The 57,671-nt window shown below is 71.9% G+C and carries 55 protein-coding genes (1 of these 55 running past the window's edge); 32 read left to right on the forward strand and 23 right to left on the reverse strand.

All coding sequences use genetic code 11. The features are described 5' to 3' along the window. The 4 genes from ISU07_RS22750 to ISU07_RS22765 form a co-directional block, all read left to right on the forward strand. On the forward strand, positions 1-415 hold a 415-nt coding region (locus ISU07_RS22750; protein ID WP_194709151.1), incomplete at its 5' end, for an HNH endonuclease signature motif containing protein. A 136-nt stretch (positions 416-551) separates the two neighbouring features. Further along, positions 552-1,175, forward strand: a complete 624-nt coding sequence (locus ISU07_RS22755) for a TetR/AcrR family transcriptional regulator (RefSeq protein ID WP_194709152.1) — start codon at positions 552-554, stop codon at positions 1,173-1,175. Beyond that, complete coding sequence (locus ISU07_RS22760) at positions 1,172-1,660, forward strand: SRPBCC family protein (RefSeq protein ID WP_194709153.1); 489 nt, start codon at positions 1,172-1,174, stop codon at positions 1,658-1,660. Before ISU07_RS22755 ends, ISU07_RS22760 begins: the two co-directional genes overlap by 4 nt. Next, positions 1,657-2,085: a nitroreductase/quinone reductase family protein gene (locus tag ISU07_RS22765; RefSeq protein ID WP_194709154.1), complete on the forward strand. Its 429-nt coding sequence runs from the start codon at positions 1,657-1,659 to the stop codon at positions 2,083-2,085. Before ISU07_RS22760 ends, ISU07_RS22765 begins: the two co-directional genes overlap by 4 nt. Positions 2,086-2,088: 3 nt before the next feature. Here the strand turns inward: ISU07_RS22765 and ISU07_RS22770 are convergent, their stop codons facing one another. The 4 genes from ISU07_RS22770 to gabT form a co-directional block, all read right to left on the reverse strand. Continuing rightward, positions 2,089-3,138 (reverse strand): LLM class flavin-dependent oxidoreductase, encoded by a 1,050-nt coding sequence (locus ISU07_RS22770; protein WP_194709155.1) that lies wholly within the window; start codon positions 3,136-3,138, stop codon positions 2,089-2,091. A 7-nt stretch (positions 3,139-3,145) separates the two neighbouring features. Further along, complete coding sequence (locus ISU07_RS22775; RefSeq protein ID WP_194709156.1) at positions 3,146-3,685, reverse strand: hypothetical protein; 540 nt, start codon at positions 3,683-3,685, stop codon at positions 3,146-3,148. Continuing rightward, positions 3,682-5,397, reverse strand: coding sequence for an arginine--tRNA ligase (gene argS, locus ISU07_RS22780; RefSeq protein WP_228522467.1), 1,716 nt, complete (start codon positions 5,395-5,397; stop codon positions 3,682-3,684). The genes ISU07_RS22775 and argS overlap by 4 nt, the downstream gene beginning before the upstream one ends. 192 nt (positions 5,398-5,589) lie before the next feature. Beyond that, the gene (gabT, locus tag ISU07_RS22785; protein ID WP_194709158.1) at positions 5,590-6,933 is read right to left on the reverse strand and encodes a 4-aminobutyrate--2-oxoglutarate transaminase; all 1,344 of its coding nucleotides are present in this window, start codon (positions 6,931-6,933) and stop codon (positions 5,590-5,592) included. A gap of 65 nt (positions 6,934-6,998) precedes the next feature. Between gabT and ISU07_RS22790 the strand changes: the two genes are divergently transcribed. From ISU07_RS22790 to solA, 5 genes are all read left to right on the forward strand, one after another. Next, positions 6,999-7,538, forward strand: coding sequence for a hypothetical protein (locus ISU07_RS22790; RefSeq protein WP_194709159.1), 540 nt, complete (start codon positions 6,999-7,001; stop codon positions 7,536-7,538). After that, the gene (gene dxr, locus ISU07_RS22795; protein ID WP_194709160.1) at positions 7,535-8,629 is read left to right on the forward strand and encodes a 1-deoxy-D-xylulose-5-phosphate reductoisomerase; all 1,095 of its coding nucleotides are present in this window, start codon (positions 7,535-7,537) and stop codon (positions 8,627-8,629) included. Before ISU07_RS22790 ends, dxr begins: the two co-directional genes overlap by 4 nt. Before the next feature lie 20 nt (positions 8,630-8,649). After that, entirely contained in the window at positions 8,650-10,011 is a 1,362-nt protein-coding gene (locus ISU07_RS22800; RefSeq protein ID WP_323742781.1) for a site-2 protease family protein, read from the forward strand. Between the two features lie 166 nt (positions 10,012-10,177). Further along, positions 10,178-11,308 (forward strand): flavodoxin-dependent (E)-4-hydroxy-3-methylbut-2-enyl-diphosphate synthase, encoded by a 1,131-nt coding sequence (ispG, locus tag ISU07_RS22805; protein WP_228522469.1) that lies wholly within the window; start codon positions 10,178-10,180, stop codon positions 11,306-11,308. 63 nt (positions 11,309-11,371) lie between these two features. After that, the gene (solA, locus tag ISU07_RS22810; protein ID WP_323742771.1) at positions 11,372-12,487 is read left to right on the forward strand and encodes an N-methyl-L-tryptophan oxidase; all 1,116 of its coding nucleotides are present in this window, start codon (positions 11,372-11,374) and stop codon (positions 12,485-12,487) included. Between the two features lie 6 nt (positions 12,488-12,493). Here solA and ISU07_RS22815 read toward each other — a convergent pair whose 3' ends face one another. Both ISU07_RS22815 and ISU07_RS24995 read right to left on the reverse strand, forming a co-directional pair. After that, positions 12,494-13,951 carry an MDR family MFS transporter gene (locus tag ISU07_RS22815; protein ID WP_194709163.1) on the reverse strand — a complete coding sequence of 486 codons (1,458 nt, stop codon included), beginning with the start codon at positions 13,949-13,951 and terminating at the stop codon, positions 12,494-12,496. Between the two features lie 44 nt (positions 13,952-13,995). Next, entirely contained in the window at positions 13,996-15,618 is a 1,623-nt protein-coding gene (locus tag ISU07_RS24995; RefSeq protein WP_194709164.1) for a glycosyltransferase family 61 protein, read from the reverse strand. A gap of 43 nt (positions 15,619-15,661) precedes the next feature. Between ISU07_RS24995 and ISU07_RS22825 the strand changes: the two genes are divergently transcribed. Together ISU07_RS22825 and ISU07_RS22830 are read left to right on the forward strand one after the other, a co-directional pair. After that, entirely contained in the window at positions 15,662-16,510 is an 849-nt protein-coding gene (locus ISU07_RS22825) for a GNAT family N-acetyltransferase (RefSeq protein WP_194709165.1), read from the forward strand. A 171-nt stretch (positions 16,511-16,681) separates the two neighbouring features. Continuing rightward, complete coding sequence (locus tag ISU07_RS22830; protein ID WP_194709166.1) at positions 16,682-17,050, forward strand: DoxX family protein; 369 nt, start codon at positions 16,682-16,684, stop codon at positions 17,048-17,050. Positions 17,051-17,054: 4 nt separating this feature from the next. Here the strand turns inward: ISU07_RS22830 and ISU07_RS22835 are convergent, their stop codons facing one another. Then, complete coding sequence (locus ISU07_RS22835) at positions 17,055-18,026, reverse strand: hypothetical protein (protein ID WP_194709167.1); 972 nt, start codon at positions 18,024-18,026, stop codon at positions 17,055-17,057. Between the two features lie 69 nt (positions 18,027-18,095). On the opposite strand from ISU07_RS22835, the gene ISU07_RS22840 reads away from it, so the two are divergent. From ISU07_RS22840 to ISU07_RS22850, 3 genes are read left to right on the forward strand one after another with little or no spacing between them, the layout of a single operon-like run. After that, entirely contained in the window at positions 18,096-19,862 is a 1,767-nt protein-coding gene (locus tag ISU07_RS22840; protein WP_194709168.1) for a proline--tRNA ligase, read from the forward strand. A gap of 4 nt (positions 19,863-19,866) precedes the next feature. After that, on the forward strand, positions 19,867-20,451 hold the full coding sequence (locus ISU07_RS22845; protein WP_194709169.1) for a hypothetical protein: 585 nt from the start codon (positions 19,867-19,869) through the stop codon (positions 20,449-20,451). Positions 20,452-20,495: 44 nt separating this feature from the next. Next, the gene (locus ISU07_RS22850; RefSeq protein WP_194709170.1) at positions 20,496-21,209 is read left to right on the forward strand and encodes an HAD family hydrolase; all 714 of its coding nucleotides are present in this window, start codon (positions 20,496-20,498) and stop codon (positions 21,207-21,209) included. 269 nt (positions 21,210-21,478) lie between these two features. Here ISU07_RS22850 and ISU07_RS22855 read toward each other — a convergent pair whose 3' ends face one another. Together ISU07_RS22855 and ISU07_RS22860 are read right to left on the reverse strand one after the other, a co-directional pair. Continuing rightward, positions 21,479-21,910 (reverse strand): ferritin-like domain-containing protein, encoded by a 432-nt coding sequence (locus ISU07_RS22855; RefSeq protein ID WP_194709171.1) that lies wholly within the window; start codon positions 21,908-21,910, stop codon positions 21,479-21,481. Then, positions 21,907-22,383 carry a hypothetical protein gene (locus ISU07_RS22860; protein WP_194709172.1) on the reverse strand — a complete coding sequence of 159 codons (477 nt, stop codon included), beginning with the start codon at positions 22,381-22,383 and terminating at the stop codon, positions 21,907-21,909. The genes ISU07_RS22855 and ISU07_RS22860 overlap by 4 nt, the downstream gene beginning before the upstream one ends. A gap of 72 nt (positions 22,384-22,455) precedes the next feature. Here ISU07_RS22860 and rimP point away from each other — a divergent pair, with 72 nt between their 5' ends. Further along, positions 22,456-22,953, forward strand: coding sequence for a ribosome maturation factor RimP (gene rimP / locus ISU07_RS22865; RefSeq protein WP_194709173.1), 498 nt, complete (start codon positions 22,456-22,458; stop codon positions 22,951-22,953). Then, positions 22,953-23,936, forward strand: coding sequence for a transcription termination factor NusA (gene nusA / locus ISU07_RS22870; protein ID WP_194709174.1), 984 nt, complete (start codon positions 22,953-22,955; stop codon positions 23,934-23,936). Before rimP ends, nusA begins: the two co-directional genes overlap by 1 nt. 265 nt (positions 23,937-24,201) lie before the next feature. Here the strand turns inward: nusA and ISU07_RS22875 are convergent, their stop codons facing one another. Further along, positions 24,202-27,168 carry a S8 family peptidase gene (locus ISU07_RS22875; RefSeq protein ID WP_323742772.1) on the reverse strand — a complete coding sequence of 989 codons (2,967 nt, stop codon included), beginning with the start codon at positions 27,166-27,168 and terminating at the stop codon, positions 24,202-24,204. A gap of 292 nt (positions 27,169-27,460) precedes the next feature. Between ISU07_RS22875 and ISU07_RS22880 the strand changes: the two genes are divergently transcribed. From ISU07_RS22880 to ISU07_RS22905, 6 genes are all read left to right on the forward strand, one after another. Then, a complete protein-coding gene (locus tag ISU07_RS22880; protein ID WP_194709176.1) occupies positions 27,461-27,796 on the forward strand; it encodes a YlxR family protein in 336 nt (111 codons plus the stop codon). An 89-nt stretch (positions 27,797-27,885) separates the two neighbouring features. Then, positions 27,886-30,705, forward strand: a complete 2,820-nt coding sequence (gene infB, locus ISU07_RS22885) for a translation initiation factor IF-2 (RefSeq protein WP_194709177.1) — start codon at positions 27,886-27,888, stop codon at positions 30,703-30,705. A gap of 135 nt (positions 30,706-30,840) precedes the next feature. Continuing rightward, positions 30,841-31,290 carry a 30S ribosome-binding factor RbfA gene (gene rbfA / locus ISU07_RS22890; protein WP_194709178.1) on the forward strand — a complete coding sequence of 150 codons (450 nt, stop codon included), beginning with the start codon at positions 30,841-30,843 and terminating at the stop codon, positions 31,288-31,290. Beyond that, positions 31,287-32,147 carry a tRNA pseudouridine(55) synthase TruB gene (gene truB / locus ISU07_RS22895; protein ID WP_194709179.1) on the forward strand — a complete coding sequence of 287 codons (861 nt, stop codon included), beginning with the start codon at positions 31,287-31,289 and terminating at the stop codon, positions 32,145-32,147. Before rbfA ends, truB begins: the two co-directional genes overlap by 4 nt. Before the next feature lie 23 nt (positions 32,148-32,170). Next, complete coding sequence (locus tag ISU07_RS22900; RefSeq protein ID WP_194709180.1) at positions 32,171-33,106, forward strand: bifunctional riboflavin kinase/FAD synthetase; 936 nt, start codon at positions 32,171-32,173, stop codon at positions 33,104-33,106. A gap of 2 nt (positions 33,107-33,108) precedes the next feature. Further along, on the forward strand, positions 33,109-34,113 hold the full coding sequence (locus tag ISU07_RS22905) for a hypothetical protein (RefSeq protein ID WP_194709181.1): 1,005 nt from the start codon (positions 33,109-33,111) through the stop codon (positions 34,111-34,113). On the opposite strand, the gene ISU07_RS22910 is transcribed toward ISU07_RS22905, so the two are convergent. Genes ISU07_RS22910 through ISU07_RS22925 form a run of 4 tightly spaced genes read right to left on the reverse strand, consistent with a single transcriptional unit; the run spans position 34,110 to position 38,247 of the window. After that, the gene (locus ISU07_RS22910; protein ID WP_194709182.1) at positions 34,110-34,367 is read right to left on the reverse strand and encodes an HPr family phosphocarrier protein; all 258 of its coding nucleotides are present in this window, start codon (positions 34,365-34,367) and stop codon (positions 34,110-34,112) included. The two genes, ISU07_RS22905 and ISU07_RS22910, sit on opposite strands and share 4 nt — an antisense overlap. Positions 34,368-34,405: 38 nt before the next feature. Next, positions 34,406-36,502 carry a PTS fructose transporter subunit IIABC gene (locus ISU07_RS22915; RefSeq protein WP_194709183.1) on the reverse strand — a complete coding sequence of 699 codons (2,097 nt, stop codon included), beginning with the start codon at positions 36,500-36,502 and terminating at the stop codon, positions 34,406-34,408. Between the two features lie 3 nt (positions 36,503-36,505). Further along, positions 36,506-37,483, reverse strand: a complete 978-nt coding sequence (locus ISU07_RS22920; RefSeq protein ID WP_228522462.1) for a 1-phosphofructokinase family hexose kinase — start codon at positions 37,481-37,483, stop codon at positions 36,506-36,508. After that, the gene (locus tag ISU07_RS22925) at positions 37,480-38,247 is read right to left on the reverse strand and encodes a DeoR/GlpR family DNA-binding transcription regulator (protein ID WP_194709184.1); all 768 of its coding nucleotides are present in this window, start codon (positions 38,245-38,247) and stop codon (positions 37,480-37,482) included. Before ISU07_RS22925 ends, ISU07_RS22920 begins: the two co-directional genes overlap by 4 nt. A gap of 131 nt (positions 38,248-38,378) precedes the next feature. Between ISU07_RS22925 and ptsP the strand changes: the two genes are divergently transcribed. Beyond that, positions 38,379-40,046 (forward strand): phosphoenolpyruvate--protein phosphotransferase, encoded by a 1,668-nt coding sequence (gene ptsP / locus ISU07_RS22930; RefSeq protein ID WP_194709185.1) that lies wholly within the window; start codon positions 38,379-38,381, stop codon positions 40,044-40,046. Here the strand turns inward: ptsP and ISU07_RS25000 are convergent. Both ISU07_RS25000 and ISU07_RS22940 read right to left on the reverse strand, forming a co-directional pair. Continuing rightward, positions 40,043-40,831, reverse strand: coding sequence for a GNAT family N-acetyltransferase (locus ISU07_RS25000; RefSeq protein ID WP_194709186.1), 789 nt, complete (start codon positions 40,829-40,831; stop codon positions 40,043-40,045). The genes ptsP and ISU07_RS25000 overlap by 4 nt on opposite strands. Then, a complete protein-coding gene (locus ISU07_RS22940) occupies positions 40,828-42,960 on the reverse strand; it encodes a molybdopterin-dependent oxidoreductase (protein WP_194709187.1) in 2,133 nt (710 codons plus the stop codon). The genes ISU07_RS25000 and ISU07_RS22940 overlap by 4 nt, the downstream gene beginning before the upstream one ends. A 99-nt stretch (positions 42,961-43,059) precedes the next feature. Here ISU07_RS22940 and ISU07_RS22945 point away from each other — a divergent pair, with 99 nt between their 5' ends. The 3 genes from ISU07_RS22945 to ISU07_RS22955 are packed head-to-tail and all read left to right on the forward strand — an operon-like array spanning position 43,060 to position 45,808. Continuing rightward, the gene (locus tag ISU07_RS22945; protein WP_194709188.1) at positions 43,060-43,323 is read left to right on the forward strand and encodes a DUF6458 family protein; all 264 of its coding nucleotides are present in this window, start codon (positions 43,060-43,062) and stop codon (positions 43,321-43,323) included. Between the two features lie 36 nt (positions 43,324-43,359). Beyond that, entirely contained in the window at positions 43,360-44,568 is a 1,209-nt protein-coding gene (locus tag ISU07_RS22950; RefSeq protein WP_194709189.1) for a molybdopterin-dependent oxidoreductase, read from the forward strand. Between the two features lie 31 nt (positions 44,569-44,599). After that, positions 44,600-45,808, forward strand: a complete 1,209-nt coding sequence (locus ISU07_RS22955; protein ID WP_323742773.1) for a DUF480 domain-containing protein — start codon at positions 44,600-44,602, stop codon at positions 45,806-45,808. Between the two features lie 7 nt (positions 45,809-45,815). On the opposite strand, the gene ISU07_RS22960 is transcribed toward ISU07_RS22955, so the two are convergent. Continuing rightward, entirely contained in the window at positions 45,816-46,826 is a 1,011-nt protein-coding gene (locus ISU07_RS22960) for a GNAT family N-acetyltransferase (protein ID WP_194709190.1), read from the reverse strand. 193 nt (positions 46,827-47,019) lie between these two features. Between ISU07_RS22960 and rpsO the strand changes: the two genes are divergently transcribed. The 3 genes from rpsO (at position 47,020) to ISU07_RS22975 (ending at position 51,124) form a co-directional block, all read left to right on the forward strand. Next, the gene (gene rpsO / locus ISU07_RS22965) at positions 47,020-47,295 is read left to right on the forward strand and encodes a 30S ribosomal protein S15 (protein ID WP_116572135.1); all 276 of its coding nucleotides are present in this window, start codon (positions 47,020-47,022) and stop codon (positions 47,293-47,295) included. Between the two features lie 239 nt (positions 47,296-47,534). Then, positions 47,535-49,835: a polyribonucleotide nucleotidyltransferase gene (locus tag ISU07_RS22970; RefSeq protein ID WP_194709191.1), complete on the forward strand. Its 2,301-nt coding sequence runs from the start codon at positions 47,535-47,537 to the stop codon at positions 49,833-49,835. Next, complete coding sequence (locus tag ISU07_RS22975; protein WP_194709192.1) at positions 49,832-51,124, forward strand: M16 family metallopeptidase; 1,293 nt, start codon at positions 49,832-49,834, stop codon at positions 51,122-51,124. Before ISU07_RS22970 ends, ISU07_RS22975 begins: the two co-directional genes overlap by 4 nt. Before the next feature lie 133 nt (positions 51,125-51,257). On the opposite strand, the gene ISU07_RS22980 is transcribed toward ISU07_RS22975, so the two are convergent. After that, positions 51,258-51,773 (reverse strand): class I SAM-dependent methyltransferase, encoded by a 516-nt coding sequence (locus ISU07_RS22980; RefSeq protein WP_194709193.1) that lies wholly within the window; start codon positions 51,771-51,773, stop codon positions 51,258-51,260. 25 nt (positions 51,774-51,798) lie between these two features. Between ISU07_RS22980 and dapB the strand changes: the two genes are divergently transcribed. Continuing rightward, entirely contained in the window at positions 51,799-52,563 is a 765-nt protein-coding gene (gene dapB / locus ISU07_RS22985) for a 4-hydroxy-tetrahydrodipicolinate reductase (RefSeq protein ID WP_323742774.1), read from the forward strand. 114 nt (positions 52,564-52,677) lie between these two features. Next, positions 52,678-54,288: a M4 family metallopeptidase gene (locus tag ISU07_RS22990; protein ID WP_194709195.1), complete on the forward strand. Its 1,611-nt coding sequence runs from the start codon at positions 52,678-52,680 to the stop codon at positions 54,286-54,288. A 59-nt stretch (positions 54,289-54,347) separates the two neighbouring features. Here ISU07_RS22990 and ISU07_RS25005 read toward each other — a convergent pair whose 3' ends face one another. From ISU07_RS25005 to ISU07_RS23015, 5 genes are all read right to left on the reverse strand, one after another. Then, positions 54,348-54,656, reverse strand: a complete 309-nt coding sequence (locus ISU07_RS25005) for an AzlD domain-containing protein (protein WP_194709196.1) — start codon at positions 54,654-54,656, stop codon at positions 54,348-54,350. Continuing rightward, on the reverse strand, positions 54,653-55,351 hold the full coding sequence (locus ISU07_RS23000) for an AzlC family ABC transporter permease (protein ID WP_323742775.1): 699 nt from the start codon (positions 55,349-55,351) through the stop codon (positions 54,653-54,655). The genes ISU07_RS25005 and ISU07_RS23000 overlap by 4 nt, the downstream gene beginning before the upstream one ends. 10 nt (positions 55,352-55,361) lie before the next feature. Beyond that, complete coding sequence (locus ISU07_RS23005; RefSeq protein WP_194709197.1) at positions 55,362-55,781, reverse strand: DUF2237 family protein; 420 nt, start codon at positions 55,779-55,781, stop codon at positions 55,362-55,364. Continuing rightward, positions 55,778-56,005 (reverse strand): hypothetical protein, encoded by a 228-nt coding sequence (locus ISU07_RS23010; protein ID WP_194709198.1) that lies wholly within the window; start codon positions 56,003-56,005, stop codon positions 55,778-55,780. Before ISU07_RS23010 ends, ISU07_RS23005 begins: the two co-directional genes overlap by 4 nt. 91 nt (positions 56,006-56,096) lie before the next feature. Continuing rightward, entirely contained in the window at positions 56,097-56,615 is a 519-nt protein-coding gene (locus tag ISU07_RS23015) for a GNAT family N-acetyltransferase (protein ID WP_194709199.1), read from the reverse strand. Positions 56,616-56,692: 77 nt separating this feature from the next. On the opposite strand from ISU07_RS23015, the gene paaA reads away from it, so the two are divergent. After that, positions 56,693-57,671, forward strand: the 5' portion of a protein-coding gene (paaA, locus tag ISU07_RS23020) for a 1,2-phenylacetyl-CoA epoxidase subunit PaaA (RefSeq protein WP_323742776.1). Its footprint extends 32 nt past the window's final position; the window shows 979 of its 1,011 coding nt (coding positions 1-979); its start codon is at positions 56,693-56,695; its stop codon lies beyond the right edge, outside the window.

A 57,671-nucleotide genomic window follows, 5' to 3' on the forward strand; every position in this document is an offset into this window, starting at 1 on the left:
GATGGTGATGACCACCCTCGAGTCCCTCCGCAGCGGCGCCGGGATCGCGGAGACCTCCACCGGGGACCGGCTCACCGCCGACCAGACCCGACGGCTGGCCTGCCAGGCCGGCATCATCCCCGTCGTCCTGAGCGGGAAGGGCGAGATCCTCGACCTCGGCCGCAGCAAACGCCTCTTCACCGGTCCGCAACGCAAGGCCATGGCGATCCGCGACCGTGGATGCACCGCCGACGGCTGCTCGATCCCCGCCGCGTGGTGCGAAGCCCACCACCAGCAGCCCTGGTCCCGCGGCGGGAAGACGAACCTCGCCGACGGCAAGCTCCTGTGCCCCTTCCACCACCACCGCGCCCACGACCCCGCCTGGCAGACCCACCACCATCCCAACGGATCCACGACCTTCCACCGAAGGACGTGATTCACCAGAACGCTCTTGTATCGAATAGCCGATCGGCCTAGCCTGGCGCCGAGGTGAGGCACATGACGCACCACGACGGCCCAGGCCGCCGCCTGGTGGACGCCCGACCGCCGGGCGACCGCCGGGCGACCGTCGGATGAGCAGCGGGACGCGCTCCTATCGCTCGCCGCGGCGCGAGCAGCAGGCCGCGGAGAACCGGGCGCTGGTGCTCGCGGCCGCGACGCGGCTGTTCTCCGAGCGAGGGTGGGCCGGGAGCGGGATGCGCGACGTCGCCGAGCGGGCGGGGGTGTCGGTGGAGACGGTGTACGCCGGGTTCGGGTCCAAGCCCGCCCTGTTGCTCGCGGCCATCGACGCCGGCGTCGTGGGTGACACCGAGGGCGTCCCGCTGGCGGAACGGCCGGAGTTCGCCGCGCTGGGTGTGGGCGGCCTCGATGAGCGGATCGCGGCCACGGCGACCCTCCTGACTCACATCAACGAGCGGACCTGGGGCCTGCGGCGGGCGCTCGTCGAGGCGGCCGCGAGCGAGCCGCAGCTCGCCGAGAAGCTGCGCGAGCTCGAGCGGAGCCGCCGCGCCAACGTCCGCTCCGGGGCCGAGCGAGTCGCGGGGCGACCACTGTCGGACGAGGTGGTCGACGGGGTGTGGGCCCTCACCGGCGCCGAGATCTACTTCCTGATGACCCAGGTCGCCGGCAGGAGCGTGCAGGAGTACCACGCCTGGCTCGCCGGCACGCTCGCTCGCCTGCTGGCGGTGACGTCGTGAAGCAGGTGCAGAAGCACTCCACGGTCGAGGTCGAGGTCGACGCGGTCCCCGAGGCCGTCTGGGCGGTGGTCGCGGACGTGACCCGGGTCGGCGAGTGGAGCCACGAGTGCCGCAGCGTCGAGTGGCTGGCCGGCGCCGACGGGGCCCAAGGCGCCCGACCGGGTGCCCGGTTCCGCGGTCGCAACCGGGCGAGCATCTGGACCTGGAGCCGGACCAGCGAGGTCCTCCAGGCGGACGCCCCGCGGACGCTCGTCTGGCGGACACTGCCGACCCGGCTCTTCCCCGACAGCACCGAGTGGCGGATCGAGCTCGAGCCGTCGGGCACGGGCACGCGGATCCGGCAGTCGTTCCACGTCGTCCGGGCGCCGTGGCTGCTCGACCGCCTGTACGCCCGGCTCATCCCCTCCCACCAGGACCGCGACGCGCGCTTGGTCGAGGACCTGCGCCGGATCGGTGAGGTCGCCCGCTCGGCGGTGTCGACATGAAGAAGCGCCTGACCCGCATCGGCAACCGCATGGGTGCGTGGTCGTACCGCCGGTGGGACGGACGCTTCTCGAGCGGGCGTCGCGACGTCCACGTGCTGCTGCTGACGGTGCCCGGTCGGCGTACCGGCCTGCCGCGCGAGACCTGCGTCCGCTTCCTCGAGGTGCCCGAAGGGTTTGTGGTGTGGGGGACCGGATCAGGCTCGCAGCAGGACCCGGACTGGTTCCGCAACCTGCGGCGCGCCGACGTCGCCGCGGTGCAGGTCGGTGCCGAGCGCCTCGAGGTCCGTCCGCGCGAGCTGCTCGGCGCCGAGAGGGAAGCCGCCTGGCTCGACACCGTGCTGGCGCAGGCTCCCGAGGTGCGCCGGTACGCCGAGCGGGCCGGCCGGACCATCCCGGTCGCCGTGCTGCGACCCGTGGCGGGCTGAGCCTCAGGCCAGCGACTCCGCGAGCAGCCGCAGCGTCGCCTCGCGGGCGGGGGAGCGGTCGGCCGGCGTACCCGCGTGCGCGCCGGCGACGGGGTGCAGCATGACCTCGTCCACGTCGTAGGTCTCGGCGAGCTCGCGTACCTGCTTGGCCGCGGAGTCCGGCGTGCCGACGACCCAGCGGCCGAGCATGGCGTGGGCGAGCGACTGGTGCTGCTCGGGCAGGCCGCGGGCCTCCGCGTCCTCGACGAGCGACTGCGCGGAGAGCGGCTGACCGGTGCGCAGGGCGACCATCGCCAGCAGGTTGGGGAGCGACAAGCGATCGGCGTCGTCCTGCGTGTCCGCGACGACGGCGTTCACGGTGAGGAACGTGCGCGGCTCGGGGTGCGCCTCGGACGGCTGGTACGTCTCCCGGTACAGCGTCAGCGCCTCCGCCGTGCCCTGCCCCGAGAAGTGGTGGGCGAACACGAACGGCAGGCCCTTGTCGGCCGCCAGCCGCGCCGAGAAGTCCGACGACCCGAGCAGCCACACGGTTGCCGTGCCGACCGCGTGCGGCGTCGCGTTGAGGGCGTGCAGCCGGCCGCCGACGTCGAGGCCGGCGCCGCCCGGCGACATCATCGTGATGATGTTGTCGACGTACGTCGGGAAGTGCTCCGCCGCGTCCGCCTCGACACCGCCGCCGCCGTGACGCAGTGCCCAGGCGGTCACCGGGTCCGTGCCGGGCGCGCGGCCCAGTCCGAGGTCGATGCGGCCGGGGTGCGCGGCCTCGAGGAGCGCGAACTGCTCGGCGACCACGAGTGGCGCGTGGTTGGGCAGCATCACGCCGCCCGAGCCGACGCGGATGCGCTCGGTGGCCGCGGCGACCATCGCGATCAGCACCGGCGGGTTGGTCGCGGCGACGGCCGGCATGTTGTGGTGCTCCGCCAGCCAGTACCTGCGGAACCCGAGCTCGTCGGCCACCCGCGCGAGGCTCCGCGTCGCGGCCAGGGCGTCGGAGGTCGTCTGGTCGGACCGGACGGGGACGAGGTCGAGCACGGACAGAGCGGGAGACGTCACGACGGGCTCAACCCCGGTGCGCCGCCGGGTGTTCCAGCGCCGCGATCGTCGCGCGGTCCCACAGCAGGTCGACGCCGGGCGCGGCGAGCAGGTACTCGACCGCCGCGCCGTGCGCCAGCACGCCGTCGGCCAGCCCGTGCAGGATCGTGCCGAGGTACGCCGCGCTGGGCGCGGCCGTCTCGAGCGGCTCGGAGCGGGTGAACGCGACCACGGGGAGCCCCTCGTGCTCGGCGACCACCGACTGCGCGTCGTACCGCGTCTCCTCGGCCGCGACGTCGGCGAGCTGCCCCTCGGTGAGCAGGTACGCGCGGCCGTGCACCTGCGACGAGCCGTCCGGGTCGAGGAACGCCATGCCGCCGCCCCAGACCGTGGACTCGCCGGCGAACGTCAGCCGGCCCGGCACCCGGAGCGCGACGGTGGCTCGCGGGGGAGTGCGGTCGCGGCAGCCGGCGTACGAGCGGCGGGCGCCGGGCGGCGTGCCGCCCTCGACGTAGCAGGCGAACCGGGCCCGGGAGAGGTTCGAGCCGTAGCCGAGGTACCAGATCACATCTGCTGGGGCCGTGCGATCCCGAGGAGGTCGAGGCCCTGGTCGAGGACGGCGAGGGTGGCCTTGCACAGCGCGAGCCGCGACGCGCGCGCCTCCGTGTCGGCCTTGAGCACCGGGCACTGCTCGTAGAACGCCGAGAACTGCTGCGCGAGCTCGAACAGGTAGCCGCACAGGCGGTGCGGCTCGAGCTGGTCGCCGACGTGGACGACGACGTCGCCGAAGTCGAGGAGGGCCAGCGCGAGCGCGCGCTCGGCCGGCTCGGTGATCACCAGGGGCGCGTCGGCCTGCCCGGACAGCTGATCCGGGTCGAGGCCGGCCGACCGGAAGATCGAGCGGATCCGGGCCGCGGCGTACTGGAGGTAGGGCCCGGTGTTGCCGGTGAGCGAGACCATCCGGTCGAGGTCGAAGACGTAGTCGCTGTCGTGGGCGACCGAGAGGTCGGCGTACTTGATCGCGCCGATGCCCACCTGGGGGGCGATGGCCGCGCGCACGCTCTCGTCGAGGTCCGGTCGCGCCTCGTCGACCACGGCCCGTGCCGTCGACACGGCCTCCTCGAGCAGGTCCATCAGCTTGAGCGGCTTGCCGGAGCGGGTGCGCAGGAGCTTGCGGTCCTCGCCGAGGACGCTGCCGATCTGCACGTGCACGACCTCGACGTCGTCGGTGAGCCAGCCGGCCTTGCGCGCGGTGTCCCAGACCATGTTGAGGTGCAGCGCCTGGGTGACGCCGATGACGTAGAGGATCCGGTCGGCCTTCATGTCCCGGACGCGGCGGCGGATGGTGGCGAGGTCGGTGGTCGCGTAGCCGTAGCCGCCGTCGGACTTGCGGATGATCAGCGGGACCGGCTTGCCCTCGCGGCCGGTGTACCCGTCGAGGAACACGCACAGCGCCCCATCGCTGATCGTGGCGATGCCCTGCGCCTCGAGCTCGTCGCAGATGCCCGCGAGCTCGTCGTTGTACGTCGACTCGCCCGCCAGGTCCGCGTCGGTGAGCGTGACGCCGAGGGTGTCGTAGATGCGGTTGAAGTACTGCTTCGACAGGTCGACGAGCTCGTGCCAGTGACGCAGCGTGTCCTCGTCCCCGCCCTGCAGCTTGACCACGCGCGACCGTGCCCGCGTCGCGAACTCGGGGTCGCTCTGGAACTCCGCGTTCGCGGCCGCGTAGAAGGCGTTCGGGTCGGTGACCATCAGCTGGGCGTCGGGGGAGTCCTCGCCGACGTCCAGCAGGTGCTCGATGAGCATCCCGAACATCGTGCCCCAGTCGCCGACGTGGTTCTGCCGGATCACGTGGTGGCCGAGGTGCTCGAGCGTGCGAACGAGCGCATCGCCGACCACGGTCGTGCGCAGGTGGCCGACGTGCATCTCCTTGGCGACGTTGGGGGCCGAGTAGTCGACGGGGATCGTCAACGGTGACTGGAGAGGTACGCCGAGGCGGTCGTCGAAGCCGTCCACCTGGGCGCCGATCCACGCGCTGCTCAGCCGGACGTTCACGAACCCCGGTCCGCTGATCTCCGGCGGCTCCGCGATCCCGGTGAGGTCGAGGGCGTCCACGATCTTCTGCGCGACGGCGCGCGGGTTCTCGCCGAGCCGCTTGGCCAGCGCCAGCGCGGCGTTCGCCTGGAAGTCCGCGAACTGGCTCGGCCTGATGACCGGGTCGGCATCGGCGTACCCGTCCCCGAACGCCTTCGCGAGCGCAGCCTGGAAGCGTTCGGTCAGGACGTGGACGGGGCTGGGCACCCGTTCAGGCTATCGAGGGCCCGTTCATGCTGGTCGAGCCGGGCGAGCCCCTGGGCGAGCCCGTGTCGAGACCGCCGACACCGTCACCGGGTCTCGACACCGCGCTTTGGTGGTCGAGCCGCGCGAGGGACGAGCGCGAGTCGAGACCTCGCGGGCTCGACCAGCATGGCCTCACGCCGTCGCGGCGAACCCCTCCGCGACGACGTCGAACGCCTCGTCGAGCAGGGAGTCGGAGATGGCCAGCGGGGGCAGGAACCGGAAGACGTTGCCCCAGGTGCCGCAGGTCAGCGTGACGACGCCGTTCTTGTGGCAGTACGCCGACACGGCGGCCGCGCGGACGGGGTCCGGCTCCTTGGTGCCCGGCGTGCACAGCTCGATGGCCTGCATCGCGCCGCGGCCGCGGACGTCCGCGATCACCGGGTGCTCGGCGGCGAGCTTCTCGAGGCGGCCGCGGATCAGGGTGCCGATCTCGAGCGCGCGGGCGTCGAGGGCGTGCTCCTTCATCTCCGCGATCGAGCCGAGGGCGGCGGCGCAGGCGACCGGGTTGCCGCCGTAGGTGCCGCCGAGGCCGCCGACGTGCACGGCGTCCATGATCTCGGCGCGGCCGGTGACACCGGCCAGCGGCAGGCCGCCGGCGATGCCCTTGGCGGTGGTGACCAGGTCGGGCACGACACCCTCGTGGTCGACGGCGAACCACGAGCCGGTCCGGCAGAAGCCCGACTGGATCTCGTCGGCGATGAAGACGATGCCGTTCTCGGACGCCCACGCGGAGAGGGCCGGCAGGAACCCCGGCGCCGGCTCGATGAACCCGCCCTCGCCGAGGATCGGCTCGATGGCGACGCACGCGAGGTTGGCCACGCCGACCTGCTTGTCCAGGGTGTCGATCGCGCGAGCGGCCGCCTCCTCACCGGAGAGTCCGTCGCGGAACGGGTAGGACATCGGGGCCCGGTAGACCTCGGAGGCGAACGGGCCGAAGCCGTGCTTGTACGGCATGTTCTTGGCCGTCATCGCCATCGTGAGGTTCGTGCGGCCGTGGTAGGCGTGGTCGAAGACGCCGACGGCGTCCCGGCCGGTCGCGACCCGGGCGATCTTGACGGCGTTCTCGACCGCCTCGGCGCCGGAGTTGAAGAGCGCGCTCTTCTTCGCGTGCGAGCCCGGGGTCAGCTCGGCCAGCGCCTCGCAGACCTCGACGTAGCCGGCGTACGGCGTGACCATGAAGCAGGTGTGGGTGAACGCCGCCACCTGGTCCTGGACGTTGCGCACGACGGCCGGGGCCGCGTTGCCGACCGAGACCACCGCGATGCCCGAACCGAGGTCGATGAGCGAGTTGCCGTCGGCGTCGAGCAGCACCCCGCCGCCCGCGGCCTCGATGAACACCGGCAGAGTGGTGCCGACCCCGTCGGCCACCGCCGCCTTCTTGCGGGCCAGCAGCTCGGTCGAGCGCGGTCCGGGGATGTCGGTGACGAGGCGGCGTTCCTGGGGCAGCGCCGGGCCGCCCACGAGGGTCTGGGTCATGCGAGCAAATGTAGGGAATCCGTCGCTCCGGTGCCAGAGGACTGCGGAAAGGGAAGGTGTAGACCGTGGAAATCGACTGGATCCACCGTCCGGACACCCTGAATGTGTGCTTCAACGCACTCGACCGGCACGTCATCCACGGCCGGGCCGACGCCGTCGCGCTCCGTCCCGACGGCGAGCGGCCGACGACGTTCGCGCGGCTGCTCGAGGAGGTCGCCGCGTTCGGGGGCGTGCTGCGGGCCTTCGGCGTGGGCGTGGGTGACCGCGTGAGAAGCGGCCTGACCGGCCGGGACGGGCTGGTCGTCCTGCTGGCGTGCCTGCGGGTCGGGGCGACGTTCGTCCGCGACGACTCCGCGGCCGTCGCGATGCCGGGCGGAGGGGTCGTGCGCCGCGGCGGGCAGGGCGACGAGCTCGACTGGGACGTCGTGCTGCGCGCCGGGCGGACCGACCCGGCGCCCTGCGCCGAGGTACGCGCGGACGCGCCGGCCATCGAGGCCGACGGCCGCACGGTCAGCACGGGAGAGCTCCTGGAGAGCAGCACCGGCTGGCCGTACGACGCCCTTGCCAGGCTGCTGGCGGGCGAGCCGGTCACAATGGCGCCGTGACTGGTCCGCGCCGCGTCGTCGTCCTGGGCTCGACGGGATCCGTCGGCACCCAGGCCCTCGACGTCGTCCGCGCCAACCCCGACCGCTTCCGGGTCGTGGGGCTGACGGCCGGCGGCAGCAACCAGGAGCTCTTCGACGCCCAGGTTGCCGAGTGGCGCCCGGCGTACTCCGGGCTGGGCGAGGAGGCCTCCGTCGAGGCCGCCGCGATGGACTGTGACGTCGTGCTCAACGCCATCACGGGCGCTGTCGGGCTGCGGCCCACGCTGGCGGCGCTGGACGCCGGCACCACGCTGGCGCTGGCCAACAAGGAGTCCCTCATCATCGGCGGGCCGGTCGTGAGCGGCCGCGCCAAGCCGGGGCAGATCGTGCCCGTCGACTCCGAGCACTCCGCGCTCGCGCAGTGCCTGCGCGGTGGCACGGCCGACGAGGTACGCCGCCTGGTGCTCACCGCCAGTGGCGGGCCCTTCCGCGGCCGCACCTTCGACCAGCTCGCCGACGTCACCGTCGAGGACGCCCTCGCGCACCCCACCTGGAGCATGGGCCCGGTCGTGACCATCAACTCCGCGACCCTGGTCAACAAGGGGCTCGAGGTGATCGAGGCGCACCTGCTCTTCGGCATCCCGTTCGACCGGATCGAGGTCGTGGTGCACCCGACCAGCGTGGTCCACTCGATGGTCGAGTTCGTGGACGGCTCCACGCTGGTGCAGGCCAGCCCGCCGACGATGCTCATCCCCATCGCGCTCGGGCTCGCCTGGCCTGACCGGCTCCCCGACACCGCGCCGCCCGTCGACTGGACCAAGCCCGAGACCTGGGAGTTCTTCCCGCTGGACGACGAGGCGTTCCCGTCGGTGGCGCTGGCTCGCGACGCCGGATCCGCCGGCGGTACGGCGCCCGCCGTCTACAACGCGGCCAACGAGGTCGCGGTCGAGGCGTTCCGCGCCGGCCGCCTGGAGTTCCGCCGGATCGTGCCCACGATCGCCGACGTGCTCGCCGCCCACGACGTACGCTCGGAGGTGCAGCTCACCGTCGACGACGTGCTCGCCGCCGACGCCTGGGCGCGTGCCGAGGCGACCCGCCTCGTCGGAACGTGACTGGAGATCCGTTGAGCGCCGTGTACTACACCCTCGGGGTGGTCGTCTTCGTGGTGGCCATCCTGGTGTCCATCGGCCTGCACGAGCTCGGCCACATGATCCCGGCCAAGAAGTTCGGCGGGAAGGTCACGCAGTACTTCATCGGCTTCGGCCCGACCGTCTGGAGCCGCACCCGCGGCGAGACCGAGTACGGCATCAAGGCCATCCCGCTCGGCGGCTACGTGAAGATCGTCGGGATGCTGCCGCCGACCGTCGACGCGGTCACCGGGGTCGCCGACGAGGTGACCTACGACGAGCAGGGCAACCAGGTCGTCAAGGTCCGCAAGTCCAACACCGGGCTGTTCACCCAGCTGATCTCCGACGCCCGCGCGGCCGAGTGGGAGCACGTCAAGCCGGGCGACGCCGACCGCCTCTTCTACAAGATGCCGTGGTGGAAGAAGGTCGTCGTGATGGCCGGCGGGCCGTCGGTGAACATCCTCATCGCCTTCATCATCTTCCTCGGGGTCTTCGCCACCTACGGCAGCCGCTCGCTCGAGCCCGACGCCGGGCGCCCGGTGATCGACACCGTGTCGGCGTGCGTGATCCCGTACGTCGAGGAGGGCCGCGCCTGCACGAAGGACGACCCGCCGACGCCGGCCGTCGAGGCGGGGCTGCGGCCCGGTGACGTCATCACCAGCTTCAACGGCACCGAGATCACCAGCTGGGAGCAGTTCCGTGCGCTGATCCGCGGCAACGAGAGCGGCAAGGCCGTCATCGGCTACGAGCGCGACGGCCAGGCCCTCGTCGGCCGGACCAGCACGACGGTCCAGGCGCGGCCCACGTCCGAGAAGGACTTCTCGCTGACCCAGGTGGGCTTCCTCGGGGTCACTCCGGTCGCGCACGTCGCGATCACCCGCGGCGGCCCGATCTACACGCTGCAGCAGATGGGCACGATGGCCAAGGACACCTTCGAGGCCCTCGGCAAGCTGCCGGTGAAGGTCTGGGGCGTGGCCCGCGCGATCGTCGGGCTCCAGGAGCGTTCGCCCGACAGCCCCGTCAGCATCGTCGGCGGCGGCCGGATCGCGGGCGAGACCGCCGCGCACCAGGACTTCCCGATCGCCGAGAAGCTCGTCTTCCTGCTGATGCTGGTCGCCGGTTTCAACTTCTTCATCGGGATGTTCAACTTCGTGCCGCTGCTGCCCCTCGACGGCGGCCACATCGCCGGCGCGCTGTGGGAGGCCCTCCGCCGGGCCGCCGCCAAGCTGCGCGGTCGCCCCGACCCCGGGTACGTCGACGTGGCCAAGCTGTTGCCGATCGCCTACGTCGTGGCGGTCGCGATGCTGATCATGGGCGTCGTGCTGATCGTCGGCGACCTCGTCGTACCGCTGCACATCGAGTCGTGAGCGACGCCCGGCTGGTGGCGAGTAACGCACCCGTAGCGGGTCTTCTGCCCGCATACATGGGGGTAGAAGTGCTGCTGCGGGTGCGTTACTCGCCCATGGGCTCCGGAATCGGCGCGGCCGACGGGGCCTCGGTACGCTCGAACCCGTGACCGCCATCAGCCTCGGCATGCCCGAAGCGCCCCCGCCCGTGCTGGCCCCGCGCCGCAGGACGCGCCAGATCCAGGTGGGCAAGGTCGGCGTCGGCAGCGACCACCCGATCTCGGTGCAGTCGATGACCACCACGCTCACCAGCGACGTCAACGCCACGCTCCAGCAGATCGCCGAGCTGACCGCGACCGGATGCGACATCGTCCGAGTCGCCTGCCCGAGCCAGGACGACGCCGACGCGCTGCCCGAGATCGCCCAGCACTCGCAGATCCCGGTGATCGCGGACATCCACTTCCAGCCCAAGTACGTCTTCGCCGCCATCGAGGCGGGCTGCGCGGCGGTCCGCGTGAACCCCGGCAACATCCGCAAGTTCGACGACCAGGTCAAGGAGATCGCGGCCGCCGCCAAGGACCACGGCACCTCGATCCGGATCGGCGTGAACGCCGGCTCGCTCGACAAGCGGATCCTGGACAAGTACGGCAAGGCGACCCCCGAGGCGCTCGTGGAGAGCGCGGTCTGGGAGGCCGGCCTCTTCGAGGAGCACGACTTCCACGACTTCAAGATCTCGGTCAAGCACAACGACCCCGTCGTGATGGTGCGCGCCTACGAGCTGCTCGCCGAGGCGGGTGACTGGCCGCTGCACCTCGGCGTGACCGAGGCCGGCCCGGCGTTCCAGGGGACCATCAAGTCGTCGGTCGCCTTCGGCGCCCTGCTGAGCAAGGGGATCGGCGACACCATCCGCGTCTCCCTGTCCGCGCCCCCGGTCGAGGAGGTGAAGGTCGGTCTCCAGATCCTGGAGTCGCTGAACCTGAAGCCGCGACGCCTCGAGATCGTCTCCTGCCCGTCCTGCGGGCGCGCGCAGGTCGACGTCTACAAGCTGGCCGAGGAGGTCACCGCCGGGCTGGACGGTCTCGAGGTGCCGCTGCGCGTCGCGGTGATGGGCTGCGTCGTGAACGGTCCTGGCGAGGCCCGCGAGGCCGACCTCGGCGTCGCCTCCGGCAACGGGAAGGGCCAGATCTTCGTCAAGGGCGAGGTCATCAAGACCGTCCCCGAGTCGCAGATCGTGGAGACCCTCATCGAGGAGGCCATGCGCATCGCCGAGGGGATGGAGCCGGTCGAGGGATCCACCGCCAGCGTCTCGGTCTCCTGATCGGTCACCGGGTCTCGTGACAGGCGCTGGCGCGCCTTCCTCGACCAGCGGAAGGTTCGGGCCGTGACGAAGGTGATCGTGCTCGGCCTCGGTGGCATGGGCAGCGCGGCGGCGGCCCACCTGGCCGCCCGCGGCGCGGAGGTCGTCGCGGTCGAGCAGTTCGAGCCCGGGCACGACCGCGGCTCCAGCCACGGCGAGTCGCGGATCATCCGGCAGGCGTACTTCGAGGACCCGGCGTACGTGCCCCTCGTGCTGCGCTCGTATGAGCTGTGGGAGGACCTCGAGCGCGAGGACCCCGGCCTCTTCCTGCTGACCGGCGGGCTGTTCCTCGGGCGGCCCGAGACCGACGCCGTGTCCGGGTCGCTGGCGAGCGCGCGGGAGCACGGCCTTCCGCACCAGGTGCTCGACGCCGGCGAGATCCGCCGCCGGTTCCCGGCCTTCGCCCCGCGCGACGACGAGGTCGGCGTGTACGAGGAGCGCAGCGGGTTCGTGCGCCCCGAGCGCGCGGTGCTCGCCCACTGGCGCCGCGCCCGGGCGGCGGGCGCCGAGCTCGTCACCGCGCGAGCCCTCTCCTGGACCGCGGGCGACGACGGCGTCCGTGTCGAGACGTCGGCCGGCACGGTCGAGGGCGACCGGCTGGTCGTCACGCCGGGCGCCTGGGCGCCCACGATGCTGGCCGACCTCGGGCTGCCGCTGGTCGTCAGCCGGCAGGCGGTGTTCTGGTTCCGGCCGACCGATCCCGCGGCGTACGCCCTGGGCGCGCAGCCCGTGTTCGTCTGGGAGCGCCCGGGCCTGAGCCCCTACGGCTTCCCCTGCCTCGACGAGGACGGTGGCGTGAAGATCGGCCTGCACCACCGGGGCGCCGTGACGGATCCCGACGAGGTCGACCGGGTCGTCACCGCCGCCGACGTGGCCGAGGTCGCCGACCTGGTGCGGCCGCTGCTTCCGACGCTGCCCGGCACGTACCTGCGGGCGATCACCTGCCTGTACACCACGACACCCGACCACGACTTCGTCATCGGGCTGCACCCGCACCATCGCAACGTGGCCATCGCCTGCGGCTTCTCCGGGCACGGGTTCAAGTTCGTGCCCGTGGTCGGTGAGGTGCTGGCGGACCTGGCGCTGGACGGTACGACGGCGCGGCCGATCGGGCTGTTCGACCTGACGCGCTTCGGCTGAGCCCGCTCAGCCGGTCCGGGTCTCGGTGGAGATGTCCCGGGGCATGACGAGCACCGTCAGCACGACCAGCACCGCGACCACGGACGACGCCAGGAAGACGTCGTGGATGGCCGGCGACAGCACACCGGCCGGCAGGTGCTCGAGGTCCTCGTGGGCGCCGCCGACGCGCGAGGTCACGGCGGCGTTGGCGATGGCGCCGAACACCGCGACGCCGACCGCGCTGCCCAGCGACCGGGCGAACAGGTTCGTGGCCGTCACGACGCCCCGCGTCTGCCAGTCGGCCGACTGCTGGGCCGCGATGAGGGCGGGGGAGGCGATGAAGCCCATCCCGAGCCCGATCACCCAGCAGCCGAAGGCGATCCGCCACACCGAGCTGCCCGGGTCGACGCCCAGCAGGACCGCCGAGCCGGCGATCGCGAACAGCGTCCCGAACAGCGCGCAGGCCCGGAACCCGGCACGCAGGTAGATCCGGCCCGAGAGCGAGGCGGCGATCGGCCAGCCCAACGTGAGCGCGGCGACCGCGAAGCCGGCGATGACGGCGCCGTGACCGAGCACGCTCTGGGCGTACAGGGGGACGTACGACGTGAGGCCGATGAGGATGACGCCCACGCAGAGCGACGTGGCGTTGGCGCCGTTGAGCGTCCGCTCCTTGAAGACCCACAGGGGGAGGATCGGCTCGGCCGCGCGCGACTCGACGACGCCGAACGCGACCAACAAGGCCACCGCACCCGCGAGCACGGCGACGCTGGTGGCCGAGCCCCAGTCCCAGGCCACACCACCCTCGAGCAGGCCGAGGATCAGCAGCGAGGCGCCGAGGGCCAGCAGTACCGCGCCCGCGTAGTCGATGCGGTGCCGCTTGCGCTCCACCTGCTCGTGGAAGCTGCGCTGCAGCACCCACATGGCGGCGATCGCGATCGGGATGTTGACGAAGAAGATCCAGCGCCAGGAGATGTAGTCGGAGAAGACCCCGCCGAGCGTGGGGCCGATCACCGACGAGGCGGCCCAGACGCCGGCGACGTACCCGGTGACCTTCGCGCGCTCGGCGACCGAGTAGACGTCGCCGATGATGGTCTGTCCCATCGGCAGCACGGCTCCGGCGCCGAGGCCCTGCAGGGCACGGAACACGATGAGCGACGTCATCGACCACGCGAACCCGCACAGCACCGAAGCCGCCAGGAAGATGGAGATGCCGAGCAGCATCATCGGCTTGCGGCCGACGAGGTCGGCGAACTTGCCGTACAGCGGCACCGTCACGGCCTGCGCCAGCAGGTAGACCGAGAACAGCCACGGGAACTGGGAGAAGCCGCCGAGGTCCCGCACGACCGACGGCACCGCGGTCGCCAGGATGGTGGAGTCGATGGCGACCAGCCCGGTCGCCAGCATCACCGACAGCAGGATCGGGCCGCGCTCGCTGCGCAGTCCGATGGAGGCCCGGTCGATCCGGGCACCGACGTCCTGGCTCATGTCCGGCCCTAACCGAGGGTCGTCTCCGCTTGTTCCCGGCCGTCTCACAGGGCGTCGAGCACCCCGCGGAGGAAGACGCCCTCGCGCGTGTCGTCGTAGGTGAAGTCGGACTGGTACGACGCGTTGTCGAAGCGCCTCTCGGTCCGCGGCACGTCCGGCCGGCACAGCACGAGGTCGAGGCGGTGCCCGACGACCGAGGAGATGAGGTACTCGTTGCTGGCGGTGTAGGACTCCGAGCCCACCAGCACGACGTGCTTGGGACCGCCGGCCAGCGCGATCTGGAACATCCCGCTGCCCGCGAACCCCGCGACCACCTCGGCCTCGCGCACCAGCCGCACCTGCTCGGGCAGCGGGTGGTCCTCGGGGTAGACGACGGTGAAGCCGTGGCCGGCGAACAGGTCCTCGACCTCGGAGGCGTTGTGGCAGGTGCGCTTGCCGGGCCGGCGTGAGCAGAAGACCCGCAGCGGCCCGGGTAGGCCGGGGGCGGCCCGGTCGGCGAGTCCGCTGCCGACCACGGCGTACGTCGTCGCGATCGATGGGTGCACGTACGCCGGCATGCCGAACATCGGCGAGGTGCACAGCAACGTGCCGACCCGGGTGGGCTCGTGCCTCACCTCGACGCGGTCGCGCGGCACGCCGCCGGCCTCCAGCAGCGCGAGCTCCCACTCGGCGAGCGGCTCCCCGGGCTTGGCGAAGACGAGGGCGCGCAGTTCCGGATGGCGTTCGAGCGCCGGCCGCCACCCCCAGAGGTGGCCGAGCTGGTCGGTGAGGGCGTGGCCGAAGTGGCCGCGGACGTAGGAGTCCAGCAGGAAGTACGCGCCGTCCAGCTGCGCCGTGGCCGGCTCGGGCTCGCGGACGAAGCGCGGCGCCCACTCGGCGAAGGCGACGTTGCGCAGCCGGCGCTTGAACGGGTGCCGGTAGCTCTCGGGAAGCACGAACCCTCCGTGCTGCGCACCGGCGTACGCCGCCTGGCGACCGAGGCAGGTGACGTCGTCGTACTCGCGCAGCGACATCGGCGGCGCGTCGATCTCCGTGGGCAGCCGTACCTCGCCGCTGGACCGCACGACGGCGCGGGACGCGAAGCGGACGCCGGGGAGCGTGGCCAGCACCCGGGCGTCGGCCCGGCCGGAGAGGAACGCATCGGCCTCGAGCTCGGGCACCTTGGCCAGCGTGGCCACCTCGTTGGTGGCGCGCAGCCAGCCGTCCTCGACGCGCAGGTCGCGGGCCGACGCGGCGAGGGCGGCCAGGTCGCGCTCGGGGTTGTCGCGAGGGTCGCGACCCGGCGCCGGTGCCTCGACACCGGCCGCCTGGGCCGCCAGCACCTCGCGCACCGAGCGTTCCAGGGGCTTCGGCCGGCCCGGCAGCCGGACGGCGACGGCGCCCCCACGGCGTACATGGTGCAGGTGCACGGGCCACCGGTGCGCCGCTCCCTTGCCGCCGGCGACGTCGAGCACCAGGTCCCACGGCCGGCCGGCGGCGAGGGCGAGGTGGACCGCGTCCATGCCGTCCTCGAGGTCGAGGGGCACGACCACGGCCCCCGGCAGGGCGCGCTCGAGGCGGTCGGTCAGCGCCGCGCGCGGACCCCGTGTCACGACCGCCAGACGGGGCTCCGGGACGTCGGCGAGGGAGGTGCGAGCGACCTCGACGGCCCTCATGACGACCTGCACGGAGGTCAGCCTAGGCAGGGCTCTCGCGGCGTAGGCTCTCGCCGTGCGTACGACGACGCGGTCAGGGGTGCGCCCGCTCGGCGCCGCCGACGTTGCCGAGTTCCTCGCGCTCACCGACCGGAACCCCACGGTCAACGTCTTCGCCGCGCACCGTGCCCGCACCACCCGCCTGGAGCCGCGGCTGCTCGGCGGCGAGGTCTGGGGCCAATTCGTCGACGGCGACCTGGTCGCCGGCTGCCACGTCGGCGCGAACCTGGTGCCGATCGAGGCGGGGGAGGACGACATCGAGGCGTTCGGTGAGCGGCTGCTGCGTCGCGGCCGCACGGTGTCCACGATCGTCGGCCCGCAGCCGGCCGTACGCGGTCTGTGGGACGTGCTGGGCGACTCGTGGGGACCACCTCGGGAGAGCCGGTGGGAGCAGCCGCACCTGGTCGCCGACGGCCAACCGCTGATCGAGCCGGACCCGCTCGTGCGCGCCTCGCGTCCCGAGGACTTCGGCGCGCTCTACCCCGCGTGCGTGGCGATGTACACCGAGGAGCTCGGCGTCTCGCCCGAGCTCGGCGGCGGCGCCGAGGGGTACCGCGCCCGCGTCCGCCAGCTCGTCCAGCTCGGCTGGTCGTTCGCCAGGTACGAGCGCGGCCGCGTCGTCTTCAAGGCCGAGGTCGCCTTCGCCACCCCCACCAACGCCCAGGTGCAAGGCGTCTGGGTCAACCCCGACCGCCGGGGCGAGGGGCTCGCCGCCGCCGGCATGGCCGCCGTCGTGGAGCAGGTACGCCGGACCGTCGCGCCGTCCGTCTCGTTGTACGTCAACGACTGGAACCAGCCCGCCCGCCGCGCGTACGCGAAGGTCGGCTTCCGCCAGACCGACACGTTCAGCACCTTGATGTACTGAGCGCGCTTCGCCCGAGCTCGCGAGGGCGGAGATGAAGCGCCAGGTCGAGGAGCGTTCGGCGCAGACCGGAGCCTGCGACGGGATGCGCGACGCGTCTCGAGACCCGGTACCCGCAGAGGTCTCGACACGCCGCTCGTCCCTCGCGGCGGCTCGACCAGCATCATGAGGCCCATGTCTCTCTCCCTCGACGCCAAGGCCCTGGTCGCGATCTTCGGCGTGAGCGGGACGCTCCACCTGACCAGGCCGCGCCTCTACCAGCCGCTGATGCCTGACTTCGTACCCGCCCACCGCGAGGTGATCTACGCCAGCGGCGTGGCCGAGCTCGCGTGCGCGGCGGGGCTGCTGCACCCGCGGACGCGCAGGCTGGCGGGGTACGCCGGGGCCGCACTGCTCGTGCTCGTGTTCCCGGGCAACGTGAAGATGGCCGACGACGCGCGCCGCTCGCGCAGCACCCGCTTCAAGACCATCGCCTACGGACGGCTGCCGCTGCAGCTGCCGATGATCCGGGCCGCCTGGAGGGCGGCCCGGACCACGGACTGATCGCTCAGAGCTCCGGTGTGGGCCGCAGGTCGGACGCGCGGTTGCAGTCGGCGACCTGGCACCGCACGGTCGCGGCCTTGGTCCTCCCGTTGGCGTCGAAGAGCAGCTTGGTGTTGCTCTCCCACCAGACGCGGCCGAAGTAGTTGTCGATCGTGTAGTGCACGAGCAGGGTGCCGTTGGCCTTGCGCACGAGGATGTCGGCCGGGCCGATCCCGTCGCTGAGCAGGGGGATGGTGGCCACCCGCTTGCCGTCCGGCGAGACCGCGTCGATGCGCTCGTCGCAGTTGGTGAACAGCACGTCGCCCGGGTCGCTGAGGTGCGCGAGCACCTGGCAGCCACCGAACTGCGGGTCCTTGCTGAAGTACCCCAGCAGGTCGTGGGCCACGCTGGCGTAGTTGCCGAGCTTGGCGTTGACCTTGGTGACGTCGTTGCTGACGGTGTTCCAGGTCAGCGTCTTCACCTTGGGCGAGCCGAGCGACGCCACCGTCAGGCCGTCGTCGAACGCCAGCAACCGCGGCAACCCGGCGAACGCGTGCACGGACACCTCGTCGTCCAGGCCGAGGTCGTAGACCGCGAGGGTCGGCTTCTGGGTCGAGTCGCCGTAGGAGTACGCGACCTGGTCCGATTCGGCGTCGAGGACCGCGTTGAACGGGTCGATGAACTCCCGCAGCACCTTCACGGCTCCGGTGGCCGCGATCTTGACCAGCTTGACGTTGCCCCACTGGCTGTTGCCCGTCGCCGCGATGTAGCTGCCCTGCCACTTGCCGTAGAGCAGCACGTTCGGCCGCTTCACCTTCACCGAGACGTCGCCGTCGACGATCACCGTGCCCTCGACGTGCGGTCCCCGGACGTCCGGCCCTCGGGACAGCGCTCCCGGCTTGATCGGGATCGTCTCGGCGGCACCGGATGGAGCGGCTGCCAGCAGGGACACCCCCACCGTCATCAAGGTGGTCGTGAAGGTCAAGACTCTGCGCATCGCGTCTCCCGTCGCTGTGCTGGCTTACTCCCGTGCAGGCAACTCCACCACACAAGTAGCCTTTCGGCCATGATCCTTCGCCTGTCCAGCCTCTTCGTCCGCACCTTGCGCGAGGACCCGGCGGACGCGGAGGTCCCGAGCCACAGGCTGCTCGTCCGCGCCGGGTACATCCGCCGCAACGCCCCCGGCATCTACACCTGGCTCCCGCTGGGACTGCGCGTGCTGCGCAAGATCGAGAACATCGTGCGCGACGAGATGGACGCCATCGGCGCCCAGGAGCTGCTGTTCCCCGCGCTGCTGCCGCGCGAGCCCTACGACGCGACCAACCGCTGGACCGAGTACGGCGACAGCATCTTCCGGCTCCAGGACCGCAAGGGCGCCGACTACCTGCTCGGCCCCACCCACGAGGAGATGTTCACCCTCGTGGTGAAGGACCTGTACTCGTCGTACAAGGACCTGCCGCTGTGGATCTACCAGATCCAGAACAAGTACCGGGACGAGGCGCGGCCGCGCGCCGGCATCCTGCGCGGGCGCGAGTTCGTGATGAAGGACAGCTACTCCTTCGACATCGACGACGCCGGGCTCGACCGCAGCTACCAGGCGCACCGTGACGCCTACACCCGGATCTTCGACCGGCTCGGGTTCGACTACGTCATCGTCAAGGCCGAGGCCGGGGCGATGGGCGGCTCGAAGTCCGAGGAGTTCCTGGCCAAGGCCGCCGTGGGCGAGGACACCTACGTCCGCTGCAACAGGTGCGACTACGCCGCCAACGTCGAGGCCGTCGACTCCCTCGCGCCGTCGCCCGTCGCGTACGACGACGCGCCGGCCGCCCACGCGGAGCAGACCCCCGACACCCCGACCATCGACACGCTGGTCGACCACCTCAACGAGCGGTACCCGCGCGACGACCGTCCCTGGCACGCCGGCGACACCCTGAAGAACGTCGTGTTCTCCGTGCGCCACCCCGACGGCACCACCGAGGCGCTCGCGATCGGCATTCCCGGCGACCGCGAGGTCGACGCCAAGCGGCTGGAGTCCAAGCTCGGTGAGGGCGTGGTCTTCGAGCCCTTCGGCGAGGAGGACTTCGCGGCCCGACCCACGCTGGCCAAGGGGTACATCGGACCGGGCGCGCTCGGCGAGAAGAAGCCCGCCGGAGTGCGGTTCCTGCTGGACCCGCGCGTCGTCGAGGGCACCCGATGGGTGACCGGCGCCGACGTCACCGGCAGCCACGTGCTCGACCTGGTCGCGGGTCGCGACTTCTCCGGCGACGGCATCATCGACGTGGCCGACGTCCGCGACGGCGACCCCTGCCCGAACAACGACGGCGGCCTGCTGGAGTCCGCGCGCGGCATCGAGATGGGCCACGTGTTCCAGCTCGGCCGCAAGTACGCCGACGCGCTCGGCCTCCAGGTGCTCGACGAGAACGGCAAGCTCGTCACGGTCACCATGGGCTCCTACGGCATCGGCCCGTCGCGGGCCGTGGCCGCCATCGCCGAGAACACCCTCGACGAGATCGGCCTCTGCTGGCCCCGCGAGGTCGCTCCGGCCGACGTGCACATCGTGGCCACGGGCAAGGACGAGGCGGTGTTCGAGGCGGCGGAGCAGCTGTCGCAGGACCTGTCGGCGCGCGGCCTCGACGTGATGTACGACGACCGCAAGGCCAGCCCCGGCGTGAAGTTCAAGGACGCCGAGCTGATCGGCGTGCCGACGATCGTGACCGTCGGGCGTGGCCTGGTGGACGGGGTGTTCGAGGTCAAGGACCGCAGGAGCGGCGAGCGCACCGACGTACCGGTCGGCGACGCGGTCGACCACCTCGTCGCCGTCGTCCGCGGCTGACCGCGTGCCGTCGGCTCACCAAGGGGGCTGGCTGCTCGGCGGCTGCGTCGTGCTGGCCGTCGGGGTCGGGATGCTGCTGACCGCGGACCTCGGCTCCGACGGCTACTCGACGTTCGTCAACGGGCTGGCCCTCACCTTCGGCCTGTCGTTCTGGGTGGTGAACCTCGTGGTCGGCTCGGTGCTCGTCGTGATGGCAGCGGCGCGCCACGTCCGTCCCGGGGTCGGCACGGTGACGCAGGTCGTCGTGGTCGGCGTGGTCATCTCGCTCCTGCTCGACGCACTGGAGACGCCGGACGGTCTCGGCGGGCGGATCACCCTGCTGGTGGCGGCCTTCCCCGTCCTCGCGCTCGGCATCGCGGCCTACCTGGGCAGCAACACCGGCGCCGGACCGACCGAGGCGGCGGCGCTGGCCTGGGACCCGCCGGTCCCGTTCCGCTGGAGCTACAGCCTGGTGCAGGGCGGCGGAGCGCTGGGCGGCTGGCTGCTGGGCGCGACGGTCGGTGTCGGGACCATCGCCGTGATCGTCGCGCTGGGGCCGCTGGTCGACGTGGCCAGCCGCCTGCTGCGGCTCGACGTGCACCAGACCTGAGGCATCGGTCGAGGCGGTCGCGCCCAACGGTTAGGTTGGCGCGCGTGGCGGTGGACGCGGTGATCTTCGACTGGGGCGGCACGTTGACGCGGTGGCACGACATCGACTTCCACGCCGAGTCGCTGGCTCTCGCGCAGGCGGTCGTGCACCGCGAGGACGCGGACGAGCATCCGGTGCCGGCCGACGTCGGCGCCCGGCTGCACCGGGCGGGGAACGCCATCTGGGGCCGCAGTCGCGACCACCAGCAGAGCGCGACCATCGCCGACCTGTTCACCGAGGCCGGGCTGGACCACGACCCCGACCTGCTGGACGCCTACTACGACTTCTGGGTGCCGCACACGGCGACCGACCCCGAGGTCGGGCCGCTGTTCGAGGCGCTGCACCGCCAGGGCATCAAGGTCGGCGTGCTCTCGAACACCATCTGGCCCCGGGCCTGGCACCGTGGGTTCTTCGAGCGCGACGGTGTGCTCGACCTCATCGACGGGGACGTGTACACCTCGGAGATCCCGTGGACCAAGCCCGCCCCCGAGGCGTTCCGGGCGGCCATGGACGCCGTCGGCGCCACCGAGGCGAGCCGGTGCGTGTACGTCGGCGACCGGCTCTTCGACGACGTCTGGGGCGCCCACAACGCCGGCCTGCGCGCGATCCACGTCCCGCACAGCAACATCCCGCGCGAGCAGGTCGGCCACACCGAGGGCGAGCCGGACGCCGTCGTGCACGGGCTGGCGGAGATCGCGGACGTCGTCGCCGCCTGGTGAGGCCTCCGGAGAACGTGCTGGTCAGACGCGGTCCCTGCATGTTTGTGCAGTGCACAAACATGAGGGAGCGAAACCATTCGGAACCTCGACGCCGCATTGCATGATTTCGCACGAGGGCAGTCCGGTTCACCCCACATCCCGGACCGGGCGGCTATCGGCATCAGGAAGTCAGGGCACCGACAACGGCCCGCGTGCTTCCGGCGTCGAGGAATATCTCGGGAGTTCCTCGGCACCGGAGGACGCGGGCCGTTTCCCGTCTCCGGGCGCGTTCAGGCCAGGTCGGGGCCGCCCGGCAGCGGCTGCGGGGCGGCCCCGAAGCCGACCATCCGCGTCGCCGCCCGGGTGAGGGCGCCGATCGCCCACGAGCGGTCCGCCCCCGAGGTGTTGGCGACCACGTAGGCGTAGGTGTCGGCGCACCGGCTCTCGATCCCCGCAGCGGCCAGCCCCACCCCGGCCGGTGTGGGGGGAGTGTCCGGGAGCTCGTACGTCGGCGCGGCCGGCGTCGGCTCGGCCCCCTCGTCGACCAGCCGGTTGGTCAGCAGGTCGCGCCAGGCCCGGTGCGCGACGTACGCCTCGGAGATCCGCTCGAACAGCAGCGGCGTCGCGGACTGCGACGTACGCGCGCCGAGGACGCCGTACACGTAGAGCGCGGCGTGCTCGCCCGCGAGCGCGGTCTGCAGGGCGTCGACGGGCGTCGTCATGGAGCGCTCAGGCAGGCGGCGATGCCCGCCGACATGCTGGCCAGCAGTCGGGCCAGGGCGCCACTGGCCGCCTCCTGCGCCAGGTGCGCGAGCTCGCGCTGGGCGGCCAGCTCGCGCTTCCGGAGCGCCCGCGGACCAGGCAGCGACGGGAGACCGGACCCGGGCGAGGGCGACGCGGACGCGGAGGCGCCGGCCGCGCGGTCGAGGGCGGCCAGGTGCGTGGTGTGCAGCGCCGCGAACCGGCCGCCGATGTCGACGCCCGGCTGGCCGGCCTGGGACAGCAGGTCGGTGGTGAGGGCAACCGCCCGGTCCAGGGCCACTCGGTCCGGGTCCTCCTCGGCGGCCTGCGTCGTGGCCGACGGGGTCGACGCCGACGTGTCCGGGGAGGTGGGCGACGAGTCCGTCGTGCAGGCGGTGAGGCCCAGGACCGCGACGCCCGAGGCGGTCATGGTCGCGCGCCGGCTGGGTCTCACCCGGCGACCCTATCGGCGGTGACGGGGCCGCTATCGTGGGTGATCTACAACAGCACAGGAGGTCGGTACCCCGTGAGCCGAGGACACACCCAGGACGCCACCCGGGACCGGATCACCGCTGCCGTCTCCGAACCCCTGGGTGCCCTGGGTCTCGATGTCGAGGCCGTCGAGCTGACGCCCGCCGGCAAGCGCCGGCTGCTGCGCGTCGCGGTGGACCGCGACGGCGGGGTGACCCTCGACGACATCGCCGAGGCCACCCGCGAGGTCTCGAAGGCGATCGACGACACCGACGCGATGGGCGAGGCGCCGTACACGCTCGAGGTGACCTCCCGCGGTGTGGACCGGCCGCTGACGATGCCGCGGCACTGGCGGCGCAACCACGACCGCCTGGTGAAGGTGACGACGACCGGGGGTGAGACGCTGACCGGTCGCATCGGTGCCAGCGACGAGGACCGGGTGACGCTCGACGTGTCGGGCCAGCCGCGTTCGATCGGGTACGACGAGGTCGCCAAGGCGCTCGTCCAGGTCGAGTTCAACCGCAGGCACACAGAGACGGACGAGGAGGGCTGATGGACATCGACCTGAGCATCCTGAGGATGCTGGAGCGGGAGAAGGAGATCTCCTTCGACGTCCTGGTCGAGGCGATCGAGCAGGCGCTCCTGACGGCGTACCACAAGACGCCCGGCGCCCAGGAGAACGCTCGCGTCCAGCTCGACCGGCGCAGCGGGCACGTCACGGTGTACGCCGCGGAGCTGGACGACGAGGGCAACCAGGTCGGCGAGTACGACGACACTCCCGACGGGTTCGGCCGCATCGCCGCCACGACCGCGAAGCAGATCATGCTGCAGCGGCTGCGCGACGCCGAGGACGACATCCGCTACGGCGAGTTCTCCGGCAAGGAGGGCGACATCGTCTCCGGCATCATCCAGCAGGGTCGCAACCCCGACGACGTGATGGTCGACCTCGGCAAGCTCGAGGCGCTCCTGCCGATGGGCGAGCGTGCGCCGGGGGAGAGGTACGAGCACGGCGCCCGCATCAAGTGCCTGGTCATCTCGGTGCGCAAGGGCATGCGCGGGCCGCAGGTCACGCTGTCGCGCTCGCACCCCAACCTCGTGAAGAAGCTGTTCGCCCTCGAGGTACCCGAGATCGCCGACGGGGTGGTGGAGATCGCCGCGATCGCCCGTGAGGCCGGCCACCGCACCAAGATCGCGGTGCGCTCGACCCAGTCCGGCGTGAACGCCAAGGGCGCCTGCATCGGCCCGGTGGGTCAGCGCGTCCGCAACGTGATGTCGGAGCTGCACGGCGAGAAGATCGACATCGTCGACTGGTCCGACGACCCCGCCGAGCTGGTCGCCCACGCCCTCTCCCCGGCCCGGGTCAACTCCGTCACCGTCGTCGACTCGGACGCCAAGAGCGCCCGCGTCGTGGTCCCCGACTTCCAGCTGTCGCTGGCCATCGGCAAGGAGGGCCAGAACGCCCGCCTCGCCGCCCGCCTCACCGGCTGGCGGATCGACATCCGCTCCGATGAGGAAGAGCCGGCCAGCAGCGAGTGAGGAACGAGCTCGTTGCGTGGAGCCGGCCAGGTTGAGCAAGCGACGCGACTGAGGTACGAAGTCGCACGAGCGCGTCGAAACCCCTTGCCCGCGGAGGGCTGACCCCCGGGCTTGCAGTTCTGGCGCGATCGCGCGGAAATTGCAGTTTTGGCCGCCCAGAACCTGCTGTTCGGCCGCGATCGCGCGATTACTGGCACCCCCCACCGCGCGACGAGGCCCCGCCGGCGAACCGGCGGGGCCCCGTCAGTGGGTGGTGCTGCTCACCTCACGGCAGGACGTTGACGATGGTGCGACCCAAGGGGTTCGTCCCGTCGCCGAAGTTCACCGCCCCGAGGTAGCGGGTGTTCGCCGCCAGCCCGGACCAGGCCGCGGTGACCGTGGCCGGGGTGCCGAGCGTGACCGCCTGCGACGCGGGCGTCGCGGTCATGTTCCCGGCGTCCGCGCTCCCCAGGAGGAAGCTGTTCAGCTTCATCGCGAGCGTGGCGGTGCTACCGGCGAAGTAGGTCACCTCGACGGTGTAGTTGCCGGCGGCCGGGTTGATGAGGTTGACCGACTCCTCGGCCGTCGCCCCGCCGCTGGACCCGACCGTCGTGCCCGCGCTGTTCTTCACGAGCAGGTCGATGTCGGTGCCGGCGGGGTAGTCCGCGTCGTACGTCGCGAACCTGGCGTACGTCGTACCGGCCGGGATGGTGATCGGTACGACGGCCTTGGTGCCCTTGGCCGTCTCGGCCGTGGTCGACACCGTGGCCGGGACCAGTCCGCTGACCGATGCGGTCAGCGTCCCGGTGTAGCCGGGCTGCACCGTGATCGGCTTCGAGCCGGACGTGCCGTTGCCGGTGACCTGCGACGGGAAGGCCGCGGCCACGGGACGCACCGCGATGGGGATGCGCACCGAGTGACCGGCGTCGTCGCTCCACGTCAGCGAGCCGAACGTGTAGGCGTTCAGCGGCGCCGTCGTGCGGGTGATCGTGACCGTGTAGGTCGCCTTCCCACCCGGGACCGCGCGGAACGACGGCGTGTTGACCGTGACCGTCGTCCCAGGAGGTGCGTCCACGGACACGTGGTAGTTGGACGCGATGCCCGAGGCGTTGGTGACCGTCCGCGTGATCGTCTGGTCCCCGGGCAGCGCGCCGATGGCGATGCTCGGGGAGTTGAAGTCACTCGGGTCGATCACGGGCACCTGCGAGCACACGGTCGACACCAGCTGGACCTGGCCGATCGCGCACCCGTAGGCGAGCCAGTCGACGACGGTGCTGTCGTAGACGAGTCCCGGGTTGAACGCGGGAGCCGCCTGGACGTGCCCGGCGCCCATCTCGAACGGCGTCGCATTGCCGGAGGCGCCCTGGATGGGCCTGTTCCGGTTGGTCAGCTGGGTGGCCGTCGTCATGATCGCGGACTTGACCCACATCGGCGACCACGTCGGGTGCTTCTGCAGGATCAGGGCCGCGATGCCGGTGATGTGCGGAGCCGCCATCGAGGTGCCGTCGTAGGACTGGAAGTTCTCGCCGGCGTTGCCCGGAGGGGCGACGGCCGCGAAGATGCCGACGCCCGGGGCCGCGATGTCCGGCTTGAGCAGGTCGCCACCGCCGGCCACGGCGGGTCCGCGCGATGAGAATCCGGCGACGTTCGGCGCCTCGACAGGCGAGCTGTCCTGGGCCGAGATCGTCGCGGTCGGGTTCGGGGTGCCGGCGACGTATGCCTTCACCGCAGTGCCGTCGGCCAGGTTGATGTGCACGGAGGGGACGGCGTGGAAGTCGGCGGTGACGCCGCTCCCGTTGTCCGCAAGGATCATGCCGACGCCGCCGGCCTCCTTGACCGCGAGGCTCTTGTCGACGCGTGCGTTGGTGCCCCGGGTGCAGACCACGATCTTGCCGGCGACCTTCGCCGGGTCGAGAACGGCGACGCCATCGTTGCTGGCGGCCGAGTAGCACAGGTTGGCCTTGGTCGCGTCGGCACCCGCGACGGCCGCCGCGGGGGAGTTGACGACCGGAGCCGGGCCGACACCCGCGCCGTAGCCCATGCCCGTGTAGGTGGCTCCGTTGCCGAGGGTGACCGACTTGACGGCGCCGCGGTCGTGCGTGTCCGCCGCGACCGTCATCTCCCACGGCGCGTTGTGCGCCACGGTGCTGGCGGTCGGGCCCGAGTTGCCGGCGGATGCGGACACGAACACACCGGCGTTCGCGGCGCCCAGGAAGGCGATCTCGTCCGGGGAGACGATGAAGCTCGACGACCCGGAGATGCTGTAGTTGATGACGTCGGCGCCGTCGGCGACCGCGTCGTCGATGGCCGCCACGATGCCTTCGGTGGTGCCGGAGGCGTTGGCGGCGGCGGCGTCCTCCCAGAGGACCTTGTAGACGGCGATGCGCGCGGCCGGGGCCATGCCCGAGGCGTCGCCGAGCGCGTATCCGCTGATGGTGACCGGGACGCCGTGGTTGCCGGCCGCGGTGCTCGCGGTGTGGGAGCCGTGACCGTTGAAGTCACGTGGTGAGTCGAAGTCGTCGCTGATGTCGTTGCCGAAGTCGGCCCCGTAATAGCGCGCGCCGATCACCTTGTTGTTGCACTTGATCTTGTCGCGGACGCCCTTGTCGCAGGTGCCGTTCCACTTCGCCTGGATCTGCTTGTGGTCGGGAGTCGCGGCGAGCTTGTCGAACGACGGGTTCTCTGGCCAGATGCCCGAGTCGAGGTCGGCGATGATCATGCCGCGGCCGGCATTGGGGCTGCCTCCGAACTGGGAGTTCCACACGCCGCCGGGGCCGTCGAGGCCCAGGAACGCGGGGGTCGAGACGGTGTCGGCGGTGCGGAGCTCGACGGGCCAGACGCGGGCGACGCCGCCGGTCTGGGCGAGCTTCGCGGCCTGGGCCTTGGTCAGCTTCGCGGAGAAGCCGTTGAACGCCACCGAGTAGTTGTTGGCGATGGACCGGGCGGAGATCCCGGCCTTGCCGAGGACCGAGCGGTGGGTGGACAGCAGGTGGTGCTTGTACTTCGTGGCCGCGACGCTACGCATGTCGAGCTTGTGGCCCGCGAGCGGCTTGGTCCGGGGGAACCCCTTCATCCCGCCCGTGTAGCGGGCGAGCGGAGCGGCCTTCATCATCACGATGTAGCGGCCGGGGACGATGGCCGACTTGTCAGTGGCCTTGCTGGACGCGGCCGTGTGTCCGGTCGCGGCATGGGCTGCCGGGGCCGCAACCCCGGCGAGCGGCACGACAGCGGCGACGGCGGTGGCCAGCGCCACGGCCAGTGGCCGCGCAGAACTTCTCGAACGCTTCACATGAGCTCCTGCAGGATGGATCGACGGATGATCACAACCGGCCATTCCCCCGTGAAGAAACCCGAGACAACGGGCCACACATGGCCGTCCGCGCAACGTACGTCTCTCGTCACCCTGGTGGGAAGCCCCTGAGCGGTAAACCTTCCGGTTCCCGGCCGTCTCCGCCGGACGAAGGGCGGGACGACGGGCGGAGGAGCGGCCGGTTCGGCAACCCACCGGCCAGCCGCTAGACTCCCCAGAAGTGGCTCGCCCATCGATGACCCCTGCACTGGACACGCCCCGAGAAGTTCCACCGGGACCCGTCCGGACCTGCATCGGCTGTCGTCAGCGGACTGCGAAGAGCGAGTTGTTGCGCGTGGTCGCCGGCGCAGGAGCAGACGGTCAACCGGCCGTGTGTCCCGATCCCGGCGGTCGGGCACCAGGACGTGGGGCGCACCTGCACCCCACGACCGAGTGCCTCGACCAGGCGGTCCGCCGGCGAGCGTTCACCCGGGCCCTGCGGGTCACGGTGGGCTTGTCCGACGTCCTCCTGCGCGAGCACCTCGACCAGATCAGAGAAACGACCGACAGAAACTGGAGCAGCAGCTCATGAGCACTCGATGAGTACCTCGCAATGAGCCCCGTACGTCTGCACTAACGGTCGCTGAACCCTGAACCGGGTCGGCGGCCAGAAGGAGAGAAGTGGCCAAGACCCGAGTTCATGAGCTCGCCAAGACCTATGGCATCGAGAGCAAGGAAGTGCTCGAGAAGCTGAAGGAGATGGGCGAGTTCGTCAAGTCGCCTTCCTCGACGATCGAGCTTCCCGTCGAGATGAAGTTCAAGAAGCAGTACGGCGACGCGTTGCTGGCCTCCAAGGCCGCCGAGGCGCCCGCCGCCCCGCCCGCGGAGAAGCCCGCCGAGAAGGCCCCTGCGGCCAAGCCGGCAGCGTCCACTCCCACCCCGTCTCCCGAGCCGTCAGCAGCCGAGCCTGCCGCTCCGGCCGCCGAGGCGCCCGCCGCCAAGACGGCTCCCCGGCCCGGCCCGCGCACCACCGCGCCCGAGCCCGAGCCCGAGGCTCCGGCCGCGGCCGCTCCGGCCGCCGAGGCCGCACCGGCCGTGGAGGCTCCCGCCCCCGCCGCCGACGCCGGCGACTCCGGCAGCGCCGGGACCGCCGCGCGCCCGAAGGCGCCGGCCCCTCGTCCGGTCGGCAAGCCGAGCGGCACGCCGCGCCCGGGCAACAACCCGTTCGCCTCGAGCCAGGGCATGGGCCGCCGTCCGGCGCCCGGTCCCGAGCGCGAGGTCAGTGACGACCAGCGTCCGCCGCGCCCGCCGGCCGGCCGTGGCGAGGGTCGTCCGGGCATGCCGCGTCCCAACCCGGCGATGATGCCCAAGTCCCCGGCCGCCTTCGGCGCCGGTCCCGGCGGCCGCGGTGCCGGCGGACCGGGCCGTGGTGGCGCCCCCGGTCGTCCCGGTGCTCCGGGTCGTGCCGGCGCAGGTGCCGGCGCTCCCGGTGGTGGCGGCGGTCGCCCGGGTGGTGGGTTCGGTCCCAGCGGTGGCGGTGGCCGCCCGGGTCAGGGTCGCGGTGGACGCGGCCAGACCCAGGGTGCGTTCGGTCGCCCCGGTGGTCCCTCGCGCCGAGGTCGCAAGTCGAAGCGCGCCCGTCGCCAGGAGTTCGAGCAGATGGAGGCGCCGACGATCGGTGGCGTGCGCGTCCGCAAGGGCAACGGCGAGACCGTTCGCCTGGCCCGTGGCGCCTCGCTGACCGACTTCGCCGAGAAGATCAACGTCGACGCCGCCTCGCTGGTGCAGATGCTCTTCTCGCTCGGCGAGATGGTCACCGCGACCGAGTCGGTCAACGCCGAGACGCTCGAGCTGCTCGGTGAGGAGCTCAACTACGTCGTCCAGGTGGTCTCGCCCGAGGACGAGGACCGCGAGCTGCTCGAGTCCTTCGACCTGGAGTTCGGCTCCGACGAGGGCGACGAGGACGACCTGGTCATCCGCCCGCCGGTCGTGACCGTCATGGGTCACGTCGACCACGGAAAGACCAAGCTCCTCGACGCGCTGCGCAACGCCAACGTCGTCGACAAGGAGGCCGGTGGCATCACCCAGCACATCGGTGCCTACCAGGTCCACACCGAGGTCGACGGCAACGACCGGCGCATCACCTTCATCGACACCCCGGGTCACGAGGCGTTCACCGCCATGCGTGCTCGCGGTTCGAAGTCGTCCGACATCGCGGTCCTCGTGGTCGCGGCCGACGACGGCGTCATGCCGCAGACGGTGGAGGCGCTCAACCACGCCCGCGCCGCCGACGTACCGATCGTGGTGGCGGTCAACAAGATCGACAAGCCCGACGCCGACCCGACCAAGGTGCGCGGTCAGCTGACCGAGTACGGCCTGGTCCCCGAGGAGTACGGCGGCGACTCGATGTTCGTCGACGTCTCGGCCAAGTCCGAGCTCAACCTCGACAAGCTGCTCGAGGCGATCGTGCTGACGGCCGACGCGTCCCTGGACCTGCGGGCCAACCCGACGCAGGACGCCCAGGGCCTCGTGGTCGAGGCGCACCTGGACAAGGGCCGCGGCCCGGTCGCGACCGTGCTCGTGCAGCGCGGCACGCTCCGGGTCGGCGACTCGATCGTCGCCGGTCCGGCCCACGGCCGCGTCCGCGCGATGATCGACGAGAACGGCGACCCGATCGAGGAGGCCGACCCGTCGCGTCCCGCGATGGTGCTGGGTCTGTCCGCCGTCCCCGGAGCCGGGCAGAACTTCATCGTCGTCGAGGACGACCGGATGGCCCGACAGATCGCCGAGAAGCGTGAGGCCCGCGAACGTGCCGCCAACCAGGCACGCCGTCGCGTCCGCCGTACGCTCGAGGACTTCATGGCCTCCATGGAGAAGGGCGAGAGCCAGGAGCTCAACCTCATCCTCAAGGGCGACGTGTCCGGTTCGGTCGAGGCGCTCGAGGACGCACTGGCCAAGATCGACGTGGGCGACGAGGTGTCGCTGCGCGTCATCGACCGTGGTGTCGGTGCGATCACCGAGACCAACGTCGACCTGGCGGCCGCGTCCGACGCGATCATCATCGGCTTCAACGTCCGCCCGCAGGGCAAGGCGACGGAGCTGGCCGACCGCGAGGGCGTGGAGATCCGCTACTACACGGTGATCTACCAGGCGATCGACGAGATCGAGGCGGCCCTCAAGGGCATGCTCAAGCCGGAGTTCGAGGAGCACACCCTCGGCCAGGCCGAGATCCGCGCGATCTTCCGCTCGTCCAAGATCGGCAACATCGCCGGTTGCATGGTCATCGACGGGGTCATCCGCCGCAACGCCAAGGTGCGCGTCATCCGTGACGGCGCCGTGGTGGCCGACAACCTCGACCTGGCCTCGCTCAAGCGTGAGAAGGACGACGCCAGCGAGGTCCGCGAGGGCTTCGAGTGCGGTCTGGTGCTGCGGAACTTCCAGGACATCAAGGAGGGCGACATCGTCGAGGCCTTCGAGATGCGGGAGATCCCGCGCAGCTGACCTGAGGGCGAGTTGCGCCTCCGGCACGTCCGAGTTGCGCCTCCGGCACACCGAGCGTGATCCGGAGGCGCAACTCACCGGTACCGGAGGCGCAGCTCGCCGGTACCCCACGCGCAACTCAACGGAGAGACCAGCATGACCAACCCGCGCATCCGCAAGATCGCCGACCGGATCCAGGTGATCGTGGCCCAGATGCTGGAGCGGCGGATCAAGGACCCGAGGCTCGGCTTCGTCACGCTCACCGACGTCCGGGTCACCGGTGACTCCCAGCAGGCCACGATCTTCTACACGGTCCTCGGCGAGGACACCGACCTGGCCAACACGGCCGCCGCCCTCGAGTCCGCCAAGGGCCTGATCCGCTCCGAGGTGGCCAAGCAGCTCGGCATGCGGCACGCGCCGTCCCTGACCTTCGTGCCCGACGCGATCCCCGAGGCGGCCCGCCACCTCGACGAGGTGCTGGCCCTGGCCAAGGCGTCCGACGCCGAGGTCGAGGCGGCCCGTGCCGGTGCGGCGTACGCCGGCGAGCCGGACCCCTACAAGAAGCCGCGCGAGGACGACGACCTCGAGGACGACGAGGACGAGTGACCTCGGGTCTCGTCGTCGTCGACAAGCCCGGCGCGATGACGTCGCACGACGTGGTGGCCCGGGTACGCCGGCTGGCCGGCACCCGCAAGGTCGGGCACGCCGGCACCCTGGACCCGATGGCGACCGGTGTGCTCGTACTCGGCGTTGAGCGCGCCACCCGCCTGCTCGGCCACCTCATGCTCACCGAGAAGGCGTACGACGCCACGGTCCGGCTCGGGGTCGCCACCACCACCGACGACGCCGAGGGTGAGGTCACCGCCGCGGCATCGACCTCAGGTCTCGACGAGGCGACGGTCCGGGCCGCCGCGGCCGAGTTCGTCGGCACGATCGAGCAGGTGCCCTCCGCCGTCTCCGCGGTCAAGGTCGACGGGAAACGCGCCTACGCCCGCGTCCGCGCCGGCGAGGACGTGGTCCTCGAGCCGCGGACCGTCACCGTGCACGAGCTCGTCGTCCGCGACGTCCGGCCGGCCGGCGAGACGACCGACGTCGACGTGTCGGTCCGCTGCTCGAGCGGCACGTACATCCGGGCCATCGCCCGCGACCTCGGTGCGGCGCTCGGCGTCGGCGGTCACCTGACGGCGTTGCGGCGTACCTCCGTCGGCCCCTACGACCTCTCCGTCGCCCGGACCCTCGAGTCCCTGGCCGAGGACTTCGCGGTGCTGCCGATGGCGGCGGCCGCGCGGGCGGCGTTCGCGTCGCTCGACCTCGACGCGGAGCAGGCGACCGACGTCCGCTTCGGCCGCTCGCTCGACCTCGACCTGGCCGGCGTGAGCGCGCTGTTCGACCCGGCGGGGGAGTTCCTGGCGCTCTACGAACCGCGTGACGGCCGGGCGCGAGCCGTCGCCGTCTTCGTCTGACGGCCGTCGATAGTCTTCCGACCGTGCAGATCTGGCGCTCGTTCGACGAGGTCCCGAAGGACCTGCGCCGTACCGCCGTCGTCATCGGCAACTTCGACGGCGTGCACCTCGGCCACCAGCGGGTGCTCGCCACGGCGAGCCAGATCGCGGCCGAGCGCGGGCTGATGGTCGTCGCGGTCACCTTCGACCCGCACCCGATGGCGGTCCTGCGGCCCGAGCACGCCCCGGTCACGCTGACGACGATCGAGGAGCGGGCCGCGCTGCTGGGCGAGGCCGGCGCCGAGGCCGTGCTGGTGCTGCCGTTCTCGCGCGAGATCGCGAGCTGGTCACCGCAGGATTTCATCGACCGCGTGCTCGTCGACCTGCTGCACGTCGCGGCCGTGGTGGTCGGGGCCAGCTTCCGCTTCGGCAGCCGGGCGTCCGGTGACGTCGCGACGCTGACGGCTGCCGGCGCCGAGCAGGGCTTCACGGTCGACGGTGTCGAGCTCGACGGCGGACCGCAGGTCTGGTCCTCGACGTACGTCCGGACGTGCCTGGCCGCGGGTGACGTCGCCGGCGCGGCCGAGGCCCTCGGCCGTCCGGTCGCGGTGCGCGGCGTCGTGGTGCGCGGGGACCGGCGCGGGCGCGAGCTCGGGTTCCCGACGGCCAACGTGCCCGTCGGCAGTGGTGGGGGCGTGCCGGCCGACGGCGTGTACGCCGGGTGGCTGCGGCGCCTCGACACCGGCGAGCGCTACCCCGCGGCGATCAGCGTCGGCACCAACCCGACGTTCGACGGCGTCCGCGACCGTCGCGTGGAGAGCTACGTGCTGGACCGTGACGACCTCGAGCTGTACGACGTCGAGGTCGAGGTCAGCTTCGTGGACCGACTGCGCGGCATGGTCCGATTCGACTCCGTGGATGACCTGGTCACCCAGGTGCGTGACGACGTCGTCCGTGCCCGCGCGCTGCTGGTCGGCTGACCGTGGCCGCCCGTCAGGATGCCGCCGTCCGGGACGCGGAGAAGTGGTTCCTCGACCACGGCCTCCCGTACTTCGTCGACGACGTCCGCGCGAAGGTACGGGCGCGCATGTCCCGCCCCCGCATCGCGGTCGTGCTGGCCGTCTCGGTGATCGCCTCGGCCGCGGCCGGCCTGGGCGTCGGGCTGGCCAGTGACTCCACGTCGTTCGGGTTCGCGACGGCGTCGTGGCTGCTGCTCGCCGCGGTGGCGGCGTACGCGCTCGTCGTGCTGCGCATGCACGACATCGCCGGCTGGGCGCTGAGGCGCGCCTTCGCCAGTCTCGGCCTGCTGTTCCCGCTCGCCACGCGGGCGCTGCCGATGCTGCTGCTGTTCGTGACCTTCCTGTTCATCAACACCGAGGTGTGGCAGGTCACCTCGGCGATGGATGCGGGCGTGCTGTGGACCGCCGTGCTGTTCTTCGGCCTGGCTGCGACCGGGTTCCTGCTGGTGCGGCTCGACGAGGAGCTCGACCAGTTCGACGACGACATCTCGGCCGAGACGCTGCTCGACGTCACCGCCGACACCCCGCTCGCCCCGACCGCCCACCGCCTCGTCGACGCGGGGGTCGACCTCCAGGCCGAGGCCGAGGTGACCGGGCTGCAGAAGTTCAACCTGGTGCTCGCCCTGCTGGTCGCGCAGGCTGTGCAGGTCTTCCTGCTGGCGATCGCGGTCTTCGCGTTCTTCGTGGTCTTCGGCGTGGTGGCCATCGACGACACGGTGATCAGCACCTGGGTGACGACGGCCGGCACGCCGCACTACGACCTCGGGCAGAGCCTGGTCAGCAGCGAGCTCGCACGCGTCTCGATCTTCCTGGCGGCGTTCAGCGGCCTCTACTTCACGGTGTACGCCGTGATGGACAGCAACTACCGCGAGCAGTTCTTCACCCAGATCATGCGCGAACTGGCCCGTGTCGTGGGCGCGCGGATCTGCTACCGCGAGCTGCGGCGTACCGGGCGGGAGACGGGCTAGGCGTCGAGGTCCTGCTCGACCAGGTCGGCGATCTTGTCGACCGCGGCCTGGTCGTCGGAGGTGACCTCGATGCTGTCGCCCTTGCCGGCGCCCAGCGTCATGATCATCAGGGCGGAGCTCGCGTCCACCGGGTCACCGCCCGGGGTCGCCAGCGTCACCTCGGCGTCCAGCTCGCCGGCGGCCTCCGAGATGATCGCCGCGGGGCGTGCGTGCAGGCCGACGGCGGAACCGACGACGACGGTCTTGGTGGGCATGGTGCTCCTTCTCGTGGTGGGTGGGGAGGGGCGGGAGATCAGCCGACGGGGACGATGTCCTCGTCGTTGGCGGGCCAGATGGTCTTGGCCGCGATCACGGCGGCCGAGCCGACGGCCACGCCGACCAGCAGGGCGAGGACGTAGCCGAAGACGTTGTGCACCGCGAACAGCACGAAGATGCCGCCGTGCGGCGCGCGGACTGCGACGTCCATCGCCTCCGAGAGCGCGCCGGTCACCGCGCTGCCGATCATGATCGACGGGATGACGCGCAAGGGGTCGGCCGCCGCGAAGGGGATGGCTCCTTCGGTGATGAAGGAGGCTCCCAGCAGCCAGCCCGCCTTGCCGTTCTCGCGCTCGGGCACGTTGAACAGGTGCGGTCGTACGACGGTCGCCAGCGCCAGCGCGATCGGCGGGACCATGCCGGCGAGCATGACCGCGGCCATGATCTTCAGGCGCGGGTCGTCGGGGGCCGCCGTGGCCGCCGCGCCCACACCGGCCGCCGCGAAGCTGTAGGCCACCTTGTTGAGCGGGCCGCCCATGTCGAAGGCCATCATCAGGCCGAGCACGATCCCGAGCAGGATCGCGCTCGACCCGCTCATGTTGGTCAGACCGTCCTGCAGCTTGTCCATCAGCCACGAGATCGGGCGGCCGAGCACGACGAGCATGACCAGGCCGGCCAGGATGCTGGTGAGCAACGGGATCACCAGCACCGGCATCAGCCCGCGCGCCCACGTGGGTACCTTCCAGCCGGTGATCCACTTGGCGATGATGCCGGCGAGGACGCCGCCGACGATCGCGCCGAGGAAGCCCGTGGCCGGCAGGCCGTTGCCGTCGGCGTCGACGAACCCGCCGATGTTGGCCGCCAGGCCACCCATCACGAAACCGGGCGCGATGCCGGGCCGGTCGGCGATGGCGTACGCGATGTAGCCGGCGAGGGCGGGCACGAAGAACGCGAACGCCGTCTTGCCGATGATGAAGAAGATGGCGCCGAGATAGGCGAAGAAGCTCGACCCGAACAGTGCGTGCTCGAGGCCGGACGCGTTGACGTCCGGCAGGTCGAAGATCGAGTTGTGGGCGGCGATCTGGCCGAACGGGCCGACGATCTCGTAACCGCCGAAGAGGAAGCTCAGCGCGATCAGCAGACCACCGGCCGCGACGAACGGGATCATGTACGAGACACCCGTCATGAGCACCCGGCGCGCGTGGTTGCCCCACGACTCGCCCGCACCCGACGCGTAACCGGCGTCGCCCCCGCCCGCGGTGCCCTCGACACGGGGGGCGTTCGGGTCGGACGCGTTGCGGATCGCTTCGGCGATCATCGCGTCGCCGTCGTCGATGGGCCGCTTCACGCCGGAGTTCACGACCGGGAGCCCGGCGAACCGGGCACGGTCGCGCACGCCCACGTCGACGGCGAAGATGACGGCGCCGGCCGCGGCGATGGTCTCGCGGGCCAGTGGGGTGGCCCCGGCCGAGCCCTGGGTCTCCACGTGGATCTCGACGCCGGCCCTGGCGGCCGCGGCCTCGAGCGCCTCGGCCGCCATGTAGGTGTGGGCGATGCCGGTCGGGCACGCGGTCACGGCGACCAGCGAGGGCTTGGCGCCGGTCGGCGCCGCCGGGGCGGCCGTGTCAGCCGGCGCGGCGGCCGGAGTCACCGGTGCCGGCGGCTGGCTCGCCGCGGGGGCCTCGTCGCCCACGACGCCGGCCACCAGGTCGACGATCTGGGCGGGGGTCGCGGCCTCCCGGAGACTGTCGGTGAACTCCTTCTTCACCAGGGCACGGGCGAGCTTGGCCAGCAGCTTGAGGTGCGAGGCGTCGCCGCCCGCGGGGGCGGCGATCAGGAAGGCGAGGTCGGCCGGGCCGTCCTTGGCCCCGAAGTCGACGCTGGGCGAGAGCCGGGCGAACGCCAGCGTCGGCACCTCGACCCCGGTGCTGCGGCAGTGGGGGATGGCGATGCCACCGTTGAGGCCGGTGGCGGCGGTGGACTCGCGCGCGAGCGCGTCGTCGGCGAGCTGACCCACGTCCGTCGCGCGACCGGCGTCGCCGACGATGCCGGCCATCGCGCGGATGACAGCCTGTTTGTCGGACCCGAGATCGGCATCGAGACGGACCAGGTCGGTGTTGATCAGCTCAGCCATGGGCTAAGACTCCACTGATGTGACCGACTTCACCAGCACCTGTCCGGGACGGGTCTGTCCGGGCTCCGGGATCGTCGTGCCGGGGAGGCCCGCGGCGGCGCTTCCGTAGGCCACCGCGAGGCTCAGCCGCTCCTCGGGCGAGCCGCCGCGGACGTCGCCGAGCAGGTACCCGAAGAGGCTGCTGTCGCCGGCGCCGACCGTGCTGACCACGGTCGTCGGGGGCGGGGTCGCGTGCCACGCGCCCTCGGCGGTGACCAGCACGGCACCGGCACCGCCGAGGGTGACGAGGACGGCGCCGACGCCGCGGTCGGTCAGGGTCCGGGCCGCGGTGGCGGCCGTCGCGGGGTCGGCTTCGTACGTCGCCTCGTCCCCACCCACGAACGACGCGAGCTCGTCGCCGTTGGGCTTCATCAGGTCCGGCGCGGCACCGGCCCGCTCGTCGGCCAACGCGGCGACGAGCGCGGACAGCGGTCCCTCGCTGGTGTCGACCGCGACCTTGGCGGGAGTCGCGCGCAGCGCCCGCACCAGCTCGGCGTACCAGCCGTCGGGCGCACCCGGCGGCAACGAGCCCGCCAGCACGACCCACGACGCCTCGGCCGACCGCGACAGCAGCGTGGCGGCCAGGTCGTCGAGATGACGCGCCTCGACGGTCGCCCCGGGACTGTTGAGCTTGGTCGTGGTGCCGTCGGGCTCGGTGATCGCGAGGTTGATCCGTACGTCGCCCGCAGGCGGCGCCGGGGAGCAGGCGATGCCCGCGGCGATCAGCTCGGTGACGAACGGGTCGTCCGGACGGGCGGGGAAGACCGCGTCGGTGGCCAGGCCGGCCGACACCGCGGCCCGCGAGATGTTCACGCCCTTGCCGCCGGCCTGCATGGTGACCGACAAGAGCCTCTGGACGGCGCCGCGCTCGAGCGGGCCCGCGAGGGTGACGGTGCGGTCGTTGCTGGGGTTGGGGGTGAGGGTGACGATCAGGGGAGTCATGCGGTGATCACCTCGACACCCGCGTGCTCGATGGCGCGGCGGTCACTGGCAGAGATCTCCTTGTCGGTGACGAGGGTGTCGACGTCGGACAGCTCGGCGAACTTGATCGTCCGCTCCACGCCGATCTTGCTGGAGTCGGCGAGCACGACGGTACGGCGTGCTCGCTCGATGATGGCGCGCTTGACCGCGGCCTCGGTGCGGTCGGGCGTGGAGAGGCCGTGCTCGACGGTGATCCCGTTGGTCCCCACGAACGCGAGGTCGGCGCGGACCTGCTCGAGCGCCTCGATGGTCTCGGTGCCGACGGCCGCGTGCGTGTGGCGGCGTACCCGCCCCGGCAGCACGTGCAGCTCGATGTGCGGCGACCCGGCGAGCTGGGCGGCGATGGGGACGGCGTGGGTGATGACGGTCATCCGCAGGTTGGGCGGCAGCAGGCGGCTCAGCCGGACCGTCGTGCTGCCGGCGTCCAGGATCACCGTGGAGTCGGCGCGCGGCAGCAGGTCGACGGCGGCCGCGGCGATGCGCTGCTTCTGCTCGATGCGCGACACGTCGCGGTCGGGGAGTCCGGCCTCGATGAGGGTCAGCGCGTCGGCGGGGACCGCACCGCCGTGCACCCGCCGGATGAGGTGCCGGTCCTCCAACATCGACAGATCACGGCGTACCGTCTCCGTCGTGACGTCGTAGCGCTCGGCCAGCTCGACCACGGAGATGCGCCCGCGCTGGCGCACGAGCTGGGTCATCGCCTGCTGGCGCTCCGCTGCGTACACGGGCTCCTCCCAGTCATGACTCAGTGGTGACCTGCGATGGCAACGGACGGAGTGTGGGTTTTGATCTGTGTTTATGTTGTTCTACGCCCGAATATGTTGACTGTCAAGGAGGCCCGCTGTTGAATGCGGGCATGACGCACCTTCAGGGGACGCCGGTCGTACCGGGCGTCGCCCACGCCCCCGCCCTTCTCGTCCGCGGGGAGGTCGACCCGGCGGCGATCGAGCGGTTCGGTGACGGCGGCTTCGCCGACGCCGACGCCGCGCTGGCAGCCTATGACGCCGCCGTCGAGGAGGTGTCGACCCGGTTCGCCGCCAAGGCCGCCAAGGCCTCCGGGGCCGCGGCGGAGGTGCTGACGGCGAGTGCCGGTCTCGCCAAGGACAAGGGCCTGCGCGGGGCGGTGCGCAAGAACCTCGCCGCTGGTACGCCGGTCGTCGGGGCCGCGCACGCGGCCGTCGAGCAGTTCGTCGCGGTGTTCACGAGCATGGGCGGCCTGATGGCCGAGCGCGCCACGGACCTGCGCGACATCGAGCGCCGGATCGTCGCCCACCTGGTGGGCGAGCCGGAGCCCGGGGTGTCGCTGCCGGCGACCCCGGTGGTGCTCGTCGCCGAGGACCTCGCGCCCGCCGACACCGCCGGCCTCGACGCGTCCATCGTGATGGCGCTGGTGACCGAGAAGGGCGGCCCGACCAGCCACACCGCGATCATCGCCCGGCAGCTGGCCATCCCCTGCGTGGTCGGCACCGCCGGGGCGCTCGAGCTCGCCAACGGCACCCGCCTGCTCGTCGACGGCACGGCCGGCACCATCGAGACCGACCCGGACGCCGACGAGGCCGACCGCCTGGTCGCCGCCGACCGCGAGCAGCGCGCCGCCCTGGCGGCCTGGGCTGGTCCGGGTGTCACCAAGGACGGCCAGCCGGTCAAGCTGCTCGCCAACGTCGCCGACGGCGAGTCGGCCCGCAAGGCCGTGCTCCAGCCGGTGGAGGGTGTCGGTCTCTTCCGTACCGAGCTCTGCTTCCTCAACCGCCAGGAGGAGCCGTCGGTCGAGGAGCAGGCCGACATCTACGCCGAGGTGCTCGAGCCCTTCGGGGAGGGGCAGTACGTCGTCGTCCGCACCCTCGACGCCGGCTCGGACAAGCCGATCGCGTTCGCGACCCACGAGGGCGAGGAGAACCCCGCGCTCGGCGTCCGGGGCCTGCGGCTGGCGTGGGGCAACCCAGCGCTGATGGAGCACCAGCTCGACGGCATCAAGGCCGCGGCCGACCGCACCGGCACCGAGACGTGGGTGATGGCGCCGATGGTGGCCACGGTCCAGGAGGCCTCGGACTTCGCCGAGCAGGTGCGGGCCCGCGGTCTGAAGGCCGGCGTGATGGTCGAGATCCCGTCGGCCGCGCTGCTCGCGCACCGCTTCCTCGAGGTGGTCGACTTCCTCTCGATCGGCACCAACGACCTGACGCAGTACGCCATGGCCGCCGACCGGATGGCCACCGACCTGGCCCACCTCACCGACCCGTGGCAGCCGGCCGTGCTGCACCTCATCGCGATCACCGCCGAGGCCGGCAAGCAGGCCGGCAAGTCGGTCGGCGTCTGCGGCGAGGCCGCCGCCGACCCGCTGCTCGCCTGCTGCCTGGTCGGCATGGGGGTGACCTCGCTGTCGATGGCCGCGGCCGCGGTCAAGGGCGTCGGCGCCCGTCTGGCGACGGTGACCAGCCTCCAGTGCCGTGAGATGGCCGAGATCGCGCTCGCGGCGTCCGACCCGGCCGCGGGCCGGGCGGCCGTGCTGGCGCACCTGGGGAGCTAGAAGCGGATCCGGTAGGTCCGCTGGGTCGTGGCGTAGCCCGCTCTCTCGTACAGCGCCCGCGCGCCCTCGTTGAACCCGAAGACGTTGAGCCCGAGCTCGCGCGCCCCGAGGTCGACGGCGGCCCGGGCGGCCGCGTCCAGGATCTCCCGCCCGTACCCCCGCCGGCGCCGCTCCTCGGCCACCTCGATGTCGTAGATGAACGCGTGGGTGCCCTCGACGAACACCCACAGGATGCCGAGGGGGACGTCGCCGTCGTACGGCGTCCAGAGGTGTTGTCCTGGTGAGTCGACGCCGTCGGGGAGCAGGTCCTGCGTGGACTCCTCGGACGCCTCGAGCGCGGCGGCCGCGTCGGTGACCGCGCCGGAGTCCACGAGGTCCTGGGCGTACCCGGTCACCAGGTGAGCCCGGTACGCCACGAACTCCTCGGCGCCCATCGGCCGCAGCGTGACCCGGGGCGGCTCGGCGACCGGTACCGCCAGGTCGAGCAGCATCTGGGTCGCCCCCAGCGTGAGACCGCGGCCGTCGACCGCGGCGGTCAGCACCGGGTCGTCGGCGCGGACGTCCAGCGCGACCGACTCCTCGCCACGCTCGCGCAACGCCTCGAGCACCGCGTCGAACGAGACCGCGGCGTCCGCGACGGGGACGTCGAGCTGGTTGACGAGCGTTCCGCCCCGGCGTACCCCGGCCGACGCGGTGCCCAGCACGGCGCCGTCGCGCCGGATCTCCCAGGTCGTGCCCTCGTCGCCCCGCGAGGTCTCGACGGCCTCGGTGACGCCGGGGATCACGCGGGCGTCACCGTGACCGGTACGCCGCTCAGCGCCGCGTTGCCCGAGAGGTCCAGTGCCTCCGGGTCGGTGAGGTCGTTGATCGACACGCCGGGCACCTTGGTGGCGCGGGAGAGACGGGTGCCGTCGACCTGGTGGCCGTAGCCGTGGGGGAGCGAGACGACGCCGGGCATCATGTCGTCGCTGGCCTGCACGTCGACGGTGACCTCGCCGACGCGCGACGCGACGCGCACCAGCGCACCGTCCGTGATGCCGCGAGCCGACAGGTCGTCGGGGTGCATGAGCAGCCGGTGCCGAGGCCGCCCTCGGTTGACCCGCTCGATGTTGTGGAACCAGGCGTTGTTGTCCTGCTTGTGCCGGCGGCCGATGAGGACCAGCCCGTCCGGGCTCGACGAAAGCCGCTCGTCGAACCAGGTGCGCAACCGCGGCAGGTCGGAGACGACCAGGTCGGGCGCCAGGTCGATGCGCTTGTCCTTCGTCTGCAGCCGCTCGGGCATCGTCGGGCGCAGCGGGCCCAGGTCGATGCCCTCGGGGTGGGCGCGCAGCTGCTTGAGCGTCGTCACGCCGTTGGTGCGCAGCAGGCCCGCGAGGATGCGCGTGGGCGTCATGGCCAGCCGCGCGCGCTGCCTCAGGCGCGTCCGCAGCGACGGGCGGCGGACCAGCCGCTTCTGCACGCGCAGCGCGAGCTCGCGGTAGATCTCGTGGTCGTGCATCGCCCCGTCCGGCTTCGGGAGCACGGCCGGGGTGAACCGCGCCGTGTTCCGCACGGCCAGCCCGTGGAACACGATGTCGTAGTGGTCGCGCTCGAGCGCGGTCGTCGGCGGCAGGATCACGTCCGCGTGGCGGGTCGTCTCGTTGAGGTAGATGTCGATCGCCGCCATGAAGTCCAGGGAGTCGAACGCCTCGCCGAGCCGTCGGCCGTCCGGCGTCGACAGGACAGGGTTCCCGGCGATGGTGAGCATCGCGCGGATCTGCCCGTCGCCGGGCGTCTCGATCTCCTCGCGCATCACCGCGGCGGGCAGCTCGCCGCCGTACTCGGGGATGCCGCGCACCCGGCTGCGCCACAGGTCGTAGTGGCCGGTGCCGACGAACCGGCGCGCGACGAAGTCCACGGCCGGCTCGGTGAACAGCACGCCGCCTGGGTGGTCGAAGCTGCCGGTCAGGATGTTGAGGCACTGGATGCCCCACTGCGCCAGCGAGCCGAAGCCCGTCGTCGAGACGCCGATCCGGCCGTACGCCGCGGAGCCGTCGGCCGCCGCGAGCTCGCGCGCCAGGCGGCGTACGTCGTCGGCCGCGATGCCGCTGACCCGCTCGGCCGCCTCGGGCGTGAACGGCTCGACCAGCTCGCGCACCCGGTCCACGTGGTCGACGTACGGCGCCGGCCTGGTCAGCCCCTCCGCGAACAGCGTGCGGACCATCGCCAGGATGACCACGGCGTCGGACCCGGGCCGGACGAACAGGTGCTCGTCGGCGACCTTGGCCGTCTCGGTGCGCCGGGGGTCGACCACGACCATGCGCCCGCCCCGGGCCCTGAGGTCGCGCAGCCGGTTCGGGAAGTCGGGCACCGTCATCAACGAGCCGTTGGAGGCCATCGGGTTGGCGCCGAACACCAGGAAGTACGACGTGCGGTCGATGTCCGGGATCGGCAGCAGCAGCTGGTGGCCGTACAGCTGCCAGGCCACCAGCTGGTGCGGGATCTGGTCGACCGAGGAGGCGCTGAAGCGGTTGCGCGTGCGCAGCGTCTTGACCATGGCCAGACCGTGGGTGGCCGAGCCGAGCGCGTGGGCGTTCGGGTTGCCGAGGTAGACGCCGATCGCGTCGCGGCCGTGCTCGTTGACGGCGCGGGCCAGGCCGTCGGCCACCAGGTCGAGCGCCTCGTCCCAGCCGATGTCGACCCACTCCGCGTCCGCGCCCTCGCCCACGCGGCGTACAGGGGTGCGGAGGCGGTCGGGGTCGGCGTGCACGTCGGCGAGCGAGACGCCCTTGGGGCAGATGTACCCGCGCGACAGCGGGTCCTGGTCGTTCCCGCGGATCGCGGTCACGCGCAGGTCGGGGCCGTCGCCCTCGACGGTGAGCTCGAGGCCGCAGATGGCCTCGCACAGGTTGCAGACGCCGATGCGCGTGGGCACGACGCCATCCTCCCACGTGGCCAGGGGTGGGCCGGGCTATCCTGCGGCTGACGCCGTCAGTGGGGCGGCGCAGGCTCGACGATCGGCGAAGGGACCAGCATGGGGTACGGACTGGGAGTCTTCCTCCTGGCGGTGGGGCTGATCTTCGCCCTGGCCGTGCAAGACAGCATCGACGCCGTGAACCTCACCCTCGTCGGCTGGATCCTGGCCGGCTGTGGCGCGTTGGTCATCGTCCTGGTGGCCCTGCAGGCCAACCGGACCCGCGGTTCCGCGACCGTGGCCACCACGACCCACGCCGACGGCACCCAGACCACGACCGAGAAGCGGACCCAGACCGACCCGCCCCCGCCGCCCACCGCCTGAGATAGTCAATAAAGTCGATCATGTTACTGTGACTGGGTGCAGCCCAGTCTCTCTCGTCGTTCGCTCCTGAGGGCCGGCGCGGCCGGCACGTTCGGCACGTTCGGCACGGTGGCCGTCGGCACCGTGGGGACCGCCGTTCCGTCGTACGCCGGCGCCCCGTTCATCCTCAAGCCGCTGCCGGCCGGGTGGTTCACCGACTTCGGCACCAACGCCGAGATGCGCTGGGACTCCGTCTCGTGGCGGGACCGGCTGACCGACCAGGCGCGGCTGTTCGTGCGCAACCACACCTCGACGCCGACCATCGACCGCGACGCGTGGCGGCTGCGTGTGTTCGGCACCGGGCTGGCCACGCCGCGGGTCGAGGCCGACGCGCTGTCGCTGTCGTACGCCGACCTGAGGGCACTCCCGGTGAGCAGCGTCACCGCGATCCACGAGTGCACGGGGAACGGCCGGTCGTTCTTCGCCTCCCAGCAGGGCACGCCGGCCGCGGGCACGGCGTGGAGGCTCGGCGCCGTGGGGGCGGTGACCTGGGAGGGCGTCCGGCTGCGCGACGTGCTGGCCCGCATCGGCGTCAGCCCGTCCGCGGTCTCGATCCAGGCCACGGGGCTGGATCCGGACTACGTGACGGGCGGCGTGAGCTACAGCGCCGTGCGCCGGCCGTTCTCCGTCGACAAGGCGTTCGACGACGCGCTGCTCGCGTGGGGGATGAACGGCGAGCCGCTGCTGCCCGACCACGGGTACCCGCTGCGCCTCGTCCTCCCCGGCTGGGTCGGCATCGGCTCGATCAAGTGGCTCGGCTCCCTGGAGGTCGCCGACACCGAACTCACCTCGCCGTGGAACACCAAGTGGTACCGGATGACCGGCGGCGCCTACCCGGCCGGCTCCCCGCCGCTGACCGTGAACCCGGTGCGCTCGGCCTGGGAGCTCCCGTGGCAGGCCACCCTCGCGGCTCGCCCCGAGATCGAGCTGACAGGTCGCTCGTGGAGTGGCGCCGGGGAGATCGCGCACGTCGACGTGAGCACCGACGGCGGCACCACCTGGCGCCCGGCCCGCCCGTTCCGCCTCGGTCACCAGGAGGCGTGGACGCAGTGGCGCCACGTCTGGACGGCGCCGACCCGCGGCGACCACGTGCTGATGGCCCGGTCCACCGACCGGGCCGGTCGCACGCAGCCGCTCGTGACGCCGTACAACGACAACGGCTACTTCTTCGACGCGGTCGTGCGGCACCCGGTCACCGTGGCCTGACCGATCTCCCGGCCCTCCCTAGGCTGGGCCCGTGCCCCTCGACCTGGACCTCGACGCCGTCGACCAGCGGGTGCTGGGCGCCCTGCTCGAGAAGCAGCGGACGGTGCCGGCGACGTACCCGATGACGCTGAACGCGCTGCGGTCGGCCTGCAACCAGACCAGCAGCCGGGACCCGGTCACCGACTACGACGAGCCGATGCTCCAGGAGCGGCTGAAGGACCTGAAGGAACGGGGCCTGGTCCGGATCGTGTGGGCGGACCGGGGCCCGCGGACGCTGAAGTACCACCAGCTGCTCGACGAGAAGCTGCCGCTCGACGAGGCCGAACGGGCGTTGCTCACCGTCCTGCTGCTCCGCGGCCCCCAGGCGCCCGGGGAGCTGAGGACGCGGACCGAGCGGTTGCACGCGTTCGCCGACCGCGGCGAGGTCGAGCAGGTGCTGCGGCGGATGGCTGCCGGCGCGGCTCCGCTGGTGCACGAGCTCCCGCGCCGGCCCGGGCAGCACGACGCCCGGTGGGTGCACCTGCTCGGTCCGGTCGAGGACGATCACGCGGCGGGGCCGGCACCGACCGGGGTCGACCGCGAGGGCGTGCTCGCCGAGGGGTCGGCCGCACGCGACGCGAAGGTGCGGGCGACCTACGACGCCGTGGCGACGGCGTACGCCGACCGGCTGGCCGCCGAGCTGGACCGCAAGCCGTTCGACCGCTGGCTCCTCGAGCGGCTGGCCGCCCTGGCAGAGGGACGCCCGGTCGTGGACGTCGGCACCGGGCCCGGCCACGTCGCGGCGTACCTCGCCGCGGCCGGCGCCGACGCCTCGGGCGTCGACCTGTCGCCCGGCATGGTCGAGGAGGCGCGTCGCCGGTTCCCGGACCTGCGCTTCTCCGTCGGCGACCTGACCGGGCTGCTGCGGCCGCCGGCGGCGTCGGGGTGGGGCGCGATCACGGCGTGGTACGCGCTGGTGCACCTCGCCGGCTCCGAGGTCGCCCCGGCCATCGGGTCCCTCGCGCGGGTGCTGGCCCCCGGCGGCTGGCTCGCCCTGGCGCTGCACGCCGGCGCCGAGGTGCACCACGCCGACGAGCTGATGGGGGAGCCCGTCGACGTCGACTTCGTGCTGCACGACCCGGAGGCCGTGGTCGCGGCGATGCGAGCCGCCGGGCTGGTGGACGTCGAGTGGTACCTGCGCGGCCCGCTCGACGGCGAGGTCGAGACCGACCGGGTGTACGTGCTGGGGCGGCACCCCTAGCCGGCGATCAGAGCCGCAGCTGCATCTCCAGCAGCCGCTCGACGTCGCGGAACCCGAGCAGCTCGTTGACGGCGTTCATGGGGGCGTTCACGCCCGCGACGGCGGTGAACACGTAGCGGCAGTCGGGGTACCGCGCCCGCACCGCCTGCAGGTTGACGAGCTTGAGGGCGAGGCCGAGCCGGTGGCCGCGGTGGCCGCGCACGACCAGGGTCCCGCCTTGGAGCGCCCGCCAGGACGCGACCTCGTTGACGAACAGCTCGGTGGTGCCCACGCAGGTGGCGTCGGCGGCGTACGCGAGGACCCCGAACTGGTGCCGCCCCGTCGCCAGGAAGCGCGCGTCGCGCTCGGCGACCCGCTCGGGCGACCACACCTCGTCGTCGAGATCGAGCTCCCCGGTCGGGGCCTCGCTGACGAACGCCTCGCCCATCTGGCAGTACCCCTCGACGAGCGGCTCGGGGACGCGGTCCTGCCAGGCCTCCAGCCGGTACCCCTCGTGGTGCGCTGCCGCCTCGGCCGCCAGGGACGGCCAGTCGGGCTCGCTCTGGCCGAGGTCGCAGACCTGGGACATCTCGGCGATGCCCAGCTCGAACCCGCGCGCCGTCAGGAAGGACTCGCCGGGACCAGGACCGTCGACGGGGGAGTACGGCGAGGTCATCAGCACCGTGCGTCCGCTCGCCCGGGCGCGGTCGGTCACGGTGGCGAGGAGGGCGGACCCGACCCCGCGGCGTCGGTGGTCCGGGTGGACGAACAGGCTCATCATCACCGCGACGTGCTGGTTGTCGAGGTGGGGGAGCGCGAGCTGGGCCATGCCCACCACCTCGCCGTCGAGGCTGGCGGACCAGATCACGTCGTCCTGGTCCTCGCGCGGCGTGGTCCAGGTGCGCAAGGCGGTCGGCCACGGCGCCCACACCTCGAACGGCCGGTCGGCGCGCGCCGCGGCCGACACGTCGAACAGGGCGTGCAGCAGCGGCTCGTTCGCGGGGTCGAACGGGTCGACCTCGGCAAGGGCGGGATCCATGCCCGAACCGTAGGGACGACCGGGGACACCGCGCTCCTCGATTTAGCCGCTCCGTCACCGCGTTGATAGCCTGCAGCGGTTGTCCCACGGAGAAATACTGGGGACACCACCGCCGTGCAATCGGCCGCGGATTCCAGTGCCCGGGTGAACAGGCCCCGGCGCGCCGCGCAACGAGAACCGAGAGGAGCCCCGCATGTCGATCGGAACCGACGCGGAGACCAAGAAGAAGATCATCGCCGAGTACGCCACGACCGAGGGCGACACCGGTTCCCCCGAGGTGCAGATCGCGCTGCTCAGCCACCGCATCAGCCACCTCACCGAGCACCTCAAGCAGCACAAGCACGACCACCACAGCCGTCGTGGGCTGCTGCTCCTGGTGGGTCAGCGCCGCCGGCTGCTGAACTACCTGCAGAAGACCGAGATCGAGCGCTACCGCTCGATCGTCGAGCGTCTCGGCCTGCGCCGCTGACGCTGGACACACCCCGGGGAAGGGCCCGCTCAGCGGGCCCTTCGCTACATTTACAAGAGAAAACATCCACAGGAGCGATCCGCGAGGCAGCCTCCGGTCCTCGGTAGTGATCTTCAGAACCCGCCCCCGGTCCAGCGCGAACAGGGGCGTGCGCTCTGCGGGTCTCGATCGAAGACCGGCTCTCACAAGACGCGGGTCATGTCGCGGGATCGCTCCGCGCACAGATAGGAGAGCCGTTCGTGGCTCAATCCACCCCAAGCAATTCGTCAGAACCCGTCATCAGCGCCGTCGAGACGACGATCGACAACGGCAAGTTCGGCACCCGCACCATCAAGTTCGAGACCGGCCTGCTGGCCCGCCAGGCGGCCGGTGCCGTCACGGCGTACCTCGACGACGAGACGATGCTGCTGTCGGCCACCACCGCGGGCAAGACGCCCAAGGACCAGTTCGACTTCTTTCCCCTGACGATCGACGTCGAGGAGCGGATGTACGCCGTGGGCCAGATCCCCGGCTCGTTCTTCCGCAGCGAGGGTCGTCCCGGCGAGGACGCGATCCTCACCTGCCGCCTGATCGACCGCCCGCTGCGCCCGACGTTCAAGAAGGGCCTGCGCAACGAGGTCCAGGTCGTCATCACCGTCCTGGCCCTTGACCCGGCGATGCCCTACGACGTGCTGGCGATCAACGCCGCGTCGCTGTCCACCCAGCTCTCCGGCCTGCCGTTCTCCGGCCCGGTCGGCGGCGTGCGCGTCGCGCTCATCGACGGCCAGTGGGTGGCGTTCCCGTCCCACGGCCAGCTCGAGGACGCCGTCTTCGACATGGTCGTCGCAGGCCGCGTGACCGAGACCGGCGACGTCGCGATCATGATGGTCGAGGCCGAGGCCACCGAGCAGACCTGGAACCTCGTGCAGTCCGGCGCCCAGGCGCCGACCGAGGAGATCGTCGCCGGCGGGCTCGACGCCGCCAAGCCGTTCATCAAGCAGCTCTGCGAGGCGCAGGCCCAGCTGGCCGCCGAGGCCGCCAAGCCGGTCATGGACTTCCCGGTCTTCCTCGACTACGAGGACGACGTGTACGCCGCCGTCGAGGCCGCCGCGAAGGCCGACACCGCCGCCGCCCTCCAGATCCCGGGCAAGCAGGACCGCGAGGAGCGCCTCGACGAGATCAAGGCCGTCGTCCTCGAGAAGGTCGCCCCCGAGTTCGAGGGCCGCGAGAAGGAGATCGGCGCGGCGTTCCGCTCGCTGAACAAGTCGCTGGTCCGCGAGCGCGTGCTGCGCGACAAGGTCCGCATCGACGGTCGCGGCTTGGCCGACATCCGTCCGCTGCACGCCGAGGTCGCGGTGATCCCGCGGGTCCACGGCTCGGCGCTGTTCGAGCGCGGCGAGACCCAGATCCTGGGCGTCACCACGCTGAACATGCTCACGCTCGAGCAGAAGCTCGACACCCTGTCGCCGGAGAAGACGCGCCGCTACATGCACAAGTACGTCTTCCCGCCGTTCTCCACCGGTGAGACCGGTCGGGTGGGCTCGCCCAAGCGCCGCGAGGTCGGCCACGGTGCGCTGGCTCGACGGGCGATCCTGCCCGTGCTGCCGACGCGTGAGGAGTTCCCCTACGCGATCCGCCAGCTCTCCGAGGCGATGGGCTCCAACGGCTCCACCTCGATGGGCTCGGTCTGCGCCTCGACGCTGTCGCTGCTCCAGGCCGGTGTCCCGCTGAAGGCGCCGGTCGCCGGCATCGCGATGGGCCTCATCTCCGGCGAGGTCGACGGCGAGACGTCGTACGTCGCGCTGACCGACATCCTCGGTGCCGAGGACGCCTACGGCGACATGGACTTCAAGGTCGCCGGCACCCGTGAGTTCGTGACGGCCCTCCAGCTCGACACCAAGCTCGACGGCATCCCGGCGGAGGTGCTGGCCGCGGCGCTGACCCAGGCCCGCGGCGCTCGCCTGGCCATCCTCGACGTGATGGCCGAGGCCATCGACGCGCCCGAGGAGATGTCGATCTACGCCCCGCGGATCATCACCATCAAGATCCCCGTGGACAAGATCGGTGAGGTCATCGGCCCCAAGGGCAAGATCATCAACCAGATCCAGGACGACACCGGCGCCCAGCTGACGATCGAGGACGACGGCACGATCTACATCGGTGCTACCAACGGCGAGGCGGCCGAAGCGGCCAAGAACGCCGTGAACGCGATCGCCAACCCGACGATGCCCGAGATCGGCGAGCGCTACCTCGGCACGATCGTGAAGACGACCAACTTCGGTGCCTTCGTCTCGCTGATGCCCGGCAAGGACGGCCTGCTGCACATCACCAAGCTGCGGGCCCTCGTGGGTGGCAAGCGCGTCGACAACGTCGAGGACGTCGTCTCGGTGGGCCAGAAGATCCAGGTCCAGATCGCCGAGATCGACGACCGCGGCAAGCTGTCGCTGGTGCCGGTCGTCGACGAGGACAAGGCGGCTGACTCGGACGAGCCGTCCGTGGACGCCGGTGCACCCGCTGGCCAGCCGGTGGCCACGCCGGACCCGGCCTCCGACGAGGAGTGACCAGCACCAAGACCCTGCAGACGGTCCGCGACGCCACCGGACAGGTGACGTCGCGGGTCCGTCGTACGGTCCTGCCCGGAGGCCTGCGCGTCATCAGCGAGCAGGTCGCCGGGGCTCGGTCCGCGAGCATCGGCGTGTGGGTCGACGTCGGGTCCCGTGACGAGACGCCGGCGCTGCACGGCTGCTCGCACTTCCTCGAGCACCTGCTCTTCAAGGGGACCGACGAGCGCTCGGCGCTGGACATCTCGGTGGCCCTTGACGCGGTGGGCGGCGAGTTCAACGCCTTCACCGCCAAGGAGTACACCTGCTTCCACGCGCGGGTCCTGGACGAGGACCTGCCGCTGGCGATCGACGTGCTCGGCGACATGATCACGTCCTCGACGATCTCGGCCGCGGACGTCGAGGCCGAGCGCGACGTGATCCTCGACGAGATCGCGATGCACGACGACGACCCGGACGACGTGGTGCACAACCTGTTCGCGTCGCAGGCCTACGGCGACTCGCCGCTCGGCCGCCCGATCGCCGGCACCGAGACCTCCATCAAGGAGATGTCGCGCGAGCAGATCTGGCGGTTCTACAAGCGGCACTACGCCGCCCCGCACATGGTCGTCGCCATCGCCGGCAACCTCGACCACGCGAGCTGCGTGCGCCGGGTGCGGAAGGCGTTCGCCCGCAACGGCTTCCTGGACGCCGCGGCCGCGCAGCCGGCCGAGCCCCGTCGCGGGAAGGTACGTCGCGGGGTCGCCGGCTCCGCGTCGGCCACGCGCCCCTTCGAGCAGGTGAACCTCGTGCTCGGCGTCAACGGCGTACCCCGTGGCGACGACCGCCGCTACGCCCTCGGCGTCCTGAACACCGCGCTCGGGGGAGGTACGTCGTCACGGCTGTTCCAGGAGGTGCGCGAGAAGCGCGGCCTGGCGTACTCCGTGTTCTCCTTCGCCTCGCACCACGCCGACGCCGGCCTGGTCGGCGTCTCCGTCGGCTGCCTGCCGGCGAAGCTGGACGAGGTGCTGTCCGTGGTCCGCGCCGAGCTCTCCCGGGTGGCCGCCGACGGCCTCACCGACGAGGAGCTCCAGCGCGGCAAGGGCCAGCTCCGCGGCGGCCTGGTCCTCGGCCTGGAGGACTCCGGCTCCCGGATGTCCCGCTTGGGCAAGGGGGAGCTCGTCGGCGACCCCCTGCTCAGCATCGACGAGGTCATCACCCACATCGACGCCGTCACCCTGGACGACGTACGCCTCCTCGCCAAGGAGCTCTTCTCCCAGCCGGAGATCCTCGCCATCGTCGCGCCGTAGGTCGGCCGGGTCGGGGGTGCCAGTAATCGCGCGATCGCGCGGGAATTGCAGATTTCGGACGCCCAAAGCTGCCATAACCGCGCGATCGCGCGATCTCCGGCACCCGAGCAGCCAGGGCCCAGGACGGAACCAATCAGCGCTTGCCGATGATGGCGACGACGGGTGGGGCCTTCTGCTCGACGAGGGACACCCGGAAGCCGCCCTCCTCGAGCGACTTGGTGGCCTTGGTGACGATGTTGGGGACCAGCTCGCGCTGGGCGGCCTCGTAGAAGAGGTACACCGCCCCGCCGGGGAGGACCCGCTCGTGCAGGAGGGCGACCTCGTCGGCGCACTTGCGCACCCAGAACAGGTTGACGTTGAACGCGAAGACCTTGTGCAGGCGCTTCACCGGCACCCGCAGGGTGGCCAGGTCGATCTGGCGGACGGTCAGGCGGCCCGACTCGACGTACTTCGCGCAGCGCCGCTTGGTGCGGTCGACGCCCGACTCCGACCGGTCGATGGCGAACAGCTTGCCGGACTCGAGCCGCTCGCAGATCAGCTCCGCGGCCGCGCCGGGGCCGCAGCCGATCTCGAGGATGCTGTCGCCTGGCTGAGGGTCCATCAGGTCGACGGCCCACTTGATCCGCGGGGGGATCAGCGTCTTCGCCATGGCCCCAGCCTGCCAGAATCGCCCGGTGAGCGAGAGCACCCGGGCCAGCATCAAGGTCGGCGTCATCGGCGCACGCGGCAAGGTCGGCGCCGAGGTGTGCCGCGGCGTGGAGGAGGCCGACGGCCTCGAGCTCGTCGCGCAGGTCGACATCGGCGACGATCTCGGGGCCCTCGAGGCCGCCGGTACCCAGGTCGCCGTCGACTTCACGCACCCCGACGCGGTGCTGGCGAACCTCGAGCACTGCATCGCCCACGGCATCCACGCGGTGGTCGGCACGACCGGGTTCGACGAGGAGAAGCTCGAGGCCGTACGCCGCCTGCTGGACGCCGCGCCCGGCGTCGGCGTGCTGGTCGCCCCGAACTTCTCCATCGGCGCGCTGCTGATGATGCGGTTCGCCGAGCTGGCCGCCCCGCACTTCGAGTCGGTCGAGATCATGGAGATGCACCACCCGGACAAGGCCGACGCCCCCTCGGGCACCTCCCGGCGTACGGCGCAGCTCGTCGCCGCGGCCCGGCGCGCGGCCGGTCTCGGGCCGGTGCCTGACGCCACCGCGAGCGGCCTCGAGGGCGCCCGCGGCGCGGACGTCGACGGCATCCGCGTGCACAGCCAGCGGGTGCGCGGGCTGGTGGCGCACCAGGAGGTGCTGCTCGGCGCCCCGGGCGAGACCCTGACCATCCGGCACGACTCCCTCGACCGGGTGAGCTTCGTGCCCGGGGTGCTGGCAGGCGTGCGCGCCGTCGCCGACCACCCCGGCCTCACCGTCGGCCTCGAGCACTACCTGGGGCTCTAGCAGGACTTCTGCAGGTTTGTGCAGTGCACAGACCTGGGGGTGACCAAGCCTTCCGGCCCTCGTTGTGCCTCTGCAGGGTGTCAAGGGAACACCCGTTGGCAGAGAGGTACACGTATGCGCAGGACGCTCGCCCTGGCGGCCGTGTCGGCACTGGCCGCCGGCACGCTCGGACTCCAGGCAGCCACCACCGCCACCCAGGCGGCGGGCGGCACCACCCCTGACCGGTCGGCCGACGCGGCGATCCGCGCCCTGGCCGCCCACCCGCTCGCTGCCAGGAGCAGCCGCGGCACCGGCTTCGTCGTGACGAGCCGCGTCGTCGACCGCGACGGCACCACGCACGTGCGGATGGACCGCACCTACCAGGGCCTGAGGGTGATCGGCGGCGACCTCGTCGTCCACCGCGCCCCGGACGGCACCTGGCGCGGCGTCAGCCAGACCCTCCGCACTCCTGTGCGCACCGGCACCACCGCGCGCGTCCCGGCGCAGTCGGCCCGCACCGCGGCCCTGAGCCCGAGCCGCGCCACCCGCGCGATCGCCGACCTGCGCGCCGCCGGCAGGCCGCGCCTCGTGGTGGACGCCGCCAGCGGCACCCCGCGGCTGGCCTGGCAGGTGACCAGCCTCGGTCGCCGCACCGACGGCACGCCCAGCCGGATGACGACGTACGTCGACGCCAAGACGGGCCAGGTGCTGCGTCGCGAGGAGGGCATCGAGACCGTCGACGGCTCCGGCCAGTCGCTGTACTCCGGCACCGTCCCGCTGCAGCTCACGCTGTCCGGGTCGACGTACCAGCTCAAGGACCCGACCCGCGGCAACACCTACACGACCGACATGAACAACAAGTCCGACTCGGTCCTCTGCCAGTACTTCGGCTACGGCTGCTCGGCGGGCACCCTGTTCACCAGCCCGGACAACCAGTTCGGCAACGGCACGACCGGCAGCCGCGAGTCGGCGGCCGTCGACGCGCAGTACGGCACCAACGTCACCTGGGACTACTACAAGAACGTCCACGGCCGGAACGGCATCTTCGGCACCGGCGCCGGCTCGTACAACCGCGTCCACTACGGCTCGAACTACGTCAACGCCTTCTGGGACGGCACCAAGATGACGTACGGTGACGGCGACGGCACCAACTACGGTCCGCTCGTCTCGCTGGACGTGGCCGGCCACGAGATGAGCCACGGCGTCACCGAGCACTCGGCGAACCTCACGTACTCAGGCGAGTCCGGTGGCCTCAACGAGTCGACGTCGGACATCTTCGGCACCCTCGTGGAGTTCTACGCCAACAACGCCGGCGACCCGGGCGACTACCTGATCGGCGAGCGGTTCGACCTGAAGAACCACGTCGGCTTCCGCCGGATGGACAACCCGCAGTCCGACGGCAGCTCGGCCAACTGCTGGAGCTCGGGCGTCGGCAACCTCGACGTGCACTACTCCTCGGGCGTCGGCAACCACTTCTTCTACCTGCTGGCCGAGGGCTCGGGCACGAAGGTGATCGGGGGCGTGACCCACAGCTCGACGACCTGCAACGGCTCGACGGTCACCGGCATCGGCCGGGACGCGGCCGGGAAGATCTGGTACCGCGCGCTGACGGTCTACATGACCTCCAGCACGAACTACTCCGGCGCCCGGACCGCCTCGCTGAACGCGGCCAGGGACCTGTACGGCGCCGGCTCGACGCAGTACAACGCGGTCTCCGCCGCCTGGAGCGCGGTCTCGGTGAACTAACACTCGAGCACCGCGGCGGCCCGGACGGAATCACGAACCCCCGTCCGGGCCGTCTCACGTCAACCACCGACAGCAAGCCGCACCAGGGCCGCCGCCAGGGCGGCGCCGAACACCACGACCAGGAACGGCGCGCGCAGGAGGAGCAGCACGACCGCGACGCCCAGCCCCAGGGCTCGGGCGTCGACGGTGAGCCGGTGGCCGGTGGTGAACACCTGCACCGCGATGAGCGCGGACAGCAACGCGACCGGGATGAGGTCCGCGACCCGCTCGACGAGCGGCCGCTCCAGGACGCGCGGCGGTACCGACAGCCCGGCCGCCTTCAGCGCCCAGCAGCCGACACCGGCCACCACGATCGCGAGCCAGGTCACGGTTCGCTCCTCGTCCGCAGGAGCACGCCGGCCAGCAGCGCGACACCCCCGGCCGCCAGCACCGGCACGCCCGCCGCCGTGACGGGCACCAGCAGCAGGGCGACCGCGGCCGCGGCCAGTCCGACGCCGACGTTGCGCCCGTCCCTCAGCCGCGGCCACAGGAGGGCCAGGAACGCCGCTCCGACAGCCGCGTCCAGCCCGAAGTCCCGCGGGTCGCCGATCGTGCTGCCGCCGACCGCGCCCAGGAACGTGAACAGGTTCCAGAGCACGAAGACGCTCAGCCCGGTCCAGTAGAAGCCGGTCCGCACCAGCTCGGTCGCCGGCCGGGTCACCGCCATCGCGGTCGACTCGTCGATCACCAGCTGCGCCGACGCCAGCCGACGCGCCCGACCCAGCTTCAGCAGCGGCGCGAGCCGCAACCCGTACAACGTGTTGCGGGTGCCCAGCAGCAACCCCGTGAGAGCGCCCGACATCGGGCCGCCCCCGGACGCCAGCACGCCGATGAACGCGAACTGCGTGGCGCCGGTGAAGACCAGCAGCGACATCGCGCAGGTCTGCAGGACGGTCAGCCCGCTGGTGACGCCCAGCGCGCCGAACGACGCGCCGTACACCCCTGTCGCGATGCCGACCCCGAGGCTGTCGCGGACGACCGCGCGCCGGTCGTGGGCGGCGGCGTCATCCCGAGCCTCCGACACGCGGGTCAGCCTACGGAGGATCCAGGGTGCTCAGGTCGGCCGGTACGTCGACGGAGTACTCCGCGAGCACCTCGAGCGGGACGACCTCCAGCGCTCGCTCGTTGGTCGAGGCGAGCACGACCGGTGCGGCCACGCCGTCCTCGTACGCCTGGCGCCAGCGCAGGGCGACCACGCACCAGCGGTCGCCCGGCTGCAGCCCCGGGAAGGACCACTCGGGACGCGGCGTGACCAGGTCGTTGCCCACGGACCGCTGGTGCTCGAGGAACTCCGGCGTCATCACCACGCAGATGGCGTGCAGGCCGGCGTCCTCGGGACCGCAGCGGCAGTCGCCGTCGCGGTAGTAGCCCGTCACCGGGTCGGTGCCGCAGGGCTCGAGCGGCTCACCCAGGACGTTGAGCTCGTCCCGGGTCTCACCCGGCGGAGGTGTCACCTGCGGCGGTGGCGGATGGGCTGGAGCTGGGTCCCGGTGTGGGTGGCGGGATGCACGAGCGCATAGCTGACGACGAGACCGGTCAGCCCGCCTACGACCGCGCCGCCGCCGACGGCGACGGGTACGGCGGTGAAGTGGGCGATCCACGCCCCGGAGCCGATCGCGGTCATCACGGTGGCGACGACCACGACGATGCGGTGGAAGTACGGCAGCGGACCCAACATGGTGCCCTCCGTTCGAGCGGCCCGAGAAGCCGCTGTGGTGACTCCATCGTGACCGGTCCCGCCCCGAAACCCAAGGGACCCCAGGGCCTGGCTAGAGCGCCGTGTGCAGCCGGACCTGCTTGACGGTCGTGGCCCCGGTCCCGTCGAGGTCGAGCTCGCGGTGGGCCGAGTCGGCGCCCCAGCCGGCGTCCGCGAGGAACCCGCGGAGGTCGTCGTCGGTGGCCGACGTCCAGGTCACGGCTCGGGTGAAGCGGTCGGCGCGCAGCGTGTCCGCGACCGCCTGGAGCAGCCGTGAGCCGTGTCCGCGTCGGCGTTCGCCGGCGTCGACCACCAGCTCGCGCAGCTCGGCGTCGGCGACCGGGTCGCAGTCCGGGTCGTCGGCGGGCGACACCACGGCGTACCCGACGACGCGGTTGCGCTCCAGCGCCACGAGCACGCGGTTGCGTGCGTCGCCGGGGCGGCGCAGGGACTCCGACCACGCCGTCGCGAGCGCCTCGGGATCCACGTCGTACGCCGAGCCCCACGCCCGCGCCTGCACGGCGGCGATCGCCGCGGCGTCGTCGGCCCAGGCGATGCGCACGGAGACGTCGGCGGTGGGGGAGGAGGTCACGGGCCCATCCTCGCAAGCGCCCGGCGTGTTACATATTCGCGTCACGGATGCGCAGAAGTGTCACATCCGCTGGTAACGTGGCCCAGGTGTACGGCAACGACTTCGGCACGCCCGACCAGCAGCCCGGTCGCCCACAGATGCCGCCCGGACCGGCCGACCTCGACCCCGAGACGTTCGTCGAGCTGCTCGCCGACGAGGACCGGGTCGAGCCGCGCGACGACATGCCCGCGGCGTACCGGAAGACCTTGGTCCGGCAGATCGCCCAGCACGCGCACTCCGAGATCATCGGCATGCAGCCGGAGGGCAACTGGATCAGCCGGGCGCCCAGCCTGAAGCGCAAGGCGATCCTGATGGCCAAGGTCCAGGACGAGGCGGGTCACGGCCTCTACCTCTACTCCGCGGCCGAGACCCTCGGGGTCGACCGCGCCGACCTGATCGACCAGCTGCACAGCGGTCGCCAGAAGTACTCCTCGATCTTCAACTACCCGACGCTCACCTGGGCCGACGTCGGCGCGATCGGCTGGCTCGTCGACGGCGCCGCCATCACGAACCAGGTGCCCCTGTGCCGCTGCTCCTACGGGCCCTACTCGCGCGCGATGGTCCGCGTCTGCAAGGAGGAGTCGTTCCACCAGCGCCAGGGCTTCGAGATCCTCTGGACCCTCTCGCACGGCTCGCCGGCACAGCGGGCGATGGCCCAGGACGCGGTCGACCGCTACTGGTGGCCGTCGCTGATGATGTTCGGCCCGCCCGACGACGACTCGCCCAACTCGGCGCAGTCGATGGCGTGGGGCATCAAGCGGTTCTCGAACGACGACCTGCGCCAGCGGTTCGTGGACATGACGGTGCCGCAGTCCGAGGCGCTCGGGCTCACCCTGCCCGACCCGGAGATCCGCTGGAACGACGAGCGCGGCCACTACGACTTCGGCACGATCGACTTCACCGAGCTCTTCGAGGTCGTCAAGGGCAACGGCCCCTGCAACGCCGAGCGGATGGCGCACAAGGTGAAGGCGCACGAGGACGGTGCCTGGGTGCGCGAGGCTGCCGCCGCCTATGCCG

This window comes from Nocardioides islandensis (assembly GCF_015352455.1).
In the GTDB taxonomy this organism is placed as follows: domain Bacteria; phylum Actinomycetota; class Actinomycetes; order Propionibacteriales; family Nocardioidaceae; genus Nocardioides; species Nocardioides islandensis.

Coding starts and splice junctions, on each gene's coding strand:
- ISU07_RS22840 (WP_194709168.1), top strand. CDS start 18,096: ATGATCCTTCGCCTGTCCAGCCTCTTCGTCCGCACCTTGCGCGAGGAC.
- ISU07_RS22880 (WP_194709176.1), top strand. CDS start 27,461: ATGACCCCTGCACTGGACACGCCCCGAGAAGTTCCACCGGGACCCGTC.
- ISU07_RS22830 (WP_194709166.1), top strand. CDS start 16,682: ATGTCTCTCTCCCTCGACGCCAAGGCCCTGGTCGCGATCTTCGGCGTG.
- nusA (WP_194709174.1), top strand. CDS start 22,953: ATGGACATCGACCTGAGCATCCTGAGGATGCTGGAGCGGGAGAAGGAG.
- ptsP (WP_194709185.1), top strand. CDS start 38,379: ATGACGCACCTTCAGGGGACGCCGGTCGTACCGGGCGTCGCCCACGCC.
- ISU07_RS22815 (WP_194709163.1), bottom strand. CDS start 13,951: ATGAGCCAGGACGTCGGTGCCCGGATCGACCGGGCCTCCATCGGACTG.
- ISU07_RS23010 (WP_194709198.1), bottom strand. CDS start 56,005: ATGTTGGGTCCGCTGCCGTACTTCCACCGCATCGTCGTGGTCGTCGCC.
- rpsO (WP_116572135.1), top strand. CDS start 47,020: ATGTCGATCGGAACCGACGCGGAGACCAAGAAGAAGATCATCGCCGAG.
- ISU07_RS22990 (WP_194709195.1), top strand. CDS start 52,678: ATGCGCAGGACGCTCGCCCTGGCGGCCGTGTCGGCACTGGCCGCCGGC.
- ISU07_RS22910 (WP_194709182.1), bottom strand. CDS start 34,367: ATGCCCACCAAGACCGTCGTCGTCGGTTCCGCCGTCGGCCTGCACGCA.
- ISU07_RS22960 (WP_194709190.1), bottom strand. CDS start 46,826: ATGGATCCCGCCCTTGCCGAGGTCGACCCGTTCGACCCCGCGAACGAG.
- ISU07_RS22980 (WP_194709193.1), bottom strand. CDS start 51,773: ATGGCGAAGACGCTGATCCCCCCGCGGATCAAGTGGGCCGTCGACCTG.
- ispG (WP_228522469.1), top strand. CDS start 10,178: ATGCCCGAAGCGCCCCCGCCCGTGCTGGCCCCGCGCCGCAGGACGCGC.
- ISU07_RS22755 (WP_194709152.1), top strand. CDS start 552: ATGAGCAGCGGGACGCGCTCCTATCGCTCGCCGCGGCGCGAGCAGCAG.
- rbfA (WP_194709178.1), top strand. CDS start 30,841: ATGACCAACCCGCGCATCCGCAAGATCGCCGACCGGATCCAGGTGATC.
- ISU07_RS22915 (WP_194709183.1), bottom strand. CDS start 36,502: ATGGCTGAGCTGATCAACACCGACCTGGTCCGTCTCGATGCCGATCTC.
- gabT (WP_194709158.1), bottom strand. CDS start 6,933: ATGACCCAGACCCTCGTGGGCGGCCCGGCGCTGCCCCAGGAACGCCGC.
- ISU07_RS22920 (WP_228522462.1), bottom strand. CDS start 37,483: ATGACTCCCCTGATCGTCACCCTCACCCCCAACCCCAGCAACGACCGC.
- ISU07_RS22835 (WP_194709167.1), bottom strand. CDS start 18,026: ATGCGCAGAGTCTTGACCTTCACGACCACCTTGATGACGGTGGGGGTG.
- ISU07_RS22765 (WP_194709154.1), top strand. CDS start 1,657: ATGAAGAAGCGCCTGACCCGCATCGGCAACCGCATGGGTGCGTGGTCG.
- ISU07_RS22855 (WP_194709171.1), bottom strand. CDS start 21,910: ATGACGACGCCCGTCGACGCCCTGCAGACCGCGCTCGCGGGCGAGCAC.
- ISU07_RS22945 (WP_194709188.1), top strand. CDS start 43,060: ATGGGGTACGGACTGGGAGTCTTCCTCCTGGCGGTGGGGCTGATCTTC.